Genomic DNA, 49,963 nt, shown 5'->3' with positions numbered 1-49,963 from the left:
GGAGGACTGCGCTCGCCCGCGACCGGAGAACATCGCTCACCCCATCACCCAGGAAACACTCAGGAATCGATAGGGTGGCGTCATCCCCCGATACTGAGGAGCCAGCGATGCCCCTGTGGAACCTGCACGGAGACGGCCGCACCGTCGAACCCGGCGCCGTCGTCCGTCCGGACGAGCGCCTGAACTGGCCGGCGACGATCGCGATCGGCGCACAGCACGTCGTCGCGATGTTCGGCGCGACCTTCCTGGTCCCGATCCTCACCGGCTTCCCCGTCTCGACCACGCTGCTCTTCTCCGGGCTCGGCACCCTGCTGTTCCTGCTGCTCACCCGCAACCGCCTGCCCAGCTACCTCGGCTCGTCGTTCGCGTTCATCGCGCCGATCACAGCAGTGAACGCGGGGCGCGCGCTGGAGACGCCCGAGCAGATCACCCAGGCGCTCGTCGGAGTCGCAGCCGCCGGCATCCTGCTCGCAGCGATCGGCCTCCTCGTCCAGGCCGTCGGCACGACGTGGATCGACAAGCTCATGCCGCCCGTCGTGGCCGGCTCCATCGTGGCCCTGATCGGCTTCAACCTCGCCCCGGCCGCGTGGGGCAACTTCCAGCGTCAGCCGGAGCTCGCCACCGTGACGCTGGTCGCCGTCGTGCTGTTCAGCGTCCTGTTCCGAGGCTTCCTCGGCCGCATCTCGATCTTCCTCGGCGTGATCGTCGGCTACGTGGTCGCCGCCCTGACCGGTCAGGTGAACTTCGATGCGGTCGCCGACGCCGCGTGGGTGGGTCTCCCCGACTTCCATCTCGCCGCCGTCGCCGACCCCGCGGCCTGGGCGCTGGTTCCGATGTTCCTCCCGGTGGTGCTGGTCCTGATCGCAGAGAACGTCGGCCACGTGCGCGGCGTCGCCACGATGACCGAGGACCCCACGATCAACCGGCACACCGGTCGCGCCCTCGTCGCCGACGGCCTCGCGACCACCCTGGCCGGCGGCTTCGGCGGCTCCGGCACCACGACCTACGGCGAGAACATCGGCGTGATGGCCGCCACCCGCGTGTACTCGACCGCGGCCTACTGGGTCGCCGGCATCGTCGCGATCCTTCTTGCCTTCTCCCCGAAGGTCGGCGTCATCTTCAACACGATCCCGGCCGGCGTGCTCGGCGGCGTGACGACCGCCCTGTATGGCCTGATCGGCGTGATCGGCATCAAGATCTGGGTGGACAACCGCGTCGACTTCTCGCGCCCGGTCAACCAGTACACGGTCGCGGTGTCGTTCGTGATCGCGATCGCCGGCTTCGCCATGAGCTGGGGCAGCTTCCAGCTCGGCGCGATCGTGATCGGCACAGTCGCGGCGCTCCTGATCTACCACGTGGGCAACGCGATCGCCCGGCTGCGCAAGACCGGCGCCGACGACGGCGGGCCCATCCCCGCAGTCGGCCCGATGGGCGGCGATCACCTGGGCGAGCCCGTCTGAGTGCGAGATCCCGGATGCTGCGGCCGCGGCATCCGGGATCTCGGCGTCCTCGCAACTCAGGCTCGCGGCAGGTCGCGGACGGCCGCCAGCGCACGCAGCCGGATCTCGCCGGCGGGCCCAGGCGCGAGCGGCAGCGGCTCGGAGGGCTCTGGCAGCTCGAAGATGCGGTATGCCCAGCGTCGAGCCGCCTCCAGCGGGAACGTATCGCCGTACACGCCGTACTTCACGACGATGCCCTCGAGCGTCGTGCGCAGCATGATCTCCTCGAGATCCGGGCGGGCAGCCCCGCGCTCGGCGAACATCGCGCGCACGGTGTTCTCGGCCGTGATCACGGCCTCGCCGTGCCTCGCCTCCGATTCGGCGAAGATCCGATGCGTGTCCGGCTGCTGCTGCATCGCGACGATGGCGCGCTGCAGCGGCAGCGCGAACCCGGTGGCCAGCACCGCGGCGTCGATCACGCCCGCGAGCCGTTCATCCGCGGTGCCCTCAACCTGCGGAAGCCCCAGGAGCGTGTCGAACCAGCGGTCGATCACCGCGGCGATCAGGTGCTCCTTGCTGCCGAAGTGATAGTTCAGGAGTCCCTGCGAGACGCCCGCCCGATGCGTGATCTCGGCGATGCTCGCGCCGGCGACGCCGCGCTCGCTGAAGAGCTCGACCGCGGAGGCGAGGATGCTCTCTCGCGCTCGCTCTCGCGCGACGCGGTTCTGCTCTTCAGAACGTGCCACCGGTCTCCTCTCGGTGTCGCGGCCGATATGGACTCTGCATCTCCTGTCCTATAGGCTACTCATTGAATGCGTATTCAGCCTAAGGTCGGGTGCGCGCTGGGGTCATGACCGCAGCAGCCGAGGGGGCGAGGCTGCGGTCGACGATGGCCGGAGGCCAAGTCACGGGTGCGGACCCACGCCGAGGAGCGTCCGGTCCGCATCTGTGACACGACGCGGCCCGAGACCGACGGCCCGAGGTCGACATGCGGTCCGCCTCAGCCGATGCGGCCGATCACGGCATCCGCCGCCACCATCGAGCCGACCTCCGCCCCGTGCGCCAGCGCTCCGGCACGATGCGCGATCACCGGGGTCTCCATCTTCATCGCGTCCAGCACCGCGACCTGGGTGCCCTCCGCGACCTCGGTGCCGTCATCCACGAGCCACCGCACCAGGGTGCCCGGCACCGGGGCGTGCAGCGCGGCAGGATCCACGGCATCGGATGCCGGGACCGCGGCCGCGCCGCCGCCGGCGAAGCCCGCGAGCAGCGCCGTCGGCAGGCCGAGCATCACGCGCCGGCCGTCGATCTCCACCGGGAAGCGCTGCAGCCCGGCATCCTCGATCGGCGCCGGACGGAGCTGCACCTCGAGCCGCGGCAGCAGCGAGCTCTCGATCCACTGCGTGTGCACCGCGAAGGACCCGGTCGCGAACGCCGGATCGTCGATCGCGAGACGGTCGAACCCGATCACGGTCGCGGGGCCTTCGACCTCCAGCTCGCGAAGCGCGCGACGCGCCCGTGCGAGCGCATCGTCACGCGAGTCGGCATGCACGATGAGCTTCGCGATCAGGGAGTCGAACGCCGGCTGCACGGCATCCCCCGCCTCTATCCCGCTGTCCCAGCGGACGCCCGGCCCGCCGGGGATCCGCAGCGCCTCGACCCGCCCGGGGCTGGGCAGGAACCCTCGACCCGGATCCTCCGCGTTTATGCGGAACTCGATCGCGTGGCCGCGCGGACGCGGCGTCTCGGCGATCGACGGCCCGAGCCCCTCGGCGATCCGGAACTGCTCGCGCACGAGATCGACCCCGGCGACCTCCTCGGTGACCGGATGCTCGACCTGCAGCCGCGTGTTCACCTCGAGGAACGAGATCGTGCCGTCGGCGGCGAGCAGGAACTCGACGGTGCCCGCCCCGCGGTAGCCGACCTCGGCGCAGATGCTCCTGGCGGCGTCGTGGATGCGGGTGCGCTGGTCGTCGGTGAGACCAGGCGCCGGGGCCTCCTCGATGAGCTTCTGGTTGCGGCGCTGCATCGAGCAGTCGCGGTCGCCGACCGCGACCACCCCGCCCACGCCGTCGCCGAGCACCTGCACCTCGATGTGCCGCGGGCTCTCCAGGAACCGCTCGACGAAGCACTCCCCCCGCCCGAACGCGACGATCGCCTCACGCGTCGCGGCGTCGAACGCCTCGGCGACCTCGTCCAGCCGCCGGACCACCTTGAGCCCGCGACCGCCGCCGCCGAACGCCGCCTTGATCGCGATCGGCAGGCCGTGCTCCTCGGCGAAGGCCACCGCGTCGGCGGGACCCGCCAGGGGCTGGTCGGTGCCGGCGGCGAGCGGTGCCCCGACCCGCTGCGCGATGCGGCGCGCCGTCATCTTGTCGCCGAGCGCGTCGATGCTCTCGGGCGAGGGCCCGATCCAGACGAGCCCTGCGCCCTCCACCGCGCGCGCGAACGCCGCACTCTCGGAGAGGAACCCGTACCCGGGGTGCACCGCGTCCGCGCCGGCGGTCGCGGCCGCGCGCAGCAGCGCGTCGACGGAGAGGTAGGTGTCGGCGGCGGTCGTCCCGCCGAGCCCGACGGCTTCGTCTGCCAGTCGCACGTGCAGCGCGTCGGCATCCTGATCGGCGTACACCGCCACCGAGACGTACCCCGCCTCGGCGCACGCCCGGACGACGCGCACGGCGATCTCGCCTCGGTTGGCGATCAGGATCTTCTTCATGACGGGCTCTTCTCGGTGGGCGGTTCGGCGCCGGCTGCGCGGGCGCCAGTGTCGGAAAACGGCGACGGCTCACCCGCGCGGCGGCGTGTCGAGGCGCGACTCGCCGCGACGGGTTCGGATGGTCCGGGTTCTCCCCGTCCGACGGTCGACGGGTCGGCGATGCGGAAGCGGATGCGGCAGCCGGGCGGCAGCTGCCCGGCGAGGTCGAGGCAGCGATCGGTGAGCGCACCGATGATCGGGTACCCGCCGGTGAGCGGATGGTCGGGCAGGAACAGCACCGGCTGTCCGTCGGGCGGCACCTGGATCGCGCCGGTCACCGCCCCCTCGCTGGGGAGCTCGCCGGTGACCGCGCGCTCCAGCGGCGCCTCGCCGTGCAGGCGGATGCCGACCCGATCCGAGCGCGGCGTGACCTCCCAGTCCTGACCGGTCAGCATCTGCAGTGCGGCGGGAGTGAACCAGTCGTCGCGCGGCCCGAGGGTGATCTCCAGCTCGACCACGTCGCCGGATGCCGGCAGCGGGCGCGGCTGCGGATGCGGATCCACCGCGTGCGGGGCGTCAGCGCCGATGTCGACGGTGTCGCCGGCGCGCAGCGGCGCCGGTCCGAGGCCGGCGAGCGTGTCGGAGGCTCGGCTGCCCAGCGCGGACGAGGCGAGGATGCCGCCGCGCACCGCGATCGCGTATCGGAGGCCGTGGGTCGGGGAGCCGAGGTGCAGCTCGTCGCCGTCGACCGTGGCGAACGGCTCGCCGTGGGCGACGGCGCGCTCGAGGCCGGAGGTGTCGGCGAGGGTCAGGTCGCCGATCGCGCCGGTCACGGCGGCGACGCCGTCGCCGTGGAAGCGCAGCACGGCGCCGCCGACGCTCTCCAGCGCCGCGGCATCCGGTGCGTTGCCCACCGCGCGGTTGGCGTCACGCAGCGAGGTGCGGTCGGCCGCGCCCGAGGCGGAGACGCCGAGCGCCGCGTGCCCCGGACGCCCGAGGTCCTGCACGAGCAGCTGCAGCGCGGGGCGGACGACCTCGACAGCCGCGCGAAAACCGGGACCATCCGATCCGGCATCGGCGTGGCGGCGCCCGGCACGCCGTGAGGCGGCGTCTTCGTCCCGGTTTCCCGAGGCAGCGGCTCCGGCGAGTGCAGCACTCTCCCGCTCCGCGCGCTCGAACCGCACGAGCGTGCCGGGCGACAGCAGGGCGGGCGGATCGCGGTCGATGTCCCACATCACGGCATCCGTGCGTCCGATCAGCTGCCAGCCCCCCGGGCTCTCCCGCGGGTACACGCCCGTGAAGTGCCCGGCCAGAGCGACCGAGCCCGCCGGAACCCTGGTGCGCGGCGACGAGCGCCGCGGCACGTCGAACAGCGCGTCGTCGCTCACTGTGTACCCGAATCCGGGGGCGAAGCCCGAGAACGCGACCTGCCAGTCCGCCGCCAGATGCCGGTTCACGACCTCATCCGCCGAGACGCCGAGGAGCTCCGCGACCTCGTCGAGGTCCTCGCCGTCGTAGCGCACCGGGATCGTCACCTCGCGCGTGTGCGGCACGTGCTCGGCATCCGTCCGCGTCTCCCGCAGCGCCGCGGCCAGGTCCCGCGCCGACACCTGCAGCGGGTCGAACCGCACGAGCACCGTGCGGGCGCCCGGAATGCGCTCGACCACTCCATGCACGCCGTCCCACGCGAGGTTCAGCCGCATGGCCTCGTCGAGGTCGGCCGCCTCGACGAGCAGCGTGCGATCGGATGCCGTCAGAATGCGCATCAGACCACGTACTCCGCGTCGGGCACGTCGGTGATGAACATGTACCCGGGTGCGTGCGTGACCGCGAACGGCGGCTTGGACGCCATGATCGCCGCCTGCGGCGTGACTCCGCAGGCCCAGAACACCGGGATCTCACCGTCCCGCACCTCAGGGGCGTCGCCGAAGTCCGGCCGGGAGAGGTCGTGGATGCCGAGCGAGGCGGGGTCGCCGATGTGCACCGGCGCGCCGTGCACGGCGGGCGTTCGCCCCGAGATCCGCACGGCATCCGCGACCCTGCCGGCCGGGATCGGCCGCATCGAGACGACCATCTCCCCGCGCAGGCGGCCTGCGGGCGTGCAGTCGACGTTCGTGCGGTACATCGGCACGTTGCGTCCGAGCTCCTGGTGGCGGATCGGGATGCCGGCCTCGGCGAGGCCGGTCTCGAACGTGAAGCTGCAGCCGATCAGGAATGCCACGAGATCCGGATGCTCCGCCCACGCGTCGCGTGCGTCGGCCTGCTCGGACGCGAGCTCGCCGTCGCGCCAGATCCGGTAGCGGCCGATGTCGGTGCGGATGTCGCTGCCCGGAGCCAGCGCCGACTCCACCTGCCCCTGCTCGATGACCTCGAGGACAGGGCACGGCTTCGGGTTGCGCTGCGCGTACAGCAGGATCTCGAACGCCCAGTCCGCCGGTACCGCGATCAGGTTCGCCTGCGTCAGGCCGGCGGCCACGCCGCTGGTCGGCACGGCCAGGCCGTCGCGGTAGGACTGCCGCGCCGCGCGTGCGGCTGTGAGCTGCCCGGGGGTCGCGAGGACGGTCATCTCAGGCTCCGGCTCGGACGAACGGCGCGATCTCGACGCCGGCGCGCTGCAGCATCCGCTTCGTCTCCGCGGCCATCGCGACCGACCCGGGGCTGTCGCCGTGCACGCAGATGGACTGGGCCTCGACCCGCACGTCGGTGCCGTCGACGGCGCGGATGACGCCCTCCTCGGCGAGGCGGACCATGCGCTCGGCGACGGCAGCCGGGTCGTGCAGCACGGCGCCCTCCTGCGTGCGCGAGACGAGCTGGCCGTCCGGCTGGTAGGCGCGATCGGCGAACGCCTCGGCGGCGACCTGGAGTCCCGCGCGTTCCGCGACCTCGAGCACGACGCCGCCGGCGAGACCGAGGAGCACCAGGCGCGGGTCGATGGCCCTGATCGCCGCGACCACGTCGGCCGCCTGCCGCTCGTCGCGGGCGATCGTGTTGTACAGCGCACCGTGCGGCTTGACGTACGCGATCGAGCCGCCCACGGCGCCGGCGAGGCCCGCGAGCGCGCCGAGCTGGTACTCGACGTGGGCCTGCAGCGTCGCCGAGTCGATCTCGACGTTCGTGCGGCCGAAGTTCTCGTAGTCGCGGTAGCCCGGGTGCGCGCCGATCACGACACCGTTGCGAACAGCGGCTGCGAGTGTGTCCCTGATGCCCTCGGGGCTGCCCGCGTGGAACCCGCACGACACGTTGGCGCTGGTCACGATCTCGAGCATGGCCGCGTCGTCGCCGACGATGCGGTCCGGCACGTTCTCGCCGAGATCGGAGTTCAGGTCGATCGTCGCCATGTCAGGCTCCCGTCCCGAGGAAGGCGAAGATCGGAACCACCGAGACCGCACCCATGTACCAGGTCAGTGCGGTCACCACGGTGCCGGCGATGAGCAGCCACAGCGGGTACTTCTTCGTGCCGAGCAGGTCGCGGCGGAACCAGCCGATGTAAATGAACACGGTGAGGCCGATCGGCAGGATCAGGCCGTTGAAGCCGCCGACGAACACCAGGATCGCGGCCGGCGCCGTCCCGATCGACAGGTACACGATGAGCGAGACGACGATGAAGATCACTGTGGCCCACTGCAGCGACCAGCCTCCGAGGAAGCGCCTGTGGAATGTGGAGAGGAAGCTCGCCGAGGTGTAGGCGGCGCCGATGACCGAGCTGATCGCGGCGGCCCAGAAGATCGCGCCGAAGAGGCGGATGCCTGCCTCGCCGAGCACGGCTCCGAACGCCTGACCTGCGGGGTTGGCCGCGTTCGTGGTGAGGTCGAGCGTCACGCCGGAGGCGACGACGCCGAGGATCGCGAGGAACAGCACGTACCGCATGATGCCGGTGACGAAGATGCCGTTCGCGGCCGCCCGCATCACCGGAGCAGCGTACTCCGGGCCCACATGCCCCGAGGCGAGGTAGCGGTGCGCGCCCGAGTAGGTGATGTATCCGCCGACGGTGCCGCCCACGATCGTCGTGATCGTGGCGAAGTTCAGCTGATCGGGGAGGACCGTCTGGCGGAAGGCGTCGCCGACCGGCGGCTGGGCGATGAACGCGACCACGACCGTCATCACGATCATGCCGATGCCCAGGATCACGAGGACGACGTCCATCACGGGGCCCGCCTTCTTCACGAGGAAGATGATGATCGCGAGCGCCGCGGTGAGCAGCCCGCCGAGCTTCGTGTCGATGCCGAGAAGGGCGTTCAGGCCCAGCCCGCCGCCGGCGATGTTGCCGATGTTGAAGGCGAGCCCGCCGATGATGACGAGCACGGCGATGACATAGCCGGAGAACGGGATGGCGCTGTTGGCCAGCTCGCCGGCGCGCTTTCCGGATGAGGTGATCATGCGCCAGACGTTCAGCTGCACGGCGATGTCGATGAGCACCGAGACCAGGATGGCGAACGCGAACGCCGCCCCCATGGTCGCGGTGAACGTGGCGGTCTGGGTGATGAAACCCGGACCGATGGCGGAGGTGGCCATCAGGAAGATCGCGCCGATCACGGCGCTGCGGCCCGCGCGCTTCTTCGCGGTCGCGATGCGTGCCTCGTCCTCGGGACTGACGGCAGCGGGGGTCTGCTCGGACATAGGGGGTTCCCATCCTCGTTGGTGGGTGGCGGATTGTTGAGACTGAGTGTAGAACAGTATCGCCTGAATTGTTCAACAATTTTTCACGCATGGGCGCCGGAGGCCGCGGCATCCGGCCTAGCATGAAGGCATGAACCACCAGGGCGTGCTCGCCGACGTGCTGCGTCAGCGCATCATCGACGGCGACTTCGCGCCGGGATCGAGGCTGTCGGAATCCGCCCTGGCCGATCAGTTCGAGGTCTCCCGCAACACCCTCCGAGAGGCGTTCCGCGTGCTCGCGGAGCAGGGTCTCGTCGAGCACATCCCGCATCGCGGGGTGTCGGTGGCCTCGCCGACGATCGCCGACGTGATCGACATCTACCGGGCCCGCCGGGTGATCGAGTGCACCGCCCTGCGGCAGTCGGAGCCGGAGCATCCGGCGGTGCAGCTGATGCACGACGCGCTGGCCGAGGCGGAGGAGCAGGTGCCGCAAGAGGACTGGCGTCGCGTGGGCAGCGCGAACATGGCGTTCCACGGCGCGATCGTCGCCCTCGCGGACAGCCCTCGGCTCGCACGCACGTATCGCGACGTCGCCGCCGAGCTGCGCCTGGTGTTCCTCGAGATCGACGACCCTCGGTCACTGCACGAGCCGTTCGTGCGCAAGAACCGCGCCGTGCTCACCGCGCTGCTCGAACGGGGTCCCGCCGCCGCGGCGGACGAGCTGGAGCGCTATCTCACGGCATCCGAGCGCACCGTGCTGGGGGCCTTCTCCCGCATGGGCCGCTCCTGACCCCCGACCTCCGGCCAGACGCACCGCCACCTTCGGCCAGGCCCGCAGGTCGCATTTCTGACCTGAGTGCAGAAAGCGCCCGGCACGCCGCCGCGTCTCTTGACCCCGGGTAAACAGCGCGGTTACCGTGAGCGAGCTTCGGCACGATCGGTGGAGCAAAGACGCCCACCCCTCGCTCCGGAGTCCGCCCGCCGACTAGGCGAGCGGATCGCTCAGATCGAGAAGGATCACTGTTTTGCGACTCACGAGAACACTCGCGCTCGCCGCCACCGCGGCAGCCGCACTCTGCATGGGCACGGTCATCCCCGCTGCCGCCGCAGCCCCCGCTCCCGGCAACGGCGACGCGCCCTCCTACCAGGAGTTCGCGGCGTCCACCTACCGGGACGTCGACGGCAGCTACATCGTCAACGGAGACGAGGTGATCGCGACCCAGGGCGATCTGCGCGCCTTCTACGAGCAGCTCGTCGGCCCGGACACGCACACCGACGGCCTCATCGTCAACACCGTCAACGGCGCCGACGACAAGTGGTCGGCATCGCAGGTGGGCAACCTCACCTACTGCGTCAGCACGAAGTTCGGCACCCGTCACGCCGACGTCGTGAGCGCGATGGCCAGCGGCGCAGCGCTCTGGGAGTCCGCGTCCTCGAAGATCGACTTCGTCCACGTCAGCAGCGCCGACGGCAACTGCACGACGCGCAACAAGTCGGTCCTGTTCTCGGTCGAGCCCGTGCAGACCTCGCAGTACATCGCCAGGGCGTTCTTCCCGAGCTCCCCCGACCGCCAGCAGAACGTGCTGATCGACGACTCGATCTGGACCTCGGGCTCCTGGACGCCGACGAACATCATCGGCCACGAGCTCGGTCACGTCCTCGGCTTCCGTCACGAGCACACGCGCCCCGAATCGGGCACCTGCTTCGAGGACAGCAACTGGCGTCCGCTGACGCCGTACGACTCCTCGTCGATCATGCACTACCCGCAGTGCAACGGCTCGTCCGACGACCTGTCGATGACGAGCGCCGACCGCGCAGGCGTCGTCGCACTCTACGGGAACTGACACCCGCCATCAGGATCAGCGGGGCCCGGTCGCGAGCGATCGGGCCCCGTCCGCGTCCTCGACGCGGCCCTGGGCGTCGTCACGCGCTCGCGCGCACCACCAGCTCGGTCGGCAGGATCGTCACGCGCTCGGCATCCCGGCCGGCGAGCACGTCCAGCAGCACGGATGCCATCGCCTCTCCCTGCGCGTACATCGGCTGCCTGATCGTGGTGAGCGCCGGATCCACGGCCACCGCGACCTGCGAGTCGTCGAAGCCGATCATGGCGACGTCATCCGGCACCCGCACCCCGGCACCCCGGAGCACGCGGAGCACGCCCCTGGCCATCAGGTCGCTCGCGACGAAGATCGCGTCGGGAAGCTCGGCGCCGCCGGAGAGCAGCCGGCGCGCGGCCTCCGCTCCGCCCTCCTCCGTGAAGCCGCCGTCGATCTCGGCCGCCGGCTGGAGCCCCGCACCGGCGAGCGCCTCACGAAAGCCCTGCACGCGGTCGACGGCTGCCGGCATCGTGAGCGAGCCGGAGACGGTGGCGATCCTGCGGTGACCGCGGTCGATCAGGTGCTGCGCGGCCATCCGCCCGCCCAGCACGTTGTCCACGTCGACCACGTAGTCCCCCGGACGCGCCTGCACCGGCCGCCCGCCGAACACCACCGGCACCGCCTCGGCGATCCGGTCGACGAACGAGTCGCTGGTGTGGTGCGAGACGATGATCGCACCGTCGACGGCTCCGTTGCGCACGAACGACGTCATCTTCGCCCCCGGATCGTCACTGGCGATCAGCAGGTTGAGGACGTAGTCGGAGCGGGTGAGGCGTGCGCTGATTCCGGCCACGATCGCGGCGAAGAACGGGTCGCCGAAGAAGCGAGTGGTATCCTCTGGCACGACCAGCGCGATCGCGTTGGTCTGCCTGCTCGCGAGACTCCGGGCCGCCCGGTTCGGCACGTAGTTGAGACGGCTGATCGCGTCCTGCACCGCGGCGAGCGCCTCCGGGCTCACCGATGACGAGCCGTTCACGACTCTGGAGACCGTCGACCGGGAGACACCAGCGGCCGCCGCGACCTCTTCGATCGTCGGTCTCGTCATGCGTGCTCCCCATCGTCCTTCGAATCGCTCAGATGACTGGATTCAGGCCCAGGATACGGTCATTCGCGCGATTCGAAACCCGCGGATGACTCAGACGGCACGGGCTGCGATGATCCGAGCGTACTCGAGGCCCGAGTCCTTCACGATGCGCTCCTGAGTGTCGTACTCGACGCGCACGATCCCGAAGCGCTTCTCGTATCCCCACGCCCACTCGTAGTTGTCGAGCAGCGACCAGTAGAAGTAGCCGCGCACGTCGACGCCGGCATCGATCGCGTCGCGCACAGCGGCGACGTGGGAGACCAGGAACCCGGTGCGCTCGGCATCCGGCACCGTGTCGCCCTCACGGACGTCGTCGTAGGCCGCGCCGTTCTCGGTGACGTACAGCGGGACGTCACCGGCGTACTCGTCGGCGACGCGGCGGAGCAGGCGGGTGAGCCCCTCGGGCTGCACCTCCCACCCCATGCCGGTGCGTGGCAGTCCCCGCTCGACCCAGTGCACGCCCTCGGCCGCCGGCCACGGCGACCTCGTCGGCCTGTCCGTCGGGGCATCGCCTCCGGGCGGCTCCTCCTCCGGTGCCGTCCCCGAGAGCATCTCGCCGTGGTAGTAGTTCACGCCGAGTGCGTCGAGCGGGGCCGAGATCGCCTCGAGGTCGCCGGGGAGCACCGCCTGCTCCCAGCGGGCGACCGCCGCGGCATCCACCTTGCGGATGTCGCGGATGACGTCGTCGGGGTAGACGCCGCGGAAGATCGGGTCGAGGAACCAGCGGTTGAACTGGCCGTCGATGCGCCGCGCGGCGTCGAGGTCGGCCGGCGCCTCCGGATCGGCGGGGTCCGCCACCGTGAGGTTCAGCGTCACCCCGAGATCGAGCGACTCGTCACGGCGGCGCAGCTCCTGCACGGTCGTGCCGTGGGCGAGGAGCAGGTGGTGCGCCGCCAGCATCCCGTCGCCGACGTCCATCCGGCCGGGCGCGTGGATGCCCGCCGTGTAGGAGAGGAACGACGAGCACCACGGCTCGTTGAGCGTCGTCCAGTTGCGGACCCGGTCGCCGAGGGCGTCGTGCATCGTGCCGGCGTGCTCGAGGAAGCGGTCGACCGTGTCGCGATCGGTCCAGCCGCCCTTCTCCTCGAGCGCCTGCGGCATGTCCCAGTGATAGAGCGTGAGCCACGGCAGGATGCCGGCGCCGAGCAGCTCGTCCACCAGCCGCTCGTAGAAGTCGACGCCCGCGGGGTTCACCGCTGCGCCGTCCGGCCGCACCCGCGACCAGGAGGTGGAGAAGCGGTACGTCTGCAGACCGAGGTCCTTCATCAGCGCGACGTCCTGCGGGAAGCGGTGGTAGTGGTCGCACGCCACGTCGCCGTGGTCACCGTTGATCACGGCACCGGGCACGCGCGCGAACGCATCCCAGATCGACGCCGTCCTGCCGTCTTCGAAGGCCGCGCCCTCGATCTGATACGCGGCTGTGGCAGCACCGAACAGGAAATCCTGGGGGAAGGCGCGGGTCATACGGGTCATCCTTTCACCGCGCCCTGCATGATGCCACTGACCAGCTGCCTGCCGGCCACCGCGAACAGCAGCAGCAGCGGGATGGTCGAGAGCAGCACTCCTGCGAGCACGATCGAGTAGTCGACGAAGTGGTTCGACTGGAGCAGCGAGAGCGCCACCGGGAGGGTCGGGTCCTGGCGGTCGAGCACGATGAACGGCCAGAAGAAGTTGTTCCAGCTCGAGACGAACGTGAACAGCGCCAGCATGGCCGCTGCGGGGCGGGCGGCGGGGAGACCGATCGTCCAGAACGTGCGGAACGAGGATGCTCCGTCCATGCGGGCGGCCTCGATCAGCTCGTCCGGCACCGCCTGGGTGAGGTACTGCGTCATCCAGAACACGCCGAACGCGCTGGTGAGGGCGGGGATGATCACGGCGCCGGTGCTGCCGGTCCAGCCGAGCTCGCTGAACAGCACGTACAGCGGCACCACGCCGAGCTGGGTGGGCACGGCCATGGTTCCGACGACGAACGCCAGCAGCCAGCCGCGGCCCTTGAACTTCAGCTTCGCGAACGCCCAGCCGGCGAGCGTGGAGAAGAAGACGACGGATGCCGCGATCAGTGCCGACGTGTAGATCGAGTTCCACAGCGCCCGCCAGAAGTTCACCGCCGGGTCGTTCATGACGGCGATCGCGTTCGCCCAGAAGTTGCCGCCTGGGATCCACGACATGTTCGGGTCGCGGATCGTGTACGCGTCGCCGGAGCCGATCAGGAACGACCAGTAGAAGGGGAACACGCTGCCGAGCAGCACGATGCCGAGCAGCCCGTAGACGACCCAGCCGGGGCGGGTCCCGCGCACGCGGCGGGTGCGCGGCCGGCGCTCCCCTCGGGACGCCGATTCGTCGTCGGATGCCGGGGCCGCGGCATCCGTCCTGTCGATCACGGTCATGATCTCTTCCCTTCTCCGCGCACCAGCGCTCGGGTGACGAGCAGGTTGATCGCGCCGATCACGAGCACGATGACGAACAGGATCCAGGCGAGCGCAGAGGCTCGGCCGAAGTTCCACTCGCCCCAGCCGATGTTGTAGAGGTACAGCGTGATCGTCAGCCACTGACTGTTCGACCCGCCCGTGCCGTACTGGTCGTACATGCGCGGCTCGTCGAAGATCTGCAGACCGCCGATCGTCGAGGTGATGATCACGAAGATCAGGGTGGGGCGAAGGCTCGGCAGCGTGATGGCGAAGAACTGGCGCACCTTGCCTGCGCCGTCCACCGTCGCCGCCTCGTAGTAGTCACGCGGGATGGCCTGCATCGCGGCCAGCAGGATGAGTGTGTTGTAGCCGGTCCAGCGGAAGTTCACCATCGTCGCGATGGCCATGTGGCTGGCGAAGGCGTTCGAATGCCAGTTCACGGGGCCGGCGCCGACGTGCGCGAGGAGCGTGTTGATGAGTCCGTACTTGTCGCCGAACAGGTTCGAGAAGATGAGGGCGACGGCGACGGGGGCGACGACGTAGGGGATGAGCACGCCCATCCGCCAGAAGGTCTTGGCGCGGATGTTCTGGTCGAGCAGCGCCGCGATGACGACGGCCGCGATGAGCTGCGGGACGCTCGACAGCAGGAAGATGCTGAACGTGTTGCGCAGCGCGATCCAGAACTTCGGCTGGCTCAGCACGTACGCGTACTGGTCGAACCCGATGAAGGTGCCGGAGCCGCGCACCTGGTCCCAGTCCATGAACGAGATCACGGCGGTGTACGCGATCGGGAAGAGCCCGACGACCACGAACAGCAGGAAGAAGGGGGAGATGTAGAGGTAGGGCGAGAGCTTGAAGTCCCAGCGCGAGAGGCGCTGGCCGAAGCCGAGGCGCCTGGCGGGAGCTGCGGATGCTGTGGTCATGTCAGTCCTCGGGTCGGTCCGGCCCCTCCGCTGGCGGAGGGGCCGGACGGGTTCGCTACTTGATCGCGTCGACCTCGGAGACCCACTGCGTCCAGGAGGTGCCCGCATCCTGCGTGCCCTCCTCGACGCGGGTCAGCGCCTTCTGCATCGCGTCGTTGATCTGGAAGTAGAACTCGCCCTTGAACGGCGAGACCGTGACGGCCTGCGCGCGCTCGGAGAGGATCTGACCGGTGGGCGCGCCCGTGAAGAACTCGTTGGTGGCGCCGAGCAGCGTCTCGTCGGTGAGGGCGTCGTTCTGGCTCGGGAAGGTGCCGGCGTTCTCGAACGCCTTGACCTGCTGCGCGGGGTCGGTCAGCCAGTCGGCGAGCTCCTGCGCCGCGGCGACGTTCTCGCCGTTCGCGGGAACCGTCAGGTACGAGCCGCCCCAGTTGCCGCCGCCGTCGGGGAACGTGTTCGCGATGTCCCATCCGGTGACGCCCTCGGCGTTGCCCTCGATCACGCCGAGCATCCAGCCGGGGCAGAGCATCGTCGCGAAGGCGCCGTTGGAGAGCCCCGCGAACCAGTCGTCGGACCACTGGCCGAGGTGCGCGGACTGCGTGGCGGATGCCGTGAGCACCTGGTCGTAGATGTCCTTGACCTCGTCGTTGCCGGTGGCGATGATGTCGCCGGAGTCCGGGTCCTCGTATGCGGCCTCGACCTGGTTGATCATGCCCTGGTAGGTGCCGCCGGCGGAGTCGAAGAACGCCTTGCCGGTCGCGGCGGTGTACTCCGCGCCGAGGTCGAAGTAGGTGGCCCAGTCGCCCTCGAGGAGTGCGGCGACCTCTTCGCGGTCGGTGGGAAGGCCTGCGGCGGCGAACAGGTCGCTGCGGTAGCAGACGCCCTCGGGGCCGATGTCGGTGCCGTACCCGATCAGGTTGCCGTCCTTGTCGGTGGCGGCGCTCGTCTTCCAGTCGAGCCAGCGGTCCTTGAGCGCCTCGTCGACCGGGGCGAGCAGGTCGGCGTACTGCATGACCTCGGGCAGCCAGTCGACCTCGATCGCCTCGATGTCGGCGAGGCCGGTCTTGCCGAGCTTCTGGAAGTAGTTCTCGCGGGCCTCGTTGCTGGTGGCCGCGCGGTTGTGCACGATCGTCACGTTCGGGTGCTCGTCCATGTACTCCTGGAGGAGCTCGTCGGTGTAGCCGAAGTCGTTGAAGGTCGCGACGGTCAGCGTGATCTCGGCATCCGGATCGGCGGGGCCGGCGTCGGCGGACGCGCAGCCGGCGAGGGCGATGGCGGTGGCGGATGCCGCGGCGGCTGTCGCCAGGATCCGATTGCGGGCACGTGTGTTCACGGTTCACTCCTTTGTGCAGGTCGTGCTGTGGATGAAGGGTCTTGCGCAGTTCGTGGGAGCGCTCCCACGATTGATGAGTCACTCTATGGGAGCGCTCCCACGAAAGTCAAGCGCAGGTCGAGGCGACGATTCACGGAGGGGAGGACGATCAGCGGATTGATCGGCCGCAGAACTCCGCGATCCGTCATCGTGTCCGCAGATCGTCACGACCCGATTCGGATGCCGCGTCGGCGCGTAACCTTGACCAGTGCCCGAAGCCGCTCTCTCCCCTGCCCTCGCCCGCGCCGAATCACTGATCCGCTCCATCCCTGACTACCCGCAGCAGGGGATCGTCTTCCGCGACATCACGCCGCTGCTCGCCGACGCGGAGGCGATGAGGGTGACGACAGAGGCGATCATCGCGCCGTTCGAGGGGCGGTTCGACGTGGTCGCCGGCATCGAAGCGCGCGGGTTCCTCCTCGCCGGAGCAGCCGCGATCGCCGCCGGCGTCGGCCTGGTCCCGATCCGCAAGGCCGGCAAGCTGCCGCGGCCCACGGCATCCGTCGACTACGCCCTGGAGTACGGCACCGCGACGATCGAGATGCACGACGACCTGCCGGCGGGCTCTCGCGTGCTGCTGATCGACGACGTGCTCGCCACGGGAGGCACGCTCGCCGCCGGACGCGAGATCGTCGAGCACCTCGGCAGTCACGTGATCGGCATCTCGGTCCTGTTCGAGATCGACGGCCTCGGCGGCCGCGACGCCGTCGGCGACCTGCACACCGTCTTCCACGCCTGACCCAAGACCGTCTGTTTGCGTCAGACGCATGTTCCGCGGGGTCGTGAGCATGCGTTCGGCGCAAACAGACGGGCTTGTGACGGGGGGAAGGCGGGGCGCGGCGGGACGGTAGACTGGACGCGCCCGTCCGCCCGCGACTTCCGGAGCCGTTCATGCCCACCATCGTCGTCGACGTCATGCCCAAGCCCGAACTGCTCGACCCGCAGGGGAAGGCCGTCTCCGGCGCCTTCACCCGTCTGGGCGTCGAGGGCTTCACCGATGTCCGCATCGGCAAGCGCTTCGAGCTCACCGTCGAGGGCGAGGTCACCGACGAGGTTCTCGCCGAGGTCACGCGCATCGCCGATGAGGTGCTCTCCAACTCCGTGATCGAGGACGTCGTCGGCATCGAGGTCGTCGGATGACCGTCCGCATCGGGGTCATCACCTGGCCCGGCTCGCTCGACGATCGCGACGCGCAGCGCGCCGTCCGCCTCGCGGGCGCCGAGGCGGTCGCCCTGTGGCACGGCTCGCACGATCTCGAGGGAGTCGACGCGCTCGTGCTCCCCGGCGGGTTCAGTTACGGCGACTACCTGCGCGCCGGCGCGATCGCGGCACTCTCCCCGATCATGGCCGAGGTGAAGGACGCCGCAGCCTCGGGCATGCCGATCCTCGGCATCTGCAACGGATTCCAGATGCTCGTCGAGGCGCACCTGCTGCCCGGCGGCCTGATCCGCAACGACCATCAGCACTTCGTGCGGCGCGACCAGAAGCTCACGGTCGAGAACTCCGACACCGCGTGGACGAACGCGTTCCGCACCGGCCAGGAGATCGTGATCCCGCTGAAGAACGCCGACGGCGGCTACATCGCCGACGAGCAGACGCTCGACCGTCTCGAAGGAGAGGGCCTCGTCGCCTTCCGCTACTCCGGCGTGAACCCGAACGGGTCGCTGCGCGACATCGCGGGCATCACCAACGAGGCCGGCAACGTGGTGGGCCTGATGCCGCACCCCGAGCACGCCACCGAACCCGGCTTCGGCCCCGACACGGATGCCGCGATGCGCAGCGGTGTCGACGGACTCGGCTTCTTCGAGAGCGCGGTCGCCGCGGTCGTCCGCGTCGCCGCGTAGATCCCCGTTCCAGGCGGAGACCGGTATTCCGGCGCGCCATCTGCGGATTCGCGGATCGAGGTTTCCGCGCACCCCTGAATTGCGTTACGACCTGTTCACTCAGCTCCGCTCGCGTGCTATTTTTGCGTCGTCGTGCTCGGCGATCCCGAGCCAGCGCACAAAGGAGTGAACGTGAGACGACGTACCCGCGGCATCATTGCCGCAGCAGCATCCGGAGCGACAGTCATCGCCGGCGCCATGATGGTCCCGCCCGCGATGGCCGCCCCCTCAGGCGACGGCCCCACCGCCGACGGATCCTCGGCCCAGCGGTCCGACAACCGGCCGGGCCCGCTGACCGAACGCCAGAACGAACGGCGAAAGGCCGCGCAGCGGCTGATCCTCTCGGGCCAGGCCTCGCCGAACGAAGACGGCGTCGTCGCGCTGAACGCCGAGGGCGACAAGTACTATCAGGCCGCGGTCACCGGCACCGGCAGGCTGTTCACCATCCTCGCCGAGTTCGGCGAGCAGGGCAGCGGCAAGCTCGGCACGGTCCCCGGGCCTCTGCACAACGAGATCCCGCAGCCGGATCGCGCCGTGAACAACAGCACGCACTGGCAGAGCGACTTCAACCAGGCGTACTACACCGATCTGTTCTTCGGCGCAGGCGAGTCGTTCGCCGACTTCTACACGAAGCAGTCCGCGGGCGCCTACACGGTCGACGGCACCGTCAGCGACTGGGTGAAGGTGCCGGGCAACGCTTCGACCTACGGCGACAACACAGTCGAGGACTTCGGCGGCTCCTGGCAGTTCGTCGCGGACTCCGCCGATGCCTGGTATCAGGCGCAGGTCGACGCCGGCCGCTCGGCCGAGGAGATCCTCGCCGAGCTGCAGACGTTCGACGTGTGGGATCGCTACGACCACGACAACGACGGCGACTTCGACGAGGCCGACGGCTACATCGACCACTTCCAGGCCGTGCACGCCGGTGAGGGCGAGGACGCCGGCGGCGGGCTCCAGGGCGAGGACGCGATCTGGTCGCACCGGTGGTACGTGAACTCCACCGACTACGGCGTGACCGGCCCGTCCGGCGCGGAGTTCGGCGGCACCCAGATCGGCACGAGCGGCATCTGGATCGGCGACTACACGATCGAGCCGGAGAACGGCGGGCTGGGCGTGTTCGCCCACGAGTACGCCCACGACCTCGGCCTGCCCGATTTCTACGACACCAACGGCGGCGAGAACTCGAGCGCGTTCTGGACCCTGATGTCCAGCGGCTCGTGGCTCGGCGACGGCACCGAGGACATCGGCACGACCCCGAACTACATGGGGCCGTGGGAGAAGCTGCAGCTCGGCTGGCTCGACTACAGCGTCGTGAGCCCAGGCGAGGGCGGCGAGTACACGCTGAGCCCCGCCGCCCGCCAGGTGGACGGTCAGGAGCAGGCGCTCGTCGTCGACGTCCCCGACGTCACGACGACCTCCACGGTCGTCGACCTCGCCGGCGGACACGCCTGGTGGACGTCGAGTGCGGATGACCTGAACACGACGCTCACCCGCGAGCTCGACCTGAGCGGGGTGCGCAGCGCCACGGTCACGGCCAAGTCCTGGTACGACATCGAGGCAGGCTACGACTACCTGTACGCCGAGTACTCCACGAACGGCGGCGCCGACTGGACGCAGGCGGGCAAGCCGCTCAGCGACACCTCCAGCGGCCGCTGGACGACGCTGCGCTACTCGGTTCCGGGTGGCAGCGCCGACACGCTGTTCCGCTTCCGCTACCAGAGCGACGGCGGCGTGCACCTCGCCGGCGCGTTCCTCGACGACATCGTCGTGAAGAGCGGCGGCACCACGCTGCTCAGCGACGACGCCGAGGGCGGCGACAACGGCTGGACGGCCGCGGGCGGCTTCACGCTGAGCGACGGCACGTCGACCTCGTCGGGCGACCAGTACTACCTCGCCGAGAACCGCACGTACGTCGACTACGACGCCACCCTGCAGACCGGTCCGTACCAGTTCAGCGAGGGCATCACGCGCCCGGACTGGGTGGAGCACTTCCCGTTCCAGGACGGCATGGTGGTCTGGGCCGTCGACGAGTCATATGGCGACAACAACACGATCGACCACCTCGGCCACGGCCTGGCGCTGCCGGTCGATGCCAACCCGGTGCCGATCACCTACTCCGACGGGACGAAGCCGAGCAACCGGCGCCAGCCCTTCGACGCCGCGTTCGGCCTGAACCCGCTCGACTCGGTCTCCCTGCACAAGCAGGTGCTGGTCGGCAAGGGCAAGAGCCAGACCGTCGAGACGCTGGCGGCGACCTCGACGCCGGGCATGCAGAAGGCGACGTTCGACGACTCCGACACGCATGCGTTCTACGACGAGTCGAACCCGCTCGCGGGCGTCCTGGTCGCCGGGCACGGCGTGGTCATCACGGTGACCAGCCAGACCACCGGAGGGATCATGACGGTCGTGGTGAACAACCCGGCGGAGTGATCGCCTCACCCTGAGAAGCAGTTCGGGCCCGTCTCCCTCGAAGGGAGCGGGCCCGAATCGCGTGCGGCGACGTCAGATCCCGACCGGCGGCCAGACGCCGATCAGAACGGCCATCACGAGCACCGTGACCAGCTCGTGCGCGATGTTGAGCGTCGTGAGCTTCGTCGAGCGGCCCTCGAACGCGTCGTGCGTGATGAACCGTGCGGCGGTGAAACCGGCCCACAGGGTCACGGCGGTGACGATCGCGCCCCACAGGAACGATCCGCCGTAGAAGTGCCACGCGATGGCGGATGCTCCGGCGAGCACCCATGCCGTGACGAAGCTCACCAGGATGGTGGTGATGATCGCCATCGCCGGGTTGCCGGACGGATTGTCGAGGTCGACGTCCGCCAGCCTCGCCCAGCGCTTGCCGAACACGCCTCGCGCGTACCAGACCGAGCCGACGAGCATGCTCGATGCGGTCGCCAGCAGTACCGCCCAGTAGTTGATCTCAGGAACCATGACAGCCTCCACTCATCGGATGCGGTCAGGATACTCCCGGTTGCAACAGCGACGCCTGCACTGCTGCCGACACGCCAGCCGAACCGATTCGATCCTTACCCTGGCAGGAATGTAAGCGTTTACAGTAGCCTGTTCCCATGGCACAGCTTGAGCAGATCGCAGCCCCCGGTTCCGAGTGGTGGCGCAGCGCGGTCATCTACCAGATCTACCCCCGCTCGTTCGCCGACGCGTCCGGCGACGGCATCGGCGACCTGCCGGGCATCACCAGCCGGCTCGATTCGCTCCGAGATCTCGGCATCGACGCGATCTGGCTGAGTCCGTTCATGACCAGCCCGCAGAAGGATGCCGGCTACGACGTCGCCGACTACCGTGACGTCGACCCGCTCTTCGGCACCCTCGCCGACTTCGACGAGATGCTCGCCGAGGCGCACACCCGCGGCATCCGCGTCATCGTCGACCTCGTCCCCAACCACTCCTCCGACCAGCATGTCTGGTTCCAGGAGGCACTGAAGGCGGGACCTGGCAGCCCCGAGCGCGCCCGCTACGTCTTCCGCGACGGCAAGGGGAAGAACGGCGAGCTCCCGCCGAACAACTGGGAGTCCGTCTTCGGCGGCGGCATGTGGGAGCGCGTCGTCGAGGCCGACGGCGCTCCCGGCCAGTGGTACCTGCACATCTTCGACCCCACGCAGCCCGACTTCGACTGGACGAACGAGGAGGTCAAGGAGGAGTTCCGCTCGATCCTGCGCTTCTGGCTCGACCGCGGCGTCGACGGGTTCCGGGTCGACGTCGCGCACGGCATGGTCAAGGAGGCGGGTCTCCCCGACTACGCGCCGGTGGCTGACGCCGACTCGATGGGCGGCGGCGAGGAGAACGTGCCGTACTGGGGCCAGAACGACGTGCACGACATCTACCGCGACTGGCACGAGCTGCTCGCCGAGTACGACGGCGACCGCGCGCTGTGCGGCGAGGCGTGGCTTCCGACGCTCAAGAAGACGGCTCTCTGGGTGCGTCCAGACGAGATGCACCAGACCTTCAACTTCCCGTACCTGATGACCCCGTGGGACGCGAAGGCGCTCGGCGACGTCATCCGCGAGTCCCTCGACGAGTTCGGCAAGGTCGGGGCCCCGAGCACCTGGGTGCTCTCGAACCACGACGTCGTGCGCCACGCCTCGCGTCTCGCGCTCACCGCCGACAACCCCCAGGGCGAGGGCATCGGCCCGGAGACTCCCAGCAAGCCGGACACGAAGATCGGCCTCGCTCGCGCCCGCGCGGCTACCATGCTGATGCTCGCGCTTCCCGGCTCCGCGTACCTGTACCAGGGCGAGGAGCTCGGCCTCCCGGAGGCGATGGAGATCCCCGACGAGTTCCGTCAGGACCCGACCTGGTTCCGCACGAACGGCGAGCGCTACGGGCGCGACGGATGCCGCGTGCCGCTGCCGTGGGAGGCGGATGCTCCGGCGTTCGGCTTCAACGGCACCGGTCTGTCGTGGCTGCCGCAGCCGGCAGAGTGGGCGACGTACGCGCGCGACACCGAGACCGCCGACGAGTCGTCGACGCTGTCGCTCTACAAGCGGCTGCTGAGCGCACGTCGCGAGCGCGGTTTCGGCTCAGGCTCGCTGGTGTGGGAGGACGCGGGGAAGGATGCCGTGGCATTCCGCCGCGGCGACGTGCACGTGCTCGCGAACCTCGGCACGAAGCCCCTGCCGCTGCCGGCCGGCGCGACCGTGGTGCTCGCGAGCCAGTCGTTCACCGGCGCCGCGGTGCCGGTCGACACGGCCGTGTGGTACACGACGGCCTGAGCCGCTCATGACCACGAGCCGACACGCTCCGCATGAGACTTCACGCCGCACGTGGTGTCTCATGCGGGGCGTGACGGCTCAGACCCGAGAAGAGAGAAGTCATGGCGAGCATCGATGAGGTCGCCCGGCTCGCCGGAGTCTCCACCGCGACGGTCTCCCGCGCGCTGAGCGGGCGAGGGCAGGTCTCGGAGTCCGCACGCGAGCGCGTGAAGGCGGCGGCGCAGTCGCTCGGCTACGTGGTGTCGTCGCGCGCGTCGAGTCTCGCCTCCGGTCGCACCCGCAACATCGGCGTCGTCGTGCCGTTCCTCGACCGCTGGTTCTTCAGCACCGTGCTCTCCGGCGTCTCCGCGGCGCTGATGCGCGAGGGCTACGACATCACGCTGTACAACATCACCGCCGACAAGGACGTGCGCCGTCACGTGTTCGACACGTTCCTGCGCCGCCAGCGGGTGGATGCCGTGATCGCCGTGTCCATCGAGCTCGACGAGGACGAGACGCAGTACCTGCTCGACCTCGGGCTCCCGGTGATCGCGATCGGCGGTCCGAACCCGAAGCTCGACACCCTCACGGTCGACGACGTCGCGGTGGCCCAGCTCGCCACCGAGCACCTGATCGGACTCGGGCACCGCGACATCGCGCACATCGGCGCGAACCCCGAGTTCGACATCGACTTCCACATCCCGACGAACCGGCGACTCGGCTTCGAGAAGGCGCTCGCGAAGGCCGGAATCCCGCTGAACCCGGCGTTCCTCGAACCGGCCGACTTCACGGTCGAGGGCGGCTACCGCGCGGCCAAGCAGCTGCTCGGCCGACCGGGCCCCCGCCCGACGGCCGTGTTCGCGGCATCCGACGAGATGGCGATCGGCGCGCTCCTCGCCGCCCGCGACCTCGGCTTCGGCGTGCCGGAGGAACTCTCCATCGTCGGCATCGACGGTCACGAGCTCGGCGAGTTCTTCCGCCTCACCACCGTCGACCAGTTCCCGCTCGGTCAGGGCGAGCGGGCAGCGGATGCCGTGCTCGCGAAGCTCACGGAGGATGGGTCGACCCGCGCCCCTATCGCGCTGCCGTACGAGCTGAACGTCCGCGGGACGACCGCCAGGGTGTGATTCGGCCGGATCGGGCCCGCGTCACGGTTCTCCCTCGACAACGGCATCCGATGCGCCATACTGATCCGCATGGATTCGCTCAACGTCTTCGTGCTCTCAGCCGGCGACGGGCTCTGGACCTGGGCGGTGCTGCCGATCCTCGTGGTTCTCGGCCTGTACTTCACCGCCCGATCTGGCGTGGTGCAGTTCCGGCTGATCCCGGAGATGTTCCGCACGCTCACGAACAAGACGCCGCTGCGCGACGACGGCGAGCCGCAGTCGGTCTCGGCGTTCCAGGCGTTCACGATCTCGGCGGCATCCCGCGTCGGAGTCGGCAACATCGCCGGCGTCGGCACCGCGATCGCGATCGGCGGACCCGGTGCGGTGTTCTGGATGTGGACGATGGCCTTCATCGGCGGGGCCTCGAGTTTCATCGAGTCGACGCTGGGCCAGGCCTTCAAGGTCCGCGACAAGGACGGATTCCGCGGCGGTCCCGCCTACTACATGCAGTACGGCCTGAAGGCCCGCTGGATGGGCATCATCTTCGCCGTCGTGCTGATCCTCTGCTTCCCGCTGTCGTTCAACTCCCTGCAGGCGAACACCATCAGCGCCACGATCTCGTCCAGCTTCGGCGGTGAGGTCGGCTGGATCCCCTGGGTGGTCGGCGGCGTCCTCGCGGTGCTCACCTCGCTCGTGATCTTCGGCGGCGTCCGCCGGATCGCCTCGTTCTCGCAGGCGATCGTGCCCCTGATGGCGCTGCTGTACCTGATCGTCGGAATCGTGATCGTGGGCCTGCACATCGAGCGGCTGCCCGAGGTCTTCGCCTCGATCTACACGCAGGCGTGGGGCACGCAGGAGGTGGCCGGCGGCACGATCGGCGCGATCATCATGGTGGGTGCGAAGCGCGGCATGTTCTCCAACGAGGCGGGTCTCGGGTCCGCCCCGAACGCCGGCGCGACCGCCGCCGTGACCCACCCCGTCAAGCAGGGCCTCGTGCAGACCCTCGGCGTGTACTTCGACACCTTCCTGGTCTGCTCGATCACGGCGTTCATCGTGCTGGTGGCGACGCCGGACCTCGCGAACGCCGAGCGCGGCATCGCCCTCACGCAGAACGCCATGGTGGACTCGCTCGGCTCCTGGTCGAACGTGCTGCTGAGCGTGATCATCTTCCTGCTGGCGTTCAGCTCGATCCTCGGCAACTACTACTACGGCGAGTCCAACATCGAGTTCATCAACTCGAAGCCCGCGGTGCTCACCGCGTTCCGGGTCGTCGTCGTGGCCGTCGTGTTCCTGGGGTCCATCGCCTCGGCCGACCTGATCTGGAACACCGCTGACGGGATCATGGGGGTCATGGCGATCATCAACCTGATCGCGATCGCGCTCCTCTCCGGCATCGCGTTCAAGCTGCTGAAGGACTACTCCGATCAACGCCGCGCAGGACTCGACCCCGTCTTCACGAGGGCGCGGATGCCGGAGGTGACCGGCATCCAGTGCTGGGAGGACGAGCGCAGCGTGACGGGCGCGATCCCGCTCGCCGGGCGCGAGGGCGTGAAGCGCGGCTGACCTGCCACAGGCGGGAGCGGATCGATGAGCGGCGACGACCGGCGACTCGGCATCGTCCTGCGTGATATCGCGCTGGCCGAGCCTGTGCCGTCGCCGACGCTGCGCGAGCGCGGGCTGACAGACGATCTCCCCGAGCTCGCGGCGCTGGCGGGAACCCCGCAGGACCCTCGGTGGCATCCGGAGGGCGACGTGCTCGTGCACTCGCTGTGGGCGGCCGACCTCGCGGCCGCGCACGCCGTGCGGCACGAGCTCGATGAAGAGCGAAGAGAGCGGCTCGTGATCGCGGCGCTGTTCCACGATGTCGGCAAGCCGGACACCACACGCCGTCAGGGCGACCGCATCACCTCGCACGGCCACGCCGAGCGCGGCGCCGAGCTGTTCCGGGCGATGGGCCGCCGGCTCGGGCTGCCGCGTCCGCTCACCACGGCGGTGGCGGCCATCATCGAGACGCACATGACCCATCACTCGGTGCAGGGCGCGCCGAGCCCGCGAGCGGTGCGCCGGCTGCGGGAGCGGCTCGAGGCGTCAGGCACGTCCCTCGACGACTGGGCGATCGTGGTGCGCTGCGACGGCGAGGCGCGGGGGCCGGCCGCGCGTCCGGACGCATCGGAGCCGTGGCTGCGGGTGGCCCGCGGTCTCGACGGCTGACCGAGGCGCTGCAGACCCCCTTCCGCCGAGACTGAACACCTGTTTATACTTCTGAACATGCGTTCAGCATCGGAGGATCTCACGACCCGCGCGCGGATCCGCGACGCGGCGATCGGATGCTTCGCCCGGCGTGGGTTCGACGGCACGACGCTCCGGCAGATCGCCGGCGAGGCGCACGTGAGCGCCGCACTGATCGTGCACCACTTCGGCAGCAAGGACGCGCTCCGCGACGCCTGCGACGCGCACGTCGTCGCGACCTTCATGGGCGACAAGGCGGCCCTCGCCGGCACCGCCGCGGCCGACATGATGCGCGCCGCGCTCGACTCGCCCGCCCGCTACGCACCGCTGCTGGAGTACCTGACGCGGATGCTGGTGGACTCGTCCCCGGCATCCGATCACCTGTTCGACGCCTTCGTCGCCGGCACCAGGGACATGCTCGAGCAGCAGATCGCCGAAGGGATGATGCGCCCGCAGGACGATCTCGACGTCATCGCGGTGTACGTGACGCTCTACGGCCTCGGCCCGGTGCTCCTCCAGCGTCATCTGGCGAGGGCGTTCGGCGAGGAGGGCCTGACCACCGCCGTGATGGAGCGGTCCACCCTGCCGGTGCTCGAGATGTTCACCCACGGCCTCTACACCGACGACCGTCTGCTGGTAGCCGCCCGCGAAGCGCTGCGGCGCCGGAGCGGTCCCCGCTCGGACAAGGGCGAGAACGACCCGAATCAGGACCCGGATCCGCCGCGCTGACGCGTGCTCCGTGACCTGATCGTTCTCGACCTGAAAGGAGCAGGGACGATGAACCCTGCGATCGACCTCACCCGCCTGCACAAGAGATACGGACGCCGCACCGCCGTCGACTCATTGAGCCTCTCGGTCGAGCCGGGCTCCGTCTTCGGCCTGATCGGCCCGAACGGCGCAGGCAAGACCACCACCCTGCGGATGATCCTCGACATCATCCGCCCCACCTCCGGCGCGGTCCGCGTGCTCGGACAGGACCCGCGGTCCGCTGGCGCGGCGCTGCGCCGGCGCATCGGCTTCGTGCCGGGGGAGCTGCGCCTGGACGGACGGATGACCGGGAGGCGGATGCTGGACTTCTACTCCCAGGCGTCTGGCCCTGTGCCGGCCGGCCGGATCGATCTGCTCTCGGAGCGGCTCGGCCTCGACCTCAGCCGCCGGGTCGGCACGCTGTCGAAGGGCAACAAGCAGAAGCTCGGCATCGTGCAGGCGTTCATGCACGAGCCGGAGCTCCTCGTCCTCGACGAGCCGACGAGCGGGCTCGACCCGCTGGTGCAGCGCGAGTTCCTCCAGCTCGTGCGCGAGGCGCGCGGCCGAGGCCAGACGGTGCTGCTGAGCTCGCACGTGCTCAGCGAGATCCAGCAGGCGGCCGACTCCGTCGCCGTCCTGAGCGCCGGCCGCATCGTCGCCGAGGGGAACGTCGCGTCGCTCCGGCTGGGCGCCATCCGCCGCGTGCGCGCAGGGTTCGAGCACGTCTCCGAGGAGGAGCTGCGCCGCGAGCTGGCGCACCTCCCGCATCTCGCCGACCTCGAGATCGCCAGGGCCGACGGCTCGGTGCGCCTCTCGGCGACCGTCGAGGGCGACATCGACCCGTTCGTGAAGTCGATCGCCCGCCACCGGCTGCTGGATCTCTCCGTCGAGGAGCCGGATCTCGAGGAATCGGTGCTGCGGCTCTACGGCAGTCCGCAGCCGCCGGCGGAGGGGGCGGATCATGCGTAGGCCGCTTCCGGTGCTCCGTCGCGAGCTCCGCGAGACCTGGCGCGGACTCCTCGGGTGGACGATCGGCATCGCCGCGGTGCTGTTCATGTACCTGCCGCTGTTCCCGAGCATCGGCGGCGACGGGCAGATGCAGCAGATGATCGAGAGCCTTCCCCCGGAGCTCGTGAAGACGCTCGGCTACGACCAGATCGGCACCGGCGCGGGCTACGCGCAGGGCACGTTCTACGGGCTGATCGGCTTCCTGCTGCTCACGATCGCCGCGATCAGCTGGGGCGCAGGCGCGATCGGCGGGGCGGAGGAGTCGGGTCGACTCGAGCTGGATCTCGCCCACGGCATCGGACGGGTGCCGTACGCTCTCGAGATGGCCGCGGCCATGCTGATCCGCCTGCTCTGGCTCGGGGCCTTCGCCGGCGTCGTGGTGCTCGCACTGAACGAGTCCGCGTCGCTCGACATCGAGCCGGCGCGGATCGTCGATGCCACTGTCGCCCTCATCGGCCTCACGATGCTCGCGGGCAGCGTCGCGCTGTTCGTCGGCGCGCTCACGGGCCGCCGCTCCCGCGGGGTCGCCGCCGGGGCGGGGATCGCCGTCGCCGGGTACGCGTTCAACGCGATCGCGAATCAGGTGGCGGATGCCGAGTGGCTGCGCTTCCTGTCGCCGTACTCCTGGGCGTATCACCGGCCGCCCCTCACCGAGGGCTGCGATCCGGCCGGCTGCGCGGCACTGTGGGCCGGCGTCCTCGTGCTGGTGGCAGCGAGCGCATGGGTGCTGAGACGGAGGGATGTCGTGGGCTGACCGGGCCGGATGGCGGCGGAGGCCACGTCGAGGAGTAATGTCCTTCTTCGTGGCCTCACACACTTCCGCCCGCAGCAGGCTCTCCCGGAGCCTGCGTCTGGCACCGGCTCAGGCCATCGCCATCGGGTTCGGGACGGCGATCATCGTCGGGGCCCTCATCCTCATGCTCCCCGTGTCGTCGGCATCCGGCACATGGACCGGCGTGATCGATGCGCTGTTCACGTCGACGTCGGCTGTCTGCGTCACCGGACTGATCGTGGTGGACACCCCGGTGTACTGGAGTCCGTTCGGCAAGGTCGTGATCCTCGTGCTCATCCAGCTCGGCGGACTCGGGATCATGCTGTTCGCGGCGCTGATCGGGCTGGCGCTCGCGCGCAGGCTGTCGGTGCGCTCGCGGATGTTCACGGGCGCCGAGACCAAGGCGGACGGCGTCGGCGACCTGCGCGGCCTCGCGGTCGGCATCCTCGTCACGACGCTCACGATCGAGGCGGCGGTGGCCGTGGTGCTGTTCGTCCGGTTCCTGACCGGATACGGCTACGACGTGGGCCGCGCCGCGTGGCATGCCGTCTTCCACTCGGTCTCGTCGTTCAACAACGCCGGGTTCGCCCTGTACACCGACAGCCTGATGGGGTTCGTGTCCGACCCGTGGGTGTGCCTGCCGATCTCGGCGGCGATCATCCTCGGCGGTCTCGGCTTCCCGGTGCTCCGCCAGCTGCGCCGCGAGTTCCGCGTCCCGCTGCACTGGACGATGAACACGCGCATCGTGCTCGCGGCGACCGCCGTGCTCCTGGTCGGGGGCACCGTCTACACGGCGCTGATGGAGTGGGACAACGCGGGCACTCTCGGCCCCCTCGACCCGGCCTCGCGCGTCCTCGCCAGCTTCTTCCACTCCGTGCAGGCGCGCACGGCGGGGTTCAACTCCGTCGACGTCGCCCAGATGCATGACGAGACCTGGCTGGGCACTGACGTCCTGATGCTGATCGGCGGCGGACCGGCCGGCACCGCGGGCGGGATCAAGGTGACGACGTTCGCCGTGCTCTTCTTCATCATGTGGGCCGAGCTCCGCGGCAGCGGCACCGTGAACGTGTTCGGCAAGCGCCTCTCCCGCGCGGTGCACCGCGAGGCGATCACGGTGGTCCTCGTCGCCATCGCCGCCGTGATGGGCGCCGTGATCGCGATCCTCGCGATGACCGACCACGACCTCGACCGCGTGCTGTTCGAAGTCGTCTCGGCGTTCGGGACGGTGGGGATGTCGACCGGCATCACCGCGGCCCTGCCCGATGCCGCCCAGCTCATCCTCATCCTGCTCATGTTCCTGGGCAGGCTCGGCCCGCTCACACTCGGCTCGGCGCTGGCGTTCCGCGAACGCCAGGTCGCCTACGAACTGCCCAAGGAACGCCCGGCGATCGGGTGACCCCTCAGAAAGGACCGCACATGCCGAAGTTCCTCTCGTTCGGACAGGACGCACGCCGCATCGCGGAGGCCGACTCCGTCGCCGTCATCGGTCTCGGCCGCTTCGGCACGGCCCTCGCGCTCGAACTCATGGCCACCGGGACCGAGGTGCTCGGCATCGACGCCGACGAGCAGATCGTCCAGTCGCTGAACGGGGCGCTCACGCAGGTGGTGCGAGCGGACTCGACGCGGCTGGAGGTGCTGCAGCAGCTCGCGATCGGCGAGTTCGACCGCGTGGTCGTGGCGATCGGCTCCGACATCACGGCATCCATCCTCACCTCCTCGCTGCTGCTGCAGATGAAGGTCCCGGTGATCTGGGCGAAGGCGGTCGACAGCCGCCATGGCGCGGTTCTCGAGCAGCTCGGCGTGCACAGGGTGATCTCACCCGAGACCGACATGGGCCGCCGCGTCGCCCATCTCGTGAGGGGTGCCGCCGCGGACTACCTCGAGATCGACAAGGGCTACGCGATCGTGAAGACCGTCGCGCCGCAGCATCTGCACGGGATCACGCTGACGCAGGCGGCCGTCAGGGACGCGCACGGGGTGACGATCGCCGCGTACCGCCCCAGGAAGGGCACCTGGACCAACGCCCAGGCCGACACCGTGCTCGGTGACGGGGACGTCGTGCTGGTGGTCGGGCCCACGACGAGCGTGGAGCGGTTCGCCCAGCTGCGCTGACCCCCGCCCGGAGCGCGGCGGCTCACGCGGGAGGGAAGCCGCCGCTGAGGCGCCCGTGGAACGATCCGCTGTCGTCGTTCAGGCCGATCAGCTCGACGCGCTTGCCGTGCTGCGCGTACTTCGTCTCGATCGCGTCGAGCGCCGCCACCGTCGACGCGTCCCAGATGTGCGAGCCGGAGAGGTCGATCACGACGCGCTCCGGGTCGTCCGCGTACTCGAACAGCGTGGTGAGGTCGTTGCTCGAGGCGAAGAACAGCTCGCCGTCGACGACGTAGTGCGCGGCATCCGCCCTGATCGTCCTCGTGACGGTCACGAAGTGCGCGACCCTTCGCACGAACAGGACGGAGGCGACGAGCACCCCGCCGACGACGCCGACCGCGAGGTTGTGCGTGATCAGCACCAGGACGACCGTGGCGACCATCACGAACGTCTCGCTCTTCGGCATCCGCCGGAGGGTGGAAGGACGGATGCTGTGCCAGTCGAACGCGCCGATCGAGACCATGATCATCACCGCGACGAGCGCGGCCATCGGAATGGTCGCGACGAAGTCGCCGAACACGACGACGAGGAGGAACAGGAACACGCCGGCGCAGAAGGTCGAGATCCGGGTGCGCGCGCCCGATTCCTTCACGTTGATCATGGTCTGGCCGATCACGGCGCAGCCGCCCATGCCGCCGAAGAGCCCGGAGAGCACGTTCGCGACGCCCTGCCCCCAGGACTCGCGCGACTTGCGCGAGTGCGTGTCGGTGATCTCGTCGACCAGCTTCGCGGTGAGCAGCGACTCCATCAGCCCGACCAGCGCGACGCCGAGTGCGAACGGCGCGATGATCGTGAAGGTCTCCCAGGTGAGCGGCACGTCTGGGAGGAACAGCGAGGGGAGGCTGCGCGGCAGCTCGCCCTGGTCGCCGACCGTCGGCACGTTCAGGGCGAAGACCAGCACGACCGCGGTCACGATGATCACCGAGACGAGCGGCGCGGGGACCACGCGCGTGATGCGCGGCATCAGCAGCATGACCACGACGCCGAGCACGACCAGCGGGTAGACCAGCCACGGCACGTCGATCAGCTGCGGGAACTGCGAGCTGAGCACGAAGATCGCGAGCGCGTTGACGAAGCCGGTCATGACGCTGCGGGGGATGAACCGCATGAGCTTCGCGACGCCGAGCACGCCCATCAGGATCTGGAACGCACCGGCGAGGATGATCGTCGCGATCAGGTAGTCCAGCCCGTACTGCGGGGCGATCGGCGCGACCACGAGCGCGACGGCGCCGGTGGCCGCCGTGACCATCGCCGGACGTCCGCCGAGGAAGGCGATCGCGACCGCCATGATGAACGAGGAGAACAGTCCCACCCTCGGGTCGACGCCGGCGATCACCGAGAACGCGATCGCCTCCGGGATCAGCGCGAGGCCGACCACGAGGCCCGCGAGGACCTCGCGCGTCAGCAGGCGCGGGCTCTTCAGCGCCGCGAGCACCGTGGGGTTCGCCCGATAGCGGGAACGATCGTCGGACGACACGATGGTCATGGTGCTCCCGGGGTGATCGCCTCGAGTGAGGCGGTTCCAGCCTAGCCGCGGCGTCCGGCGCGCCTGATCTTCGTCACCGGCTGGCGCTCCCCTCCTGATCCGGCCCCGCATCAGTCCCGCACGAGCGTGCCGATCGTCGTGTGCGATTCGTCCAGGATCCGCAGCCGATCGTCCTCGGACACGGCGAACCTCCCCCGTGTGAGCCAATCGTCGACGCCGTCGCACATCATCAGCGACATCACCGTGTCGTCGAAGACGATGAGCCCACCGGCATCCGAACGCGACCAGGAGCCGCTGAAGCCGTTGCAGCCGTCGAACCCCTCCAGCCTGCCCACCGCTGTGACGAGGAGGTATGCCTCTCCCCCGTCCTCACTCACCCACCTGCCGGCTGGATCCGCCTGCGCTGACTGGCCGTGGGCGCCGGCGCCGGCGAGCGGAAATCCCGGAGACCAGGCGACGACGGGGTAGGCGATGAACAGCAGGATCGCCAGGAGGACGAGCCCGACCCGCACGCCGAGACGATGCCCCCGTCGGCGGAGGATCGACGCGGATGCCGTGGCAAGCCCGACCGCGACCACCACCACCGTGACGACCGCGCCCGTGCCTACGCGATTCTCGAAGATGCAATGGGGTGCAGGCGACGAGATCGCCGCGCAGACGATCGGCCCCCAAGGCACGGCGGCCAGCCAGATCACCAGGACGGTGGCGACCATGAGCAGCACGGCGGCGACCGTCGTCCACAGGACGAAGACCGCCTCCTGGGCCATCGGCGGGTGCACGTCATCGGGTGACCGTGACATGACGACCCCCTCCCGCGCAACGAACATCGTGCGACCGAGCGTACCTCCCCCTCCGCCCCGAAGGGTTTTCGCGTCCGCGGCTAAGCTCAGCGCATGGCCATCGACCTCGAAGCGCTCTACACCGACCTGCACCAGCACCCGGAGCTGTCGTTCCAGGAGACCCGCACCGCCGGCATCGCCGCCGGCCACCTGCGTGATCTGGGACTCGAGGTCGAGGAGGCCGTCGGCGTCACCGGAGTCGTCGGCGTGCTGCGCAACCCTTCGACAGGCTCAGGGACCGACGGCCCCGTCGTCTGGCTGCGGGCCGACATGGATGCGCTGCCGGTGGCCGAGCTGACCGGTCGCGCCTACGCGAGCACCGCCACCGGAGTGGACCCCGCGGGGAACATCGTGCCCGTGATGCACGCCTGCGGACACGACATGCACGTGACCGCCATGATCGGCGCCGTCGAGAGGCTCGTCGCCGAGCGCGATTCCTGGTCTGGCACGGTCGTCGTGCTCATCCAGCCCGCGGAGGAGTACGGCGCAGGCGCGAGGGCGATGCTGGATGCCGGCATCCTGGACCGCTACCCGAAGCCCGACATCGTGCTCGGCCAGCACGTCACCCCGCTCCCCGCGGGCACGATCGGCGTTCGCCCCGGTACGCAGATGGCGGCATCCGACGGCCTCACCGTCACCCTGCACGGGCGAGGCGGCCACGGATCCCGCCCGCACTCGACCATCGACCCCATCGTGATGGCCGCGGCGACCGTGATGCGCCTGCAGACCATCGCGTCGCGGGAGGTGGATCCCCGCGGCGTGGGCGTCGTGACGGTGGGCTCGATCCACGCCGGCCTCAAGAACAACATCATCCCGGCGGAGGCGAAGCTCGAGCTCAGCCTGCGCTACGCCGACGACGAGGGCCGTGCCAAGGTGCTCGCGAGCGTCGAGCGGATCGTGCGCGCCGAGGCTGCGGCATCCGGGGCCGAGCGCGAACCCGAGATCCGCACCGACCACACGCTGCCGCCGACGATCAACGACGCGGATGCCACGGCGCGGGTGACCACGGCTCTGCAGCGCGTCCTCGGCGAGGCATCCGTGATCGACCCGGGGATGTTCACCGGCAGCGAGGACGTCTCATGGTTCGCGCGGGACGCCGGCGTGCCGCTGGTGTTCTGGTTCTGGGGCGGCGTCGACCCCGAGAAGTTCGCTGCGGCGGCAGCAGCCGGCACGCTCGACAGCGACATCCCGACGAACCACTCGCCGTACTTCTCCCCCGAGATCCATCCGACGATCGAGGTCGGCGTCACAGCGCTGTCTGTGGCCGCGCGCGAGTTCCTGGCGTAGCGGCATCCCGCGCGCCGGCCCCGACCTGAGGTCGCGCGCTTGCGGGGCCAGAAGAGCATCCGAATCGGCTCGCGCGGATGCACTTTTGACCCCGCACGCAAGCCGCTCCTCGCACCTCGAGGCGTGCTACACCTGGACGATGTGCGGCGGCGGGGCGGGGGCGAGCTGCCGCTGCGGGACGCCGTGCGCCTCGCGGTGCAGGCGCTCCATCCGGCTGTCCAGTTCGGCGGCGGCCTCCGCGGCATCCGACAGGCTCTCGACGAGGTGCGAGGGCACCTGGTTCGAGAACTTGTAGTAGATCTTGTGCTCGAGGCTCGCCCAGAAGTCCATCGCGATGGTCCGGAACTGCACCTCGACAGGCACCGACAGCGCTCCGGTCGACAGGAACACCGGCACCTCGATGATCGCGTGCAGGCTCTTGTAGCCGTTGTCCTTCGGGTGCGCGATGTAGTCCTTGACGGTGCGCACGGTGACGTCGTCCTGCGCGGTGAGCAGATCGAAGAGGCGGTACACGTCGGCGACGAAGCTGCACGTGACGCGCACGCCGGCGATGTCGGTGATCTCCTCGCGGATCCGCTCGAAGTCCGGCTCCTCGATGCCCTTGCGGGCGATCTTCTCGACGATGCTGTCCGGTGACTTCAGCCGGCTCTTGACGTGCTCGATCGGGTTGTACGCGTGGTGATGCGTGAACTCGTCGCGGAGGATCGAGATCTTCGTCTCCACCTCGCGCATGCCGAACTCGTACTCACGGAGGAAGCGCTGGAACTCGTCGCGGAGCTCCTTCGCCTCGGTGATCGCGCGCTCGTAGACGGGAACCGTGGTCATGTCATCGACGTTACGCATCCGTGATCGGAAACGGCTGTGTGTCCGCCATGTGCGCGGACCCGGACGCGAGGGCCTTGCCTGATCGCTCATTCCGGTTTAGACCTGTGGTCATGACGAGCAGAGGCGAGCAGTGGGTCGAGGACTATGTGCAGGCGTGGCGATCCAACGACCCGGATCAGATCGGGGCGCTCTTCAGCGAGGACGCCCGCTATCTCACGAGTCCGGATGCCGAGCCCAGGGTCGGCCGCGAGGCGATCGTCGGCGGCTGGCTCGAGGACCTCGACGAGCCGGGATCCTGGACGTTCGAATGGGAGGTCGTGAAGGAGCACGAGGGGTTCGTCCTGGTGCAGGGCCGCACGGAGTACCCGGACGAGCGGGACTATCTGAACCTCTGGGTGATCCGGCTCGACGACACAGGGCGGGCTGCGGAGTTCACCGAGTGGTACATGCCGCGCCCGCACGGGAGCTGAGCTCCCGGAGCACTCGTAAGGATTTCGTCAGGGTCGTGAGGCAACCCGTAGGGAAACCGTGAGGATCGCGTCCGGATGCCGTTCTCCGGCGTAATGTCGCCGGACGTGCCAGACGAAACCACGAAGAGCGCGGACACCCCGCAGCTCGCGAAGCGGATCCTGATCGGCGACCCGCTCACGTCCGAACAGGTCGACGAGCAGCTGCTGCCGAAGCGCATGGCGCTGCCGATCTTCGCCTCGGACGCCCTGAGCTCTGTGGCGTACGCGCCGCAGGAGCTGGTGATGATCCTGCTGATCGGCGGGCTGACTTTCCTGTCGTTCACCCCGATCGTGGCCGTCGCGGTCGTGGTGCTGCTGACCGTGGTCGTGCTCAGCTACCGCCAGCTGATCAAGGCGTACCCGTCGGGCGGTGGCGACTACGAGGTCGCGTTCAAGAACCTGGGCGAGATCCCCGGCGTGGTCGTCGCCGCGGCCCTCCTGGTCGACTACGTGCTGACAGTCGCGGTGTCGGTGGCCTCCGGCGTGGACAACATCATCTCCGCCGTCCCCGCACTCGACCCGCTCCGCGTCGAGCTCGCCGTCGGCTTCGTGATCCTGATCATCATCGTGAACCTGCGCGGCGTGCGCGAGGCATCCCTCGTCTTCGCGATCCCCACGTACGTCTTCATCGGGTCGGTCGGGTTCATGATCGCCACCGGTCTCTTCCGCACCTTCCTCGGCGACGCCCCGGTCGCGTCCAGCGCGGAGTTCGCGGTGCACGCGGAGGACCTCAGCCAGGCCGCCGTCATCCTGCTCGTGCTGCGCGCGTTCTCGAGCGGATGCTCCGCCCTCACCGGCGTCGAGGCGGTCTCGAACGGCGTCCCCGCCTTCCGCACTCCGAAGGTCCGCAACGCCCAGGCCACCCTCGTGCTGATGGGGTCCATCGCGATCTGCCTGTTCGCCGGCCTCACCGCGCTCGCGCTGATCACCGGCGTCCACTACGCCGAGAACCCGTGCGACCTGATCGGCTTCGACTGCACGACCCCGCAGCCCAGCCTGATGGCGCAGATCGCCGCGGCGACGTTCGGCGGCGGCAGCATCCTGTTCTTCATCGTCCAGGCCGCGACCGCGTGCGTCCTGCTGCTCGCCGCGAACACGGCGTTCAACGGCTTCCCGCTCCTCGGCTCCGTGCTCGCCCGCGACGGCTACGCACCCAAGGCGCTGAACACCCGCGGCGACCGGCTGGTGTTCTCGAACGGCATGATCGCGCTCGGCATCGTCGCGATGGCCGTGCTGGTGATCTTCCGCGCGCAGCTGACCACGCTGATCCAGCTGTACATCATCGGCGTGTTCGTCTCGTTCTCGCTCGGCCAGATCGGCATGGTCAGGCACTGGCGGCGCCTCCTTCGCGGCACCGACGGGAAGGGTGCCGGCGTCACGGCATCCGACCGCCGCTCGGCCAGGGCGGGCCTGGTGATCAACTCGATGGGCGCGACATTCACCGTGCTGGTCCTGGTGATCGTGACCGTGACGAAGTTCACCCATGGCGCGTACCTGGTGTTCTTCGCGATCCCGATCCTCGCGTTCCTGATGATGGGCGTGAAGAGGTACTACCGCGACGTCGAGCACGAGATCGCGATCGACGACACGACGCACTTCGGTGCGAAGGGGGATGTCGCGGTCGTGCTGGTGAACCGGCTGCAGAAGCCGGTCGTCAAGGCGGTCGAATACGCGATCGCCGCGAAGCACGGGAAGACCCTGGCGGTGCACGTCGCCGTGTCCTCGCAGGAGGCCGCGGAGCTGCAGCAGGAGTGGGCCGACCACCTCATGCCGATCCCGCTCATCATCGTCGAGTCGCCGTACCGGTCGTTCGCGCAGCCCATCTCGGAGTTCATCAGGAAGTACCGCGAGAAGCACGGCTCCTCCGTCGTGACGGTCTACCTGCCGCAGTACATCGTCGGCCACTGGTGGGAATCGCTTCTGCACAACCGGCGCGCGAGGCGGATGGCGAACCAGCTCATGCTCGTGCACGGCGTCTCGATCACGCTGGTGCCGTGGCTGCTCGACTCGTCAGAGCTCATCTACGGCCGCCGATCGCGTCCGGTGCCGGGCCAGGAGCGCGCCGGGCGCCCCGTGGTGGTGTCGGGGCGCCGCGCGCACCGGCCGGAGGGACCGCCGTCGGAGTGACCTCATTCCTCCCAGGGCAGCTTGACGACCGGGAGGATGTACACCCGTCCGAGCAGAGCGGTCGGATGCTTGGCCATGTAGGCGGCGGCCTCGCCGATCGAGTCTGCGGTGATGAGGTCGTAGCCGGCGAACCACTCCTTGAACTCGGGGAACGGGCCGTCGGTGACGAGCACCTTCCCGTCTCGGACGGCGACCGACTTCGCCTCCTCGGGGCCCGCGACCGGAGCACCCTCGCCCAGTCTTCCCGCGGCATGCCCCTCCTCCGCCCACTCCCCGAGGATCCGCTGGTCCTCGGAACGCGGAAGGGGGATGCCGGTCGAGTCGGTCATGTGGATCACGAGGTACTGATTGCTCATCTGCTCTCTCCGTTCGCTGGGCCCCCGGGTTTCCGGGGCGCTGGTGGCACCGCGAGCTCATCGCGGCGCCGGGTCAGGTGGACGATCTCGCCGGCGTTGCCGGCCAGTGCGATCGCGTGGTCATAGGCCTCGACGGCCTGTGCCGGCCTGCCCGCTGCGCGCAGCAGCTCGGCCCGCGTCATGTGGAACGCGTGGAAGCCCTCCAGCGGGTCGCGCAGCGAGTCGACGAGCACGAGCGCGCTCTCCGGCGAGTCCCGCTCGGCGAGGGCGATCGCCCTGTTGAGGGTCACGACCGGGCTGGGGTCGATGCGCTCCAGGCGCTCGTAGAGCTCGACGATGCGCGCCCAGTCGGTGCGGTCGGCGACGGCCGCGGTCACGTGCACCGCGTTGATGCGGGCGAGCAGCTCGTAGCGGCCGGGGGACTCTCCGCGCAGCCCATCGAGGATCGCGAGCCCCTCGGCGATCAGCCCGCGATCCCACGCGCCGCGGTCCTGGTCGCCCAGCCGGATCAGCTCTCCGTCGTCCGTGAGCCGCACGCCCGAGCGCGCCTCGCTGAGCAGCATGAGCGCGAGCAGCCCTGCGGTCTCCGTGTCGCCGGGCAGCAGCTCCCCGACCAGCCGGGTGAGCCGGATCGCCTCCGCCGTCAGCTCGCCGCGCAGCGCCGGCAGCTCCGGCCCCGAAGCGAAGTACCCCTCGTTGAAGACGAGATACAGCACGGCGAGCACGCCGTCCACCCGGCTCCGGAGATCTTCGGCAGCCGGCACCTGGTACGGGATCCTCGCGGTCTTGATCTTCGCCTTCGCCCGCGTGATCCGCTGCCGCACGGCGGATTCCCGCATCAGGAAGGCCCGCGCGATCTCCTCGACCGTGAGGCCGCCGACGATCCGCAGGGTCAGCGCGACCCTGGCCTCGAGCGACAGCACCGGATGACAGCACGTGAACAGCAGGCGAAGGCGATCGTCCTCGATGGGTCCCGTCGGCTCGGGCGGTTCCGGATCATGCAGCATCAGAGCCTCCCTCTGCTTCGCGTCGCGGAACGACTCGCGACGGAGCCGATCGATGGCCTTCCGATAGGCGGTGGTCGTGATCCAGCCGCCCGGGTTGGGCGGCAGGCCTTCGCCCGGCCACCGCTCGACGGCGGACGCGAACGCCTCGGCCGCCATCTCCTCGGCGAGGTCGAGGTCGCCGCAGCGCCGGGTGAGACCCGCGACGATGCGCGCCCATTCCTCGCGGTAGACCTGCGCGATGCGCGCTTCGACGTCGTCGCGCGCCGGCTCACCGGCATCCGCGTTCATGGCGTCACCGTTCGACGATGCTCCTCGATCGGGCCTCGACGTCGCCTCACTCGCGCTGTCTCCCTCCGCTCGAACGACCCTGCTCCGCTCCGCGCCCGCCGTCAACACGATCATCGCGCTTCTGCGCTTCCCCGGAAAGGCACGCGCGTCCTGCTGCGGCGAGCGCGGCGCCAGATGAGGCGGGCCCGCATCCAGCTGCGGCGAGCGCGCGTCCGGAGCGACAGTGGCGCGATCCGCACACGACGCGCGTGCACCGCGCGCCGCCGCGCGATGTTCTCCTCAGCCTTCTGCGCGTCGAGCCGGTACAGAAGGATCGCCGTCGTCGGGTCGTCGTACATGCCATCACCGCGCCTCGCGTCCGTTGCTGGCGACCGGGATCCGTCGCCCTTCTACCTGCACCACGAACGCCCGAGGCCGGATGCGACAACCGCGAGACCATCCGCTGAGAATTCCTCGCCCGCTGCGCCGTCGTGAGCATCGCGTATGGGCCGCGGATGACGCCGTATGGATGTCGTGAGGATCACCCCCTCGCCCACCGGAAGCAGGTTGAATCGCAGTTCGGGCGGCCGCACGGCTGCACGTGCGCGCGCACACTGCGCAATAGGATGCGGAGAATGAGCGGAGATCGGATGCCGCGGCACACGGGGGCTCGCCCCCTCCCCACCGACACACTGGCGCTGCCCCGGATCGCCGGCGGCGCGCTCGGGTGGCGCCGCCAGCTGACCGGCTTCGTGGTCGCACTCGTCTGCGGGCCGCTGCTCACCTGGCTGCTGCTCTCGATGCGCAGCCCCGAGTCGATCACCGCCGAGGTGCTGTCGTATCAGCTGCTCGTGGTCGTCGTCGCCCTGATCGGCGGGCTGCCGCCGGCCGTGTTCGCCGCTGTGCTCTCGGGCATCACCCTCGATTTCCTCTTCGTCGCCCCGCAGTTCACGATCGCCGTCGAGCATCCGCTGCACGTCGTGGCGCTGCTGCTGTACGTCGCGAACGCCGTGCTGGTCAGCCTGATCGTCGACCAGGCCGCACGTCGTGCCCGCGCCGCGAACCGTGCGACAGCCGACGCCGAGCTGCTCGCGGCGGTGGCAGGCAACGTGCTGCGGGGCGAGAATGCGGCGCAGGCACTGGTGAGCCGGGCGCGGGAGTCGTTCCGGCTGAGCGGGGTTCGCCTGGTCACGGCTGACGGCGAGGTGCTCGCCCGCGACGGGGAGCCCCTTCGTGACGGCCGGATGACCAGCGTCCCCGTGGGTGCACCGGTCGACGGGAATCCGCGCGCGGTGCTCGAACTGCACGGGCATCCGCTCGACGCGCCGTCCCGGCGGCTCCTCGACGCGATCGTCGCGCAGCTGTCCGCGGCGATCGAGCACACCGATCTGCGCGCGACCGCGAGAGAGGCCGAGGCACTCGCCGAGACCGACCAGGTGCGCAGCGCACTGCTCTCGGCACTCAGCCACGATCTGCGCCGCCCGCTCTCCGCCGCCGTCGCCGCGATCGGCGGCCTGCGCGGCTCGGGCGAGCTCTCCGCGGGCGATCGCGACGAGCTGCTCGCGACGGCGGACGAGAGCCTCACGACGCTCACCGCGCTCGTCACCGACCTGCTCGATGTCAGCCGCGTGCAGGCGGGTGTGCTGGCGGTGTCCTCCTCGCGGATCGACGCGGCGGGCAGTATCCTCGCCGCCGTCGACGAGCTGGGACTCGGCCCGTCCGACGTCGAGCTGAGACTCGACCCGGACCTCCCGCCGCTGTTCGCCGATCCGGTGCTGCTGCAGCGCATCCTGGTGAACGTGCTGGCGAATGCCCACCGCTTCGCACCGGCCGGCACGCACGTCGTGGTCGCCACGTCCCGAGCGCACGACCGGGCCTCCGACCGGGCACCCGACCGGGCACCCGACCGGGCCTCCGACCAGGCAGAGATCCGGATCATCGACCACGGGGTCGGCGTCTCGGCCGACCGGCACGACGAGATCTTCCAGCCATTCCAGCGGCTCGGCGACACCGACAACACCACCGGCCTCGGCCTCGGCCTCGCACTCTCGCGAGGCTTCGCCGAGGGCATGGGCGGCAGCCTCTCCCCCGAGGACACCCCTGGCGGCGGCCTGACGATGGTCGTCGCGATGCCTCTCGCGGTCGAGGTTCAGGAGGACTCGAAGTGAAGCTTCTGATCGCCGATGACGACCCGCAGATGGTGCGCGCGCTGCGCATCACGCTCTCCGCCCACGGCTACGACGTCGTGTCCGCCGGCGACGGAGCGGCCGCCATCGCACTGGCCGCGCAGGGGCATCCCGACGTCATCATGCTCGATCTCGGGATGCCGCGTCTGGACGGCATCGAGGTGATCCACGCCCTGCGCGGATGGACGAATGCGCCGATCATCGTCGTGTCCGGTCGCACCGGCTCCGCCGACAAGGTGGAGGCGCTGGACGCCGGCGCCGACGACTTCGTGACCAAGCCGTTCCAGATCGACGAGCTGCTCGCTCGCCTGCGCGCGCTCTCCCGCCGAAGCCTCGCCACCGGCGGCGAGTCGACGGTCGGCTTCGGAGATGTCGTCGTCGATCTCGCCGACAAGACCGCGACGCGGGCGGGCACCCGGGTGCACCTGACTCCGACGGAGTGGCGGATGCTGGAGCATCTGGCCCGGCATCCGGGAGCCCTGGTCACCAGGCAGGACCTGCTGAAGGAGATCTGGGGCAGCGAGCAGGTCTCGGATTCCGGCTACCTGCGCCTGTACATGTCGCAGCTGCGCAAGAAGCTCGAGCGCGAGCCGAGTGCGCCCGTGCACCTGCTCACCGAGTCGGGCATGGGCTACCGGCTCGTGCTCTGAGCATCCGTTCCCTCCGGTCCCCTGCGTCCGGTGCCGGCTCCGCACCCCTCTCTCCTCACGCCGTGATCCGGTCAACCGCTCGAGATCCGGATGATCTTCCCTGCATCCTCCGCATCCGGGGCGGTTGACCGGATCTCGGGCGCACGTGCAGTCATCGTCGACGGCGCAGAACGGCGGCGACTCCGGCCACCACGAGCGCAACGGCGACGACGATCGCGGCGATCCCCGTTATCGTGCTCTCCGGCTCGCCCGCGAGGCGTCCGACCGCGAGCCACGTGAGGCCCCACGCCGTCGCGAGGGCGGGTGCGATGCGCCTGGTCACGAGCGCAGTGGCGACGCCGATCACGAGCACGACCGCCAGCACCGCGACGGCCCAGATCTCGGCCTGATCGGCCCAGCTCGCGGGGGCTGTCTGCGTGAGCCAGGCGGCCGTGTTCGCCACTGTGGCGATCGTGACCCAGCCGAAGTGCAGTCCGCTGGCACCGTCGACCAGGAGGCGCTCGGACCAGCTGCGCGCACGCCTGTGCCCGAGGATCACGATCACCCTGGCGAGCGTCGCGAGCAGCAGCGCGATCACGACGACCGTCATCACCAGCGACAAGAACTGCGCCGTCACGAGCCACAGCCCGTTCAGGACCATCGACGCGGCGATCCATCCGCCGACCGCGCGCTGACGCTCATCGGCTCGTCGCGCCGGCAGCGCCTGCCACACCGTGTATGCGATCAGGCCGAGATAGATCAGCGACCAGATCGAGAAGGCGGGGCCTGCCGGTGCGAGGTAGGAGCCCTGTGCCGACAGCGCGCCACCCTGCAGCTCGTTCACCGGAGTACCCCCGAACGCGCCGGATCCGACGGCCGCGGCCACCAGCATGAAGCAGGCCGAGGCGATGACGGCGATCTGGCGGGCGATGTCCTGCGTCCGGGATTCCATGCTCGCAACCTACGTCGGCGGGCGCCCGGGCGCACCCACCTTGACTCCCGCTGGCGGAAACGCTAGCCAGGCTAGCTAAACTCTCGGCTCCGAGCCCGAGTCGTCATCGCCGCTCGCGCCACAACTCCGGAGACTCACCCCTCGAACGGGGCCGCACACCCCGAAACCGGCCAAAACACCCCACTTCTCCGGAGTTGTGACGGGGATGCACGCGAAGAGGGGCCCTGGACGGCGAGCAGTCGATGCCGTTATCTAGATTGGGACATCGGGTGGGAACGATCGTTCTCACCCTCACCCGGAAGGATCAGGATCATGGGCCACGTCACCGTCGGCACCGAGAACAGCACCCCGATCGAGCTCTACTACGAAGACCAGGGAGCCGGCCGGCCCGTCGTCCTGATCCACGGATAACCGCTGAACGGACACAGCTGGGAGCGCCAGACCCACGAGCTGCTCGCCCAGGGCTACCGGGTCATCACCTACGACCGCCGCGGCTTCGGCCAGTCGTCCAAGGTCAACGCCGGCTACGACTACGACACCTTCGCCGCCGATCTGAACACCGTGCTCGAGACCCTCGATCTGCGCGACGTCGTGCTCGTCGGCTTCTCGATGGGCACCGGCGAGCTGGCCCGCTATGTGGCCCGTCACGGTCACGACCGCGTCGCGAAGCTCGCGTTCCTCGCCTCGCTCGAGCCGTTCCTCGTGCAGCGCGAAGACAACCCCGAGGGCGTCCCGCAGGAGGTGTTCGACGGCATCGAGGCAGCCGCCAAGGGCGACCGGTACGCCTGGTTCACCGAGTTCTACAAGAACTTCTACAACCTCGACGAGAATCTCGGCACCCGCATCAGCCAGCAGGTCGTCGACGCCAACTGGAACCTCTCGGTCACCAGCGCCCCGGTCGCGGCCTACGCGGTCGTCCCGACCTGGATCGAGGACTTCCGCGGTGACGTCGAGGCGGTGCGCGCGTCCGGCAAGCCGACCCTGATCCTGCACGGCACGAAGGACAACATCCTGCCGATCGACGTCACGGCCCGCCGCTTCCACCAGGCGGTGCCGGAGGCCGACTACGTCGAGATCGAGGGCGCCCCCCACGGCCTGCTCTGGACCCACGCCGACGAGGTCAACGCCGCGCTGACGGAGTTCCTCGCCAGGTGACGGCGCGCCCCCGGCATCCGCTCTGCACTCCCTGGAGCGGATGCCGGGGCCTCGACGTCATCCCGAGATCCGGTCGACCGCGCGAGAGCAGGATGGAATCCGCCGGATTCTCCGGATCTGGAGCGGTTGTCCGGATCTCGGCGACAGGATGCCGACGCGCTCAGGCGTCGCGCGACCGCCAGAGCAGCCACACGAAGTACGGGGCACCCAGCAGCGCGACGACGAGCCCGGCCGGGAGCTGCGCCGGCTGGATCACGGTGCGTCCGACGACGTCGGCGAGCGTCACGAGCACCGCGCCGAGCAGCACCGCCACGGGGATCACCCTGGTGTGCCTGGCGCCGACGAGGGCCCTGGCGGCATGCGGGGCGACCAGACCGACGAAGCCGATCACGCCGACAGCGGCCACGCTGAACGCGGCGAGCACGGCCGCGACCAGAAGCAGCACGAGCCTGGTCCGCTCCAGGCCTATGCCGACCAGGCGAGGGGTGTCCTCGTCGAGCGACATCACGTCGAGCTCCCGCCGAGCGGCGAACACCAGCGGCAGGGCGATCGCGAGCACGATCGCGACCGGGATGACCTGATCCCAGATCCGCCCGTAGGTCGTGCCGGAGAGCCAGGTGTAGATCTTCGGGGTGTCCCACGGGTTCGCGCGGACCAGGAAGAACGTGGTCAGCGCCGTGGTGCCGTACGAGACGCCGATGCCGATCAGGATGAAGCGGTCGGCGTTCAGGCCTCCCCGCCACGCGAGCCCGTAGACCAGGGCGAACGCCAGCAGCGCGCCCACGAGCGCCGCGGCGATCATGCCGGCCGTCGAGGCGACGGCGCTCGTCACGACGAGCACCGCGCCGAGACCCGCGCCGCCGGTGACGCCGAGGATGCCGGGGTCTGCGAGCGGGTTGCGGCTGACGCCCTGGAAGATGCTGCCGGACAGGGCGAGCGCGGCGCCGGCGACGAGCGCCGCGATCACGCGCGGGGCCCGCTCGTCGAGCGAGAACGAGATCAGCGGCGGAGCCTGCCCCTGCAGCCACAGCGCGATGTCGCCCGTGAGCAGCCAGGTGCTGCCGGCGAGGAGTCCGAGCACGAGGGCTCCGCCGAGGGCGGCGATGGACACGATCAGCACGACGAGGAAGCGGCGCCCGCTGCGCACGCCGAAGCGCACCCTCGGGGGCTCCTTGGTCGGGCCGGAGTCGCGGAGCCGACGGGCCATCAGGATCAGCACGACGGCGCCGAGAAGAGTCGTCGCGACGCCGGTCGGCACCGCGATCGCCGCCTCCGCGCCGATGATCGCGCGCAGCAGCGCATCCGAGAGGATGACCACGACCGCGCCGATCAGGCCGGACAGCGGCAGCAGCAGGGCGTGCCGGTTGAGGCTCGGAACGACGCGCGCGAGCAGGCGGGCGAGCACCGGGGCGCAGAGCCCGACGAACCCCATGGGACCTGCGAGCGTCACCGAGACGGCGATCAGGACGACCGCGAGCAGGATGCCGATGACCCTGGTCGAGCGGATCGGCACTCCGAGCGACGAGGCGGTGTCGTCGCCGAGGGCGAGCACGTCGAGGCGGCGGGACAGCAGGATCGCGGCGATCGTGACGACCACGACGACGGGTGCCGACTGCAGGAACGCGTCGAGTCCGAGCTGCGAGAGGCTGCCGCTCCCCCACGCGAGCAGGCCCTTGGTCTCCTCGTCGAAGAGCACCAGCAGCGTCGAGGTGCACGCCTGGAACGCCAGCGCGAGCGCCGACCCGGCGAGGATCAGCCGCGTGGTGGACGACCCGGCTCCTCCCGCGAGCCCGAGCGCGATGCCGGCGGCGACGATCCCGCCGGCGAAGGCGACGGCACCGGACGCCCACACCGGGATGGCGATGCCGAACGCCGAGACCGCGGTGACGGCGAGGTACGAACCCGCCGTGACGCCGAGCGTGTCGGGGGAGGCGAGCGCGTTGCGTGCGAGCGACTGCAGCAGCACGCCGGCCACGCCGAGCGCGATGCCGACGGCCGTTCCCGCGGCGAGCCTCGGGATCCGCGACCCGAACAGGATCACCTCGTCCTCGAAGCCGGCGCCGCTGGTGCCCTGCGAGAGGTGCCAGACGCTCACGCCGGCGAGCACGACCGCAAGGGTCAGGAGCACGCCGAGAGCGCGGACTCCCCCGGCGGTGCGCCCGGCTCCGTCCGTCGCCGTGGACCCCGTCGCGGGCCCGGCGGGGCCGGGCGCGGACGACGGTTCGGCGACGGACGGGAGCCGGGTGCCGGTCACTTGGCGAGGACCTCGAGGTAGGCGTCGATGATCAGCTCGGTCGAGCGCGGTCCGCCGAAGGTCCAGAGGCCGGCGGGGAACGCCTGCAGACGGTCGTCCTGCACTGCGGGGAGCGACTTCCAGACCGGGTTGGTCTCGACGGCATCCATGAAGCTGCTGCCGTCCTCCTCCTCGGTGCCGGTGTAGAACAGGCTGGCATCGCCGACGGCGGTCATGCCCTCGATGTCGGTCTGGCCGAGGCCGTACGCGGCATCCACCTCGCCGGTCCAGGCGTTGGTGAGGCCGAGCTCTTCGCCGACCTCGCCGACCAGCGAGCCCTGTCCGAACGGACGCAGCGACACGTTGCTGCCGTCGACCCAGCCGTCGAAGAACACGAAGCTGTCGACCTCGACGTCAAGGCCGGTGATCTCGGCCTTCGCCTCGGCCAGGTGCGCCTCGAACTCCTCGGTCACTGCGGCTGCCCGCTCCTCGCGGCCGGTGGCCTGGGCGATCAGGTCGAAGGTGCTCAGCATCTGCGCGATCGGGTCGGCGGCATCCGCGCCCAGCGTCGCGAGCACGGGCACGCCGTACTCCTCGAGCTGCGCGATGATCGCGTCATCGCGGGTGTACGCCTCGACGATCACGAGGTCGGGCTCCGCGGCGAACAGCGCGTCGAGGTTCGGCTCCTGGCGGGTGCCGACATCGACGACGTCCTTCGGCAGCTCCTCCGCCGAGACCCAGGTGCTGTAGCCCGAGGCATCCGCGACGGCGACCGGAGTGACGCAGAGCGTGAGCGCGTCCTCGATCTGCTGCCACTCGAGCACGGCGACCCGCTCGGCGGGCTTGTCGAGCTCGACCGTGCGGTCGAACGCGTCGGTGAGGGTCACCGGTCCGGTCGACGTCGCCGTGGAGTCGGCGGCGCAGTCGGCGCTCGCAGACTCCGCGGGCTTGCCGCCGTCGGCGGACGCGGTGGGCTGCGTGGTGCCGCAGGCGGTCAGGGCGAGCATCAGGGCGCCGCTCAGGGCGAGCGCGGACAGAGCTGTCTTCTTCATGGATTCCTCGGTCGTTTCGGGAGGGTGCGGGGATCAGGAGGTCGTTGCGAGCGCGCGGCGCGGCCGGTCGTGGTGACGGCCGTAGGGGAACACGCGCACTCGCCCGGTCTCGGCGTCGACGACCGTGTCGATGCGCAGGCCGTACACGTGCGAGAGGTTCTCGCCCGTGAGCACGTCGGCCGGCAGTCCGGTCGCGTGCACGCGACCCTGGTGCAGCAGCACGATCTCGTCGGCGACGGATGCGGCGTGGTCGAGGTCGTGCAGGACGACGCCGATCGCAGTGCCGTGGTCGTCGGCGAGGTCGCGGACGAGGTCGAGCGTCTCGATCTGATAGCGGAGGTCGAGGTGGTTGGTCGGCTCGTCGAGGAGCAGGATGCCGGTTTCCTGGGCGAGCGAGGTCGCGAGCCAGACCCGCTGCAGCTCGCCGCCGGAGAGCTGGTCGACGGCGCGGTGGGCCATGGCGCCGAGGCCGGTCAGGGCGAGCGCGTGGTCGATCGCCGCGCGGTCGGCGTCGCTGACGCCGGAGAACCGGCCGCGATGCGGGTGACGCCCGTAGGCGACGACGTCGCGCACCTCGATGCCGGACGGATGCGGACGCGACTGCGAGAGCATCGCCACGGTGCGCGCGAACTCCCTGGCGGAGAGCGCGGCGGCGTCACGCTGCGAGCCGTCGACGCCGACCGTCACTCGGCCCGCCTCGAAGCGCTGCAGGCGGGCGAGTGCGCGCAGGACCGTGGACTTGCCGCTGCCGTTGGGGCCGATCAGGGCGGTGACGCGACCGGGGGTGAGGCGGAGCGAGACGTCGTGCACCACGCGGGTGCGGCCGTAGCCGAGTGCGAGGGAGTCGCCCTGCAGGGCGCTGCCGAGGTGTTCCATGGAGGGCGTCCTTCCTCAGCCGCGCATCGCGACGCCACGGCGCCAGTAGCCCATGAAGGCGACCTGCGACCGGTCGACGCCGAGGTCCTTCACCAGGTGGCGGCGCAGCGTCGTGACCACTCCGCTCTCGCCCGCGATCCAGAAGTAGCGGTCGGCGGGAGCATCCGCGGTGTCGATCTCCTCGCCGAGGCGGGAGAAGCCCGGTGTCTCCCAGAGGAGCTCCTCCGTCTCGATGTCCTGCACCTCGACGGACGTATGCGCGTCGCCGAGATGGGCGAGCACCGCCGGGATGAGCTCCGCTCCATGCTGCTGGCCGGCTGCGCGCGGCAGCCAGTGCACCTCGACGCCCGCGGGGGCGTCGATCGGCAGCACGTCGGCCGAGACCGGCACCTCGATGTAGGCGACGCCGCGCAGATCGCGCGGGGCGTCCTCGAGGATGCGGGCGATCGCGGGAGCCGCGGTCTCGTCGCCGGCGAGCACGACCGAGCGTGCGGTGCCGGGCGCGTACTCGACGCCGCCGTGCGCGGTGACCCCGCGCCGAGGGCCGATCACGAAGAGCTCCTGCCCGACCACGGCGGCACTCGCCCAGCGCGAGGCCGGGCCGGTGAGTCCCGGTTCGAGGTGCAGCACGAAGTCGACGTCGAGCTCGGTGCCGGCATCCGTCACCCGCAGCTCCCTGACCGAGTAGGTGCGCATCGAGCCGCGCTCCTCCTCGGGGACGGCGAGGTAGGAGCCCCACCAGTCGTCGCCGCCGCGGTCGAGCTCCGGCAGGACTCCGGATGCCGGCGGGAAGATCAGCTTGATGCGCGAATCGAAGATCGCACCGGGGGTGCCGAAGTCCTCGAGGTCGGGACCGCCGAACGTGATCCGTGCGAAGTTCGGCGAGACCCGGTCGACGGCGCGCACCTCGGCGCGGGTGAGGACGTAGGCGGGGCGCTCCGTGGTGGTCACAGCGGACATGGTGCCTTCCGGTGGGGTGTGTGCGAGATGAGACCTCTTCGACGACCGGGCAACCGGCGCCGTGTTTGGTAAGCCTGGCCTAATCTAACAGAAGGTTAGGGCACCCTCAGCAACTCGCGTGACACTCGACCAAAGCGCGGCGCCTTGCGCCCGCGCACGCAAGAAGCCGGCCGGGCCCACGAGGGACCCGGCCGGCTTCCGGACGATCAGATCGCGCTCAG

43 protein-coding genes and 2 pseudogenes (1 of these 45 running past the window's edge) are annotated in these 49,963 nt (G+C 70.0%); 22 read left to right on the top strand and 23 right to left on the bottom strand.

Annotated features, from left to right (window positions below):
- Positions 1 to 107 precede the first annotated feature (107 nt).
- The gene (locus IPV10_RS09125) at positions 108 to 1,460 is read left to right on the top strand and encodes a uracil-xanthine permease family protein (protein ID WP_207482985.1); all 1,353 of its coding nucleotides are present in this window, start codon (positions 108 to 110) and stop codon (positions 1,458 to 1,460) included.
- A gap of 56 nt (positions 1,461 to 1,516) precedes the next feature.
- Here IPV10_RS09125 and IPV10_RS09120 read toward each other — a convergent pair whose 3' ends face one another.
- The 6 genes from IPV10_RS09120 to IPV10_RS09095 all read right to left on the bottom strand — a co-directional run bounded on the left by IPV10_RS09120 (position 1,517) and on the right by IPV10_RS09095 (position 8,751).
- Positions 1,517 to 2,185: a TetR/AcrR family transcriptional regulator gene (locus IPV10_RS09120; protein ID WP_207482983.1), complete on the bottom strand. Its 669-nt coding sequence runs from the start codon at positions 2,183 to 2,185 to the stop codon at positions 1,517 to 1,519.
- A gap of 254 nt (positions 2,186 to 2,439) precedes the next feature.
- Positions 2,440 to 4,155 carry a biotin carboxylase N-terminal domain-containing protein gene (locus IPV10_RS09115; RefSeq protein ID WP_207482981.1) on the bottom strand — a complete coding sequence of 572 codons (1,716 nt, stop codon included), beginning with the start codon at positions 4,153 to 4,155 and terminating at the stop codon, positions 2,440 to 2,442.
- Positions 4,152 to 5,900, bottom strand: a complete 1,749-nt coding sequence (locus tag IPV10_RS09110; RefSeq protein ID WP_207482979.1) for an urea amidolyase family protein — start codon at positions 5,898 to 5,900, stop codon at positions 4,152 to 4,154. The genes IPV10_RS09115 and IPV10_RS09110 overlap by 4 nt, the downstream gene beginning before the upstream one ends.
- Positions 5,900 to 6,700, bottom strand: a complete 801-nt coding sequence (locus IPV10_RS09105; protein WP_207482977.1) for a putative hydro-lyase — start codon at positions 6,698 to 6,700, stop codon at positions 5,900 to 5,902. Before IPV10_RS09105 ends, IPV10_RS09110 begins: the two co-directional genes overlap by 1 nt.
- Position 6,701: 1 nt before the next feature.
- The gene (locus IPV10_RS09100) at positions 6,702 to 7,472 is read right to left on the bottom strand and encodes a LamB/YcsF family protein (RefSeq protein WP_207482976.1); all 771 of its coding nucleotides are present in this window, start codon (positions 7,470 to 7,472) and stop codon (positions 6,702 to 6,704) included.
- 1 nt (position 7,473) lies between these two features.
- Positions 7,474 to 8,751 (bottom strand): NRAMP family divalent metal transporter, encoded by a 1,278-nt coding sequence (locus IPV10_RS09095; protein WP_207482974.1) that lies wholly within the window; start codon positions 8,749 to 8,751, stop codon positions 7,474 to 7,476.
- 130 nt (positions 8,752 to 8,881) lie between these two features.
- Here IPV10_RS09095 and IPV10_RS09090 point away from each other — a divergent pair, with 130 nt between their 5' ends.
- Complete coding sequence (locus tag IPV10_RS09090) at positions 8,882 to 9,520, top strand: GntR family transcriptional regulator (RefSeq protein ID WP_207482972.1); 639 nt, start codon at positions 8,882 to 8,884, stop codon at positions 9,518 to 9,520.
- A gap of 235 nt (positions 9,521 to 9,755) precedes the next feature.
- Complete coding sequence (locus IPV10_RS09085) at positions 9,756 to 10,574, top strand: M57 family metalloprotease (protein ID WP_207482970.1); 819 nt, start codon at positions 9,756 to 9,758, stop codon at positions 10,572 to 10,574.
- 79 nt (positions 10,575 to 10,653) lie between these two features.
- On the opposite strand, the gene IPV10_RS09080 is transcribed toward IPV10_RS09085, so the two are convergent.
- The 5 genes from IPV10_RS09080 to IPV10_RS09060 all read right to left on the bottom strand — a co-directional run bounded on the left by IPV10_RS09080 (position 10,654) and on the right by IPV10_RS09060 (position 16,352).
- Complete coding sequence (locus IPV10_RS09080) at positions 10,654 to 11,652, bottom strand: LacI family DNA-binding transcriptional regulator (RefSeq protein WP_207482968.1); 999 nt, start codon at positions 11,650 to 11,652, stop codon at positions 10,654 to 10,656.
- A gap of 90 nt (positions 11,653 to 11,742) precedes the next feature.
- Positions 11,743 to 13,164 carry a GH1 family beta-glucosidase gene (locus IPV10_RS09075; RefSeq protein ID WP_374192226.1) on the bottom strand — a complete coding sequence of 474 codons (1,422 nt, stop codon included), beginning with the start codon at positions 13,162 to 13,164 and terminating at the stop codon, positions 11,743 to 11,745.
- Complete coding sequence (locus tag IPV10_RS09070) at positions 13,161 to 14,078, bottom strand: carbohydrate ABC transporter permease (RefSeq protein ID WP_207482965.1); 918 nt, start codon at positions 14,076 to 14,078, stop codon at positions 13,161 to 13,163. The genes IPV10_RS09075 and IPV10_RS09070 overlap by 4 nt, the downstream gene beginning before the upstream one ends.
- Positions 14,075 to 15,022 carry a carbohydrate ABC transporter permease gene (locus IPV10_RS09065; protein ID WP_207482963.1) on the bottom strand — a complete coding sequence of 316 codons (948 nt, stop codon included), beginning with the start codon at positions 15,020 to 15,022 and terminating at the stop codon, positions 14,075 to 14,077. Before IPV10_RS09065 ends, IPV10_RS09070 begins: the two co-directional genes overlap by 4 nt.
- A gap of 55 nt (positions 15,023 to 15,077) precedes the next feature.
- On the bottom strand, positions 15,078 to 16,352 hold the full coding sequence (locus IPV10_RS09060) for an ABC transporter substrate-binding protein (protein ID WP_207482961.1): 1,275 nt from the start codon (positions 16,350 to 16,352) through the stop codon (positions 15,078 to 15,080).
- Positions 16,353 to 16,599: 247 nt separating this feature from the next.
- Here IPV10_RS09060 and IPV10_RS09055 point away from each other — a divergent pair, with 247 nt between their 5' ends.
- The 4 genes from IPV10_RS09055 to IPV10_RS09040 all read left to right on the top strand — a co-directional run bounded on the left by IPV10_RS09055 (position 16,600) and on the right by IPV10_RS09040 (position 20,704).
- Positions 16,600 to 17,130, top strand: coding sequence for an adenine phosphoribosyltransferase (locus IPV10_RS09055; RefSeq protein ID WP_207482959.1), 531 nt, complete (start codon positions 16,600 to 16,602; stop codon positions 17,128 to 17,130).
- A gap of 152 nt (positions 17,131 to 17,282) precedes the next feature.
- A complete protein-coding gene (gene purS, locus IPV10_RS09050; RefSeq protein WP_207482956.1) occupies positions 17,283 to 17,531 on the top strand; it encodes a phosphoribosylformylglycinamidine synthase subunit PurS in 249 nt (82 codons plus the stop codon).
- Positions 17,528 to 18,235 (top strand): phosphoribosylformylglycinamidine synthase subunit PurQ, encoded by a 708-nt coding sequence (purQ, locus tag IPV10_RS09045; protein ID WP_207482954.1) that lies wholly within the window; start codon positions 17,528 to 17,530, stop codon positions 18,233 to 18,235. Before purS ends, purQ begins: the two co-directional genes overlap by 4 nt.
- Before the next feature lie 171 nt (positions 18,236 to 18,406).
- Entirely contained in the window at positions 18,407 to 20,704 is a 2,298-nt protein-coding gene (locus tag IPV10_RS09040) for an immune inhibitor A domain-containing protein (RefSeq protein ID WP_307861093.1), read from the top strand.
- Between the two features lie 72 nt (positions 20,705 to 20,776).
- On the opposite strand, the gene IPV10_RS09035 is transcribed toward IPV10_RS09040, so the two are convergent.
- Positions 20,777 to 21,205 (bottom strand): DUF1761 domain-containing protein, encoded by a 429-nt coding sequence (locus IPV10_RS09035; RefSeq protein ID WP_207482952.1) that lies wholly within the window; start codon positions 21,203 to 21,205, stop codon positions 20,777 to 20,779.
- A gap of 137 nt (positions 21,206 to 21,342) precedes the next feature.
- Between IPV10_RS09035 and IPV10_RS09030 the strand changes: the two genes are divergently transcribed.
- The 9 genes from IPV10_RS09030 (at position 21,343) to IPV10_RS08990 (ending at position 30,957) form a co-directional block, all read left to right on the top strand.
- On the top strand, positions 21,343 to 23,004 hold the full coding sequence (locus IPV10_RS09030) for a glycoside hydrolase family 13 protein (RefSeq protein ID WP_207482950.1): 1,662 nt from the start codon (positions 21,343 to 21,345) through the stop codon (positions 23,002 to 23,004).
- A gap of 101 nt (positions 23,005 to 23,105) precedes the next feature.
- Positions 23,106 to 24,110 (top strand): LacI family DNA-binding transcriptional regulator, encoded by a 1,005-nt coding sequence (locus IPV10_RS09025; protein ID WP_207482948.1) that lies wholly within the window; start codon positions 23,106 to 23,108, stop codon positions 24,108 to 24,110.
- A 69-nt stretch (positions 24,111 to 24,179) separates the two neighbouring features.
- Positions 24,180 to 25,652, top strand: a complete 1,473-nt coding sequence (locus tag IPV10_RS09020) for a sodium:alanine symporter family protein (RefSeq protein WP_207482946.1) — start codon at positions 24,180 to 24,182, stop codon at positions 25,650 to 25,652.
- Between the two features lie 24 nt (positions 25,653 to 25,676).
- Positions 25,677 to 26,300: an HD domain-containing protein gene (locus tag IPV10_RS09015; RefSeq protein ID WP_207482944.1), complete on the top strand. Its 624-nt coding sequence runs from the start codon at positions 25,677 to 25,679 to the stop codon at positions 26,298 to 26,300.
- Between the two features lie 57 nt (positions 26,301 to 26,357).
- On the top strand, positions 26,358 to 27,047 hold the full coding sequence (locus IPV10_RS09010) for a TetR family transcriptional regulator (RefSeq protein ID WP_207482942.1): 690 nt from the start codon (positions 26,358 to 26,360) through the stop codon (positions 27,045 to 27,047).
- 48 nt (positions 27,048 to 27,095) lie between these two features.
- Complete coding sequence (locus IPV10_RS09005) at positions 27,096 to 28,034, top strand: ABC transporter ATP-binding protein (protein ID WP_207482940.1); 939 nt, start codon at positions 27,096 to 27,098, stop codon at positions 28,032 to 28,034.
- Positions 28,027 to 28,827, top strand: a complete 801-nt coding sequence (locus tag IPV10_RS09000; protein ID WP_207482938.1) for an ABC transporter permease subunit — start codon at positions 28,027 to 28,029, stop codon at positions 28,825 to 28,827. Before IPV10_RS09005 ends, IPV10_RS09000 begins: the two co-directional genes overlap by 8 nt.
- Before the next feature lie 49 nt (positions 28,828 to 28,876).
- Complete coding sequence (locus IPV10_RS08995; RefSeq protein WP_307861092.1) at positions 28,877 to 30,241, top strand: potassium transporter TrkG; 1,365 nt, start codon at positions 28,877 to 28,879, stop codon at positions 30,239 to 30,241.
- 20 nt (positions 30,242 to 30,261) lie between these two features.
- The gene (locus IPV10_RS08990) at positions 30,262 to 30,957 is read left to right on the top strand and encodes a TrkA family potassium uptake protein (protein ID WP_207482934.1); all 696 of its coding nucleotides are present in this window, start codon (positions 30,262 to 30,264) and stop codon (positions 30,955 to 30,957) included.
- Positions 30,958 to 30,979: 22 nt separating this feature from the next.
- Here IPV10_RS08990 and IPV10_RS08985 read toward each other — a convergent pair whose 3' ends face one another.
- Together IPV10_RS08985 and IPV10_RS08980 are read right to left on the bottom strand one after the other, a co-directional pair.
- The gene (locus IPV10_RS08985; protein ID WP_207482932.1) at positions 30,980 to 32,482 is read right to left on the bottom strand and encodes a SulP family inorganic anion transporter; all 1,503 of its coding nucleotides are present in this window, start codon (positions 32,480 to 32,482) and stop codon (positions 30,980 to 30,982) included.
- 110 nt (positions 32,483 to 32,592) lie between these two features.
- Positions 32,593 to 33,282: an META domain-containing protein gene (locus tag IPV10_RS08980; protein WP_207482930.1), complete on the bottom strand. Its 690-nt coding sequence runs from the start codon at positions 33,280 to 33,282 to the stop codon at positions 32,593 to 32,595.
- A gap of 93 nt (positions 33,283 to 33,375) precedes the next feature.
- Here IPV10_RS08980 and IPV10_RS08975 point away from each other — a divergent pair, with 93 nt between their 5' ends.
- Positions 33,376 to 34,608, top strand: a complete 1,233-nt coding sequence (locus tag IPV10_RS08975; protein ID WP_207482928.1) for an amidohydrolase — start codon at positions 33,376 to 33,378, stop codon at positions 34,606 to 34,608.
- A gap of 126 nt (positions 34,609 to 34,734) precedes the next feature.
- Here IPV10_RS08975 and IPV10_RS08970 read toward each other — a convergent pair whose 3' ends face one another.
- Positions 34,735 to 35,433 (bottom strand): GTP pyrophosphokinase family protein, encoded by a 699-nt coding sequence (locus IPV10_RS08970; RefSeq protein ID WP_207482926.1) that lies wholly within the window; start codon positions 35,431 to 35,433, stop codon positions 34,735 to 34,737.
- Between the two features lie 110 nt (positions 35,434 to 35,543).
- Here IPV10_RS08970 and IPV10_RS08965 point away from each other — a divergent pair, with 110 nt between their 5' ends.
- Entirely contained in the window at positions 35,544 to 35,903 is a 360-nt protein-coding gene (locus IPV10_RS08965) for a nuclear transport factor 2 family protein (RefSeq protein ID WP_207482924.1), read from the top strand.
- A gap of 93 nt (positions 35,904 to 35,996) precedes the next feature.
- Positions 35,997 to 38,069 carry an APC family permease gene (locus IPV10_RS08960; RefSeq protein ID WP_207482992.1) on the top strand — a complete coding sequence of 691 codons (2,073 nt, stop codon included), beginning with the start codon at positions 35,997 to 35,999 and terminating at the stop codon, positions 38,067 to 38,069.
- 2 nt (positions 38,070 to 38,071) lie between these two features.
- Here IPV10_RS08960 and IPV10_RS08955 read toward each other — a convergent pair whose 3' ends face one another.
- Positions 38,072 to 38,425 carry a YciI family protein gene (locus IPV10_RS08955; protein ID WP_207482922.1) on the bottom strand — a complete coding sequence of 118 codons (354 nt, stop codon included), beginning with the start codon at positions 38,423 to 38,425 and terminating at the stop codon, positions 38,072 to 38,074.
- On the bottom strand, positions 38,422 to 39,720 hold the full coding sequence (locus IPV10_RS08950) for an RNA polymerase sigma factor (RefSeq protein WP_207482920.1): 1,299 nt from the start codon (positions 39,718 to 39,720) through the stop codon (positions 38,422 to 38,424). The genes IPV10_RS08955 and IPV10_RS08950 overlap by 4 nt, the downstream gene beginning before the upstream one ends.
- A gap of 611 nt (positions 39,721 to 40,331) precedes the next feature.
- Between IPV10_RS08950 and IPV10_RS08945 the strand changes: the two are divergent.
- Both IPV10_RS08945 and IPV10_RS08940 read left to right on the top strand, forming a co-directional pair.
- Positions 40,332 to 41,867: pseudogene (locus IPV10_RS08945) on the top strand (DUF4118 domain-containing protein); the annotation flags it as partial.
- Positions 41,864 to 42,535: a response regulator gene (locus IPV10_RS08940; RefSeq protein WP_207482916.1), complete on the top strand. Its 672-nt coding sequence runs from the start codon at positions 41,864 to 41,866 to the stop codon at positions 42,533 to 42,535. The pseudogene IPV10_RS08945 and the gene IPV10_RS08940, both read left to right, overlap by 4 nt.
- Before the next feature lie 151 nt (positions 42,536 to 42,686).
- Here the strand turns inward: IPV10_RS08940 and IPV10_RS08935 are convergent, their stop codons facing one another.
- Entirely contained in the window at positions 42,687 to 43,466 is a 780-nt protein-coding gene (locus IPV10_RS08935) for a TspO/MBR family protein (protein ID WP_207482914.1), read from the bottom strand.
- Positions 43,467 to 43,778: 312 nt separating this feature from the next.
- Between IPV10_RS08935 and IPV10_RS08930 the strand changes: the two are divergent.
- Positions 43,779 to 44,621 (top strand): annotated as a pseudogene (locus IPV10_RS08930) (alpha/beta fold hydrolase).
- 160 nt (positions 44,622 to 44,781) lie between these two features.
- Here the strand turns inward: IPV10_RS08930 and IPV10_RS08925 are convergent.
- The 5 genes from IPV10_RS08925 to IPV10_RS08905 form a co-directional block, all read right to left on the bottom strand.
- Positions 44,782 to 46,875: an iron ABC transporter permease gene (locus IPV10_RS08925; RefSeq protein ID WP_207482912.1), complete on the bottom strand. Its 2,094-nt coding sequence runs from the start codon at positions 46,873 to 46,875 to the stop codon at positions 44,782 to 44,784.
- Positions 46,872 to 47,906, bottom strand: a complete 1,035-nt coding sequence (locus IPV10_RS08920; RefSeq protein WP_207482910.1) for an iron-siderophore ABC transporter substrate-binding protein — start codon at positions 47,904 to 47,906, stop codon at positions 46,872 to 46,874. The genes IPV10_RS08925 and IPV10_RS08920 overlap by 4 nt, the downstream gene beginning before the upstream one ends.
- 33 nt (positions 47,907 to 47,939) lie before the next feature.
- Positions 47,940 to 48,782 (bottom strand): ABC transporter ATP-binding protein, encoded by an 843-nt coding sequence (locus tag IPV10_RS08915; protein ID WP_207482908.1) that lies wholly within the window; start codon positions 48,780 to 48,782, stop codon positions 47,940 to 47,942.
- A gap of 15 nt (positions 48,783 to 48,797) precedes the next feature.
- Positions 48,798 to 49,742, bottom strand: a complete 945-nt coding sequence (locus IPV10_RS08910; protein ID WP_207482906.1) for a siderophore-interacting protein — start codon at positions 49,740 to 49,742, stop codon at positions 48,798 to 48,800.
- Positions 49,743 to 49,959: 217 nt separating this feature from the next.
- Positions 49,960 to 49,963: the final stretch of a cold-shock protein gene (locus tag IPV10_RS08905; protein WP_141874111.1), read on the bottom strand. 200 nt of this gene lie beyond the right edge of the window; 4 of the gene's 204 nt are visible here — the last part of the coding sequence; its start codon lies off the right edge, out of view — the gene reads right to left on this strand; the stop codon is at positions 49,960 to 49,962.

The organism is Microbacterium sp. SD291 (genome assembly GCF_017355365.1).
Classification (GTDB): Bacteria; Actinomycetota; Actinomycetes; order Actinomycetales; family Microbacteriaceae; genus Microbacterium.
The sequence above is the reverse complement of the archived record's forward strand: the minus strand, read 5'-3'. Positions and strand labels throughout refer to the sequence as shown.

Bases quoted from the DNA above. Each gene is read 5' to 3' on its own strand.
- IPV10_RS08980 (WP_207482930.1), bottom strand. From the start codon at position 33,282: ATGTCACGGTCACCCGATGACGTGCACCCGCCGATGGCCCAGGAGGCG.
- IPV10_RS09015 (WP_207482944.1), top strand. From the start codon at position 25,677: ATGAGCGGCGACGACCGGCGACTCGGCATCGTCCTGCGTGATATCGCG.
- IPV10_RS08990 (WP_207482934.1), top strand. From the start codon at position 30,262: ATGCCGAAGTTCCTCTCGTTCGGACAGGACGCACGCCGCATCGCGGAG.
- IPV10_RS08935 (WP_207482914.1), bottom strand. From the start codon at position 43,466: ATGGAATCCCGGACGCAGGACATCGCCCGCCAGATCGCCGTCATCGCC.
- purQ (WP_207482954.1), top strand. From the start codon at position 17,528: ATGACCGTCCGCATCGGGGTCATCACCTGGCCCGGCTCGCTCGACGAT.
- IPV10_RS09010 (WP_207482942.1), top strand. From the start codon at position 26,358: ATGCGTTCAGCATCGGAGGATCTCACGACCCGCGCGCGGATCCGCGAC.
- IPV10_RS08920 (WP_207482910.1), bottom strand. From the start codon at position 47,906: ATGAAGAAGACAGCTCTGTCCGCGCTCGCCCTGAGCGGCGCCCTGATG.
- IPV10_RS09025 (WP_207482948.1), top strand. From the start codon at position 23,106: ATGGCGAGCATCGATGAGGTCGCCCGGCTCGCCGGAGTCTCCACCGCG.
- IPV10_RS09125 (WP_207482985.1), top strand. From the start codon at position 108: ATGCCCCTGTGGAACCTGCACGGAGACGGCCGCACCGTCGAACCCGGC.
- IPV10_RS08965 (WP_207482924.1), top strand. From the start codon at position 35,544: ATGACGAGCAGAGGCGAGCAGTGGGTCGAGGACTATGTGCAGGCGTGG.
- purS (WP_207482956.1), top strand. From the start codon at position 17,283: ATGCCCACCATCGTCGTCGACGTCATGCCCAAGCCCGAACTGCTCGAC.
- IPV10_RS08975 (WP_207482928.1), top strand. From the start codon at position 33,376: ATGGCCATCGACCTCGAAGCGCTCTACACCGACCTGCACCAGCACCCG.
- IPV10_RS09030 (WP_207482950.1), top strand. From the start codon at position 21,343: ATGGCACAGCTTGAGCAGATCGCAGCCCCCGGTTCCGAGTGGTGGCGC.
- IPV10_RS08910 (WP_207482906.1), bottom strand. From the start codon at position 49,742: ATGTCCGCTGTGACCACCACGGAGCGCCCCGCCTACGTCCTCACCCGC.
- IPV10_RS08955 (WP_207482922.1), bottom strand. From the start codon at position 38,425: ATGAGCAATCAGTACCTCGTGATCCACATGACCGACTCGACCGGCATC.
- IPV10_RS09065 (WP_207482963.1), bottom strand. From the start codon at position 15,022: ATGACCACAGCATCCGCAGCTCCCGCCAGGCGCCTCGGCTTCGGCCAG.
- IPV10_RS09115 (WP_207482981.1), bottom strand. From the start codon at position 4,155: ATGAAGAAGATCCTGATCGCCAACCGAGGCGAGATCGCCGTGCGCGTC.
- IPV10_RS09090 (WP_207482972.1), top strand. From the start codon at position 8,882: ATGAACCACCAGGGCGTGCTCGCCGACGTGCTGCGTCAGCGCATCATC.
- IPV10_RS09105 (WP_207482977.1), bottom strand. From the start codon at position 6,700: ATGACCGTCCTCGCGACCCCCGGGCAGCTCACAGCCGCACGCGCGGCG.
- IPV10_RS08950 (WP_207482920.1), bottom strand. From the start codon at position 39,720: ATGAACGCGGATGCCGGTGAGCCGGCGCGCGACGACGTCGAAGCGCGC.
- IPV10_RS08985 (WP_207482932.1), bottom strand. From the start codon at position 32,482: ATGACCATCGTGTCGTCCGACGATCGTTCCCGCTATCGGGCGAACCCC.
- IPV10_RS09110 (WP_207482979.1), bottom strand. From the start codon at position 5,900: ATGCGCATTCTGACGGCATCCGATCGCACGCTGCTCGTCGAGGCGGCC.
- IPV10_RS09095 (WP_207482974.1), bottom strand. From the start codon at position 8,751: ATGTCCGAGCAGACCCCCGCTGCCGTCAGTCCCGAGGACGAGGCACGC.
- IPV10_RS09035 (WP_207482952.1), bottom strand. From the start codon at position 21,205: ATGGTTCCTGAGATCAACTACTGGGCGGTACTGCTGGCGACCGCATCG.
- IPV10_RS08970 (WP_207482926.1), bottom strand. From the start codon at position 35,433: ATGACCACGGTTCCCGTCTACGAGCGCGCGATCACCGAGGCGAAGGAG.
- IPV10_RS09100 (WP_207482976.1), bottom strand. From the start codon at position 7,472: ATGGCGACGATCGACCTGAACTCCGATCTCGGCGAGAACGTGCCGGAC.
- IPV10_RS09020 (WP_207482946.1), top strand. From the start codon at position 24,180: ATGGATTCGCTCAACGTCTTCGTGCTCTCAGCCGGCGACGGGCTCTGG.
- IPV10_RS09080 (WP_207482968.1), bottom strand. From the start codon at position 11,652: ATGACGAGACCGACGATCGAAGAGGTCGCGGCGGCCGCTGGTGTCTCC.
- IPV10_RS09000 (WP_207482938.1), top strand. From the start codon at position 28,027: ATGCGTAGGCCGCTTCCGGTGCTCCGTCGCGAGCTCCGCGAGACCTGG.
- IPV10_RS09075 (WP_374192226.1), bottom strand. From the start codon at position 13,164: ATGACCCGTATGACCCGCGCCTTCCCCCAGGATTTCCTGTTCGGTGCT.
- IPV10_RS09005 (WP_207482940.1), top strand. From the start codon at position 27,096: ATGAACCCTGCGATCGACCTCACCCGCCTGCACAAGAGATACGGACGC.
- IPV10_RS08960 (WP_207482992.1), top strand. From the start codon at position 35,997: ATGTCGCCGGACGTGCCAGACGAAACCACGAAGAGCGCGGACACCCCG.
- IPV10_RS09070 (WP_207482965.1), bottom strand. From the start codon at position 14,078: ATGACCGTGATCGACAGGACGGATGCCGCGGCCCCGGCATCCGACGAC.
- IPV10_RS08915 (WP_207482908.1), bottom strand. From the start codon at position 48,782: ATGGAACACCTCGGCAGCGCCCTGCAGGGCGACTCCCTCGCACTCGGC.